This is a genomic window from Pelatocladus sp. BLCC-F211, from assembly GCF_041928655.1.
In the GTDB taxonomy this organism is placed as follows: Bacteria; Cyanobacteriota; Cyanobacteriia; order Cyanobacteriales; family Nostocaceae; genus Pelatocladus.
Window position 1 is genome coordinate 1 of sequence record NZ_JBHFLM010000155.1, and the last position, 40,653, is coordinate 40,653.

Genomic DNA, 40,653 nt, shown 5'->3' on the forward strand with positions numbered 1-40,653 from the left:
ATTTATACTACCAGGGTTCTGGATCAGGAGTTGTCCACTTGACCTACTTCGTTTTTTATCTGTGCGCTTTACCGCTAAAAACATAATATCATCAAAGTCGTCCTAGAAGGACGAGGCTTTAGACCCAGGTTTTTGGTAAGAGTTTTGACATAAAAACAGTATTGTAAAATAGAAAAAGTCGGATTCGGAGGACCAGTTCACTGGTCAAATACGCTTATCGAGACTATTTTCGGTAATCTTCAAGGTCTAAAATCCAGCCAGCTAAAGCAACTACAGCGGCTGTACCACCAACGCATTCCGGGCGATCGCATCACTACGCCGGAGTTTGCCCAGCGTTTGGCAGCTATTAGTACAGAAATCAATCAACCTGTATGTACCTATCTCAATCGTCGTGGACAAGTGATCCGCGTTGGGGTTGGTACTCCGCGTCAAACGCAAATTCCACCGTTGGAATTGCCCCGTTATGGTGCGGAACGACTTAGCGGTATCCGTTGTATCGCCACACACCTGAAGTCAGAACCGCCTAACGAAGCGGCACTGACTTCTATGGCACTACAACGCCTTGATGCATTGGCAGTCATAAATATCACAGGCACAGGATTTCAAAAACGGGGTGGTGGGGCTACAGGCTACGTTAAAGAAGCATATTTAGCGCACCTGATATCACAAGAGTCCCGCACCCTGATTACCAGTCCCTCTTTAAAGCCAGAAAATGGTAATGTTCCATCCCCAAGTTGGAACGTATCGCCACCAATGAGTCTGGATGCACTGACCAAGCAGGACTTGGTTGATTTAGTTGAAGAACTAGAAGAGGGTTTCCAGCGAGAATTTATCGCCCAAGAGGTAGACACCGATCATGATCGCGTGGTGATAGTTGCAGTTCTGACCGATAATCTATCATCCCAGCAATTTCAAGACACTGTAGTGGAATTGGGGCGATTGGTAGATACTGCTGGTGGAGAGGTATTACAGACTTTATGGCAAAAGCGATCGCGTATTCATCCCCAAACGGTAGTTGGTGAAGGTAAAGTACAAGAAATAGCCCTGACAGCACAAACTTTGGGAGCTAATCTTGTAGTTTTTGATCGCGATCTTTCACCATCCCAAGTCCGTAACCTAGAGACTCAAATTGGTTTGCGAGTTGTTGACCGTACGGAAGTAATTTTGGATATTTTTGCCCAACGCGCCCAATCTCGTGCTGGTAAATTACAAGTAGAACTGGCGCAATTAGAATATATGCTGCCACGACTGACTGGGAGAGGACAAGCCATGTCTCGACTCGGTGGTGGTATTGGTACTCGTGGCCCTGGTGAAACTAAATTGGAAACCGAACGCCGTGCTATTAGTCGGCGTATTTCTCGCTTACAACAAGAAGTTAACCAGCTACAGGCCCATCGAGAACGGTTGCGACAACGGCGACAAAATCGAGAAATTCCTTCCGTAGCTTTGGTTGGTTATACAAACGCAGGTAAGTCTACCTTGTTGAATGCTTTAACAAATGCCGAAGTTTACACCGCCGACCAGCTATTTGCCACCCTTGACCCTACCACACGCCGCTTAGTTGTTCCCCACGCAGCAACTAGTGAACCCCAAGAAATTCTGATTACAGACACGGTAGGTTTTATCCACGAATTACCAGCATCGTTAATGGATGCTTTCCGCGCTACTTTGGAAGAAGTCACAGAAGCTGATGCTTTGCTACATTTAGTAGATTTGTCTCATCCTGCTTGGTTAAGTCATATTCGTTCAGTGAGGGAAATTTTGGCTCAAATGCCAGTCACACCCGGTCCAGCACTGGTTATTTTTAACAAAATTGACCAAGTTAGTAGTGAGACCTTAGCTCAAGCACGGGAAGAATTTCCCCTAGCGGTGTTTATTTCTGCAAGCAAGCGCTTGGGATTAGAAACTCTACGTCAGCGTCTTGGTCAATTGGTTCAATACGCCACTTCCTCTCGGTAAATACTTAAAAAGAATTAATTAAGTGATCAAAATCTCCTGTGGGGGTGGACAGCGGTTCACCCCTACTTTATTTAAGAAAAATGCGAAAACCAGTGTTTGTGCGGTAGATAAGAATAATTTTTAAGTTTAGATTTGATCTAAGTATTTCAAAACTATTGTTAAAAATATTTCGCATCATTATAACTAGGCAATATTTATGCAGTTAGCTTCAGAGCAACTTGAATCGAGAGACGTCAAAGTAAAGCTTCTTCTCACTGGAGGACATGAGTACACCGTTTATTTGAGATCAGATGCGCCTACATTGCATAATCTTTTAAAAGCTGTTGCCGCTCGCGCATATAAACAAGAATCTGCTTGCCAGAGTTTATTTCAAATTCCCATCGAGGAAGGGCGTTCTGTTTTATTTTTTCCCAGCGAACATCTAACTGGACTGGTGATAGAACCACCAATTTTTTTACAGCAAATAGAAAATAATCAACATCAATCGACAGATATATTAACTTCTGATTATGTACAAATAGATAATTTTCTGACTTCAGAAGAACATAAAAAATTAATTAAATATGTTCTCAAAAAAGAATCAGATTTTATACCTACAAGTACTTCTACAAATGATGTAAATTATCGTCGCTCAATGGTTCTTTATTCATTTTCTGATTTTTCAGATATGATTGTCAGACGTGTGAGAGCAATGATTCCAGATATCATTAGCAAATTAGGTATCCCATCATTTACTGTATCCCAAATCGAAGCTCAATTAACAGCACATAATGATGGTAATTATTACAAACTTCATAATGATAATGGTAGCTCTGATACTGCTAACAGAGAATTGACTTTTGTTTATTACTTTTATCGAGAACCAAAAGCATTTGCGGGTGGCGAATTGTTGTTATATGACAGCAAAATAAAAAATAACTTATATGTAAAAGCAGAATCATTTACAAAAATAGAACCACGTAATAACAGTATTGTTTTCTTTCTTAGCCGTTGTATGCATGAAGTTCTCCCTGTCAATTGTAACTCTAGAGCTTTTGCCGATAGTCGTTTTACTATTAATGGCTGGGTACGTAAAGCAACAAATTAAGTTAAGTCTAAATACAATGATATTATCGTTTTTATATTTCAGGGAAGGTGATTGCCTTCCCTCATTTTTTGTGAATAAACTCAAATAAATATATATCAGTATTTTTACGGTCTTTAATTAATAAAAAACAAAAGAAATCTTCAATGTTTTTGTCTTTATTTTTAGAGAAAAAATATAGATAATCTAAATAATTTTGAGAAAATTTATATAGGTATAAAAACGAATTACAGAAGAGCAATCCACACGCATTGGTAAAACAAAAAAAGAGGAATAATGTCAACATATTCAAAATCAACCCTTACACATTTAGTCGTAGGTTTAGTGACATTTGCCGTAATTGGAACTGGTCTAGTCAGCACTGCTTATGCTGGTAACGGCAATGGCAATAGTAATGGTAATGGCAACAGTCAAAAGCAAGCTACACCAACACCAACGCCCACACCAGCACCCACACCAGCACCTACGCCAGCACCCACACCAGCACCAACACCAGCACCAACACCCACGCCTGCACCTACGCCTGCGCCCACTCCAACACCCACACCAGCACCCACGCCTGCGCCTACTCCAGTGTCCAGCAGTACTTCTGGCTTAACCTCATCCTTATTTACTTTTAAAGGCTCGGATAGCTCTGGAAAATCAGCATCAGCAATCTTTAGTGTCAGTGGAAACCAATTGTTACTAACACTGAACAATACCAGTTCAGGTGATTCTTTGGTTCCTACCGATGTTTTAACAGGTGTCTTTTTCAATTTTTCAGGTGTAACTTTAAATCCTATCTCTGCTTCCCTGGGTAACGGGTCTACTATATATGGTGCTACTTCATCTAATACCAATGTGGGAGGTGAATGGGCTTTTGGTTCCAATCTAAAAATTGATGGTACAACGTACAATTACGGTATGAGTTCAGCAGGCTTGGGCTTGTTTGGACCTAAAGACCGCTTTGATACTTCTTCTAACCTTTCAGGTACTGAAAATGTTGGAGGTCTAGACTACGGTATTGTTACTGCTGGCGATAATTCTAGTACTGGTAATGGTGGTCTTGACAGAGATTTGATCAAAGGCTCGGTAGTTTTTAGTTTTGGTTTGGGCAATTTGCCAACGAATTTTAATCTGGCTAGTGCGATTAGTAATGTTCGCTTCCAGTATGGTACTTCTACAAGTGAACCTAGCTTTGCTGGTACATTAGTTGACTCTAATCCTACGCCTACTCCAACACCAACACCAACACCCACACCAACACCAGCACCAACACCCGCACCAACACCAGCACCAACACCCGCACCAACACCCGCACCAACACCCGCACCAACACCAGCACCAACACCCGCACCAACACCCGCACCAACACCCGCACCAACACCCGCACCAACACCCGCACCAACACCCGCACCTAACACAGTAGATATGACGAAGTTAGGGTCTTCAGGTTTTATCAATAATGCTTTCTTTCAGCAAATTTCTGACTCTAATGCTGCTGGGACAGGGAAAATTGACTCATTTCTGCGAATTCACGCTTTGGGCAACGAAGGTTCTGAACAAGGCTACAACACGGATTATCGAGATAAAGGTGGGCAAAAGTTGCAGTTCGACGAAAACTCAAGTCCGAATTTCACCCGATCACTACTGTTAAGCAGCATACCCATCCTAAACATAGGAGGTATAAATTATCGGCAATTTATCTTAGATATCAACGAACCTAATGCTCAAAAGCAAGAAAAACCCTTAATCACCCTAGAGAAATTACAGTTTTTCCTTGGCAATACAGGAGACCTCTATAACTATTCACCTGACACGGGCTTTGGTAACAATGCCTATAAAATTTACGATCTTGATGCTGGCAAAGACAGTCAGATTGCGCTCAACGATATAAACTCTGGCAGCGGCAGATATGACATGTTCGCCTACATACCGGACAGTCTGTTCACTGGTCCTAACCAGTACGTCTATCTGTACTCGTCGTTCAATGGTCCGTTTACTCAAGGTGGCTTTGAGGAATGGGCAGTTCAGTCAGTACCCGCACCCACACCCGTACCAACTCCTGCACCCGTACCAACTCCTGCACCCGCACCCGCACCCACACCCGCACCAACGCCCACACCCGCACCCACACCCGCACCCGCACCCACACCCGCACCCGCACCCACACCCGCACCCACACCCGCACCCGCACCCACACCCGCACCCGTACCCACACCCGCACCAGCACCCACACCCGTACCAGCACCCACACCCGTACCAGCACCCACACCCGTACCAGCACCCGCACCAGCGCCCGCACCCACACCTGCACCCACACCCACACCAACGCCCACACCCGCACCCACACCCGCACCCACACCCGCACCAGTACCAGCACCCACACCCACCCCTACTCTGACAACTTACTACAAACCTATTCCACCTGCACCTACACCTAAAAAAGTGCCTGAACCAGGTTTGGCTACAGCATTAGGACTATTTGCTTTAGGTGCTTTGAGAAAAGGACAAAAGGAGAAAAACAAAAACAACTTCTCCCAAAGTTAAACAAAGCTGTTAGATTTTTATCGACATTTAAACTAAGGCTTAGAGGTACAGCTAGCTGTCCTTCTGAGCCAGTTTTTTTTGGAGCAGTTCAAAATAGAATTAAAGCTTTGGTAAGAGGCGATCGCTTATGTCCAAACCGAAAATTACTAATTCTGTTCGAGTTTAAAATTTAAGTAATATTCAGCACTAATAAATGTCTGTCTTAACAAAAATTTTACTTATATTAGTGACAATGATCACTAGATTAATGTAGGAAGCAAACATCATGGAAAACGGTCAATCCACCCGCACTCTCTCGGTTGATATTGGTGGTAGTGGTGTAAAAGTACTTGTTTTAGATATTACAGGCAATCCTTTAACTAAAAGGTCACGTTTAGAAACACCCCAGCCTGCGAAACCACTATCTGTAATTCATGCGATCGCAACTTTAGCTTCTACTCAAGGTGAATTTGATCGGGTTTCGGTGGGTTTTCCTGGTGTGGTACGCAATGGTGTGACGCAAACAGCTGTAAATCTAGATCCAGATTGGGTTGGGTTTGATTTAGCAGGTGTGTTATCAGAACGTTTGGGTAAACCTGTGCGAGTTATTAATGACGCCGATATGCAAGGATTAGGAGCAATCCAAGGTAAAGGTGTAGAGATGGTGATTACTCTGGGTACTGGATTTGGTTCCGCTTTATTTGTGGATGGGAAATTAGTACCAAATTTAGAAATGGGACATCATCCTTTTAGAAAAGGTGAAACCTACGAACAACAGTTAGGAAGAGCAGCACTAGAAAAAGTCGGGGATGACAAATGGAATAGGCGTTTACTCAAGGCGATCGGACTTTTGCAACATTTGTTTAATTACGATTATCTTTACATCGGTGGTGGTGAAGCCACAAGGATCAAAATCCAATTACCAACAAATGTAAAAATTATTCCCAATATTACTGGTTTATTAGGTGGAATTGCTTTGTGGCGTGATTAATACCTGATGAGTGTGTTGTTGGTATATTGTCAAAAAAACGTCGTTATTTAGGAAAAATGGAGAAAGTACATCTCTTGATTAAGAGAAAGTTAATTTTAGGTTATCATTAACCTCGGATTTTACTTACATAACTAACACAGCTATTGCATAACTCAGAGAATGTTCAAGTAGGAGCCAAAGTATTAATTCTAGAACCGGCTTATGTTGCTGGCAAAACCGGAGTTGTTCGTTGCCCGGAACAACTGGCTGATGGTAGATTAAGCGATCGCTGGCTGATCGAAGTAGATGATGAAAATATTGTGGTGTCGTTGGCTCGCAATGAGTTTCAGGTAATTAACTAACCCAGAACTACGCGATCGCGTCCTTTTCTTTTAGCTTGGTAAAGAGCTTTTTCGGCTGTGTTGACTAAAAATTCAGGTTCGCTTTTCTCTTGGGGAGTTATGCTGGCAACACCTAAACTCACAGTTAAAACATTAGCAGGCAAACCACCAATACCAGGATATTCACAGGTAATAGCTAAAGCTTTGACTTGTTCGCGAATTTTTTCAGCGATATATACAGCAGTCACTGCATCTACATCGACCAAAATCGCAAATTCTTCTCCCCCATAACGAGCTAGCAATGATGAATGATTTTCGTGTCCCATATTCGGATTGCGAAAATTTTCTGTACCTAAAGCTGTGCTGACATAGGAGAGATGATTATTTAACAACAAATGTTTAAGGCTGTCACGGATTGTATAAGCAATTTGTTGTAAACAAAGATCACCAGCGCTATTTCCATAAGTTTTATTATAAATTTTGAAATAATCAATATCACATAAAATCATTGATAAGGAAGTTGATTCGCGCATTGAACGTTGCCATTCAAGTTGCAAATAAGTATGAAAATAACGCCGATTAACTAACTGGGTTAATTCATCTAAGCTGGAGAGAATACGTAATTGTTGGTTTTCTTTTTCTAATTCTGCCACACGCCAATGGCTGGCACTATTACTAGTACTGAGTTTTTCGCGGAAATACAGGCGAAATAATTCACATGCTACACTAACGCGATCGCCCTCTAATTTCACAAGCCCGGTACTATGTAATTTATATGCGAGCATCGGTTCTATTTGTACAGGCTCCGTAGCTGTAACCACTTCACGAAATGCATTTGCTAATTGTGTTTCCTGTTGCAGCATGAGCATGTACTGACTCAAATAGTCTCTATAAATTCCTGTGTCTGTAGGTGCTTGTTGTAATATCTGCTCTAAATTGTTTTCTAAGCCTCCCTTACCGACAAGATAATACAATGCCAACCTCACTAAGTGAGGATGTCCGCCCACCATCGCCATTAATTTATCACCATCAGAATTATCTGTCCAATCTAATCCATGACACTGGGCTAAATTCTGCACTTGCTCTTTTGTAAATGGTGGTAGCCGCAGTGGTAAACCAATATTAAATGGAGATTGATTTACCTTCAAGGATAAAAAAACTTCCGTGGAGTAAGCCATGACTATGCGGAGTTTTTGCAAAATACTTACTCGTTTTGCTTGTTCATACCACGAACGTAATAATGGCAAAAATTCTGAAGCAATTTCTGGATAGTCAAACACCCAATCCACCTCATTCAATACTAGGACGAGGGGAGTTTCTATTGACTGTAGCAAGTATGTCTGGATATACAGAGAACAGCTGATTTTACTACCCATATCCTCATCCCAAAACTCATTGAGTTTCGGTTCTAGCTGTAACTCTCTACTAAGATTGGCACAAAACCAGCGCAGAAATTTATCAATATTGACAAATACTGCTTTATCTGCCTGTTGAAAGTCCAAGCTCACTGTTTGATAGCCAAGATTGCTTGCATGAGCCAAAATCCTTAAAATTAGCGAACTTTTACCCATTTTTTTAGGTGCTCTGATACAGAGAACACTTCCTGGTTCAGCAATTTCTTTGTAAGCTAATTCCTCAATTGGTGGGCGAGGAATGTAAAATCTAGAATCGAGGGATACCGGTCCTGCGGGAAATTCTAAGGATACTGCTGTAGCAGCACGATGATATTCTCTAATTAACTGGTGCTGCATTTTACTCAGTTGGCGAGGTTCGAGAATCTGACGAAAGTTGGATTTGTTAATCGATTCTTTCCAGAAATCACTCATCAATTGCCATAAATTAGAAGCAACTTTCCTAACTCGCTCTTCTCCGTAGTGTGCTTCTAGTGCTATGTTATTGTAAGTTTTTCCTTCCCAAGAAGAACGCAATATTAATTCTTGCAGTGATGTCAGTGCATTGGGTAAGCTTGCTTTTAGTAGAAGTATTACTTCATCTATACTCATCAGTTATCGGCTCTTACTGTATCTTATATTGCCTCAAATTATTTTTCTATAATTATCAGGGTTATAAAACATTTTACAATTTCATAGGAAAAATAGGATATTTTTATTATCGTACCAGTAGCTAAACAAATTGAAAAATTGGCTACCATCAAAAACGCTAGTCAAGGTAAATAATATTTTTAAAAAATATATGAAAATAAAATTTATAAGTCTAATCAGAAAAAATTTATACTTCTACTTGAGAATCTCCGTTTTTGTTAATTAAGCTTTTTAGATATAGGAATCAAATATTATTTTTGAGAAAATCAGTACAGTTGGTGTTCTCTGTTAAGTATTCTCCAGAAATATGCGTAAAAATAAAACTTCTGAAAGAATTTGGAGGAAACAGAAAATGGAAAGTTTAATATCAAGTTCGGATAATCACTTTATATGACCACTGCGATTCTCCGCAGGAGCGGTATTTGACCATAGCAACTATTAGGTAATCCTACCAATTACCAACATGGGCATAATACAAGTCTTAAAACGAACATGATATCAAAGTCCTTTTAAGTCTCTCAGCATTACTAAAACCTGTTAAAGTTGATTTTTAAAAATTTTATTTTTCTTTATTCTTTGTTTCAGATTAAATACTGAGTGAATATTTATGATCGTAAACGTTAATTCTAAGCATCAAAAGTTACCAACTCAAGCAAGAGGAGCTAAAATTTTTCACTGGATTAATATAATTAGCCTGTTTCTCATGCTCACTAGCGGACTACAAATTTACAATGCTAACCCTGTTTTCGGTGGAAGATCAGGTTTGCATATTCCACCAATATTTACCTTGGGTGGTTGGCTAGCAGGAGGAAGACATTGGCATTTTGCGGCGATGTGGCTATTTTCACTTAACCTTTTGTGGTACGGATTTTATATTTTAATTACCCGTCGCTGGCAACACCGATTTGTAGGTGCGAATGATATCAAAGCATTACAAAAAACCCAAAATCCTAAACGCCTTATTTATGCTTGGCATCGTATAGTTTACACAAGTATAATTCCCATACTCCTTTTGGCATTATTTACAGGTATAGGGATGTATAAACCTGCTCAGTTTTCCTGGATTGTTGATATATTTGGGAGTTGGCAAGGATTGAGAATTGTTCACTTTGCTTCAGTACCACTCGTGATTATTTTTGCTCTTGTTCATTGGTGGTTGGGAAAAAAAGCAGGTGGATCGCAATTGACAGATTCAATGTTTTGGTGAAGGAGATTGGGGACAAAACAATTAAAAATTAAAAATTAAAAATTGAGAAGAGGGACAAGGGGGAGAAGGAGGACACGGGGGACAAGGAGGACAAGGGAGAAAATATAAAACCAATGACCAATGACCAATGACCAATGACCAATGACCAATGACCAATGACCAATGACCAATGACCAATGACCAATAAATTATGTCTTTAATTCATAAGTTATCACGGCGTCAGTTTTTAACAATATCTGGACTATCTAGTGTGAGTTTTCTTCTTGGTGGTTGTGGTGTACCAATATTAGAAGATGTTGTGGGTGAAGCTTCTGAACCGTTAAATCAGAGAGTAGAAACTTTATTATTTAAATCACAACAGCCTGTACCTGAATTTTCTCAGAGTGAAATTCAACCAACAGCTTTGATCGTCAATAGCTTTAGAGGTACTCCAGTTATTGATTCAACTAAATATCGTTTGATGGTTGATGGTGAGGTAAATAATCCCTTGAGTCTCAGCATAAGTGATATTCAAGCTTTGCCTATGACTGCGATGATTATTCGCCATGTATGCGTGGAGGGTTGGGCGGCGATTGTGCAATGGGGTGGTGTACGCCTGCGAGAAATTTTAGCACTTGCCCAGCCTCAAAAGAATGTCAAATATGTCTATTTTCAATCAGCAGATGGCTATTATTCTAGTTGGGATATTGCTTCTGCATTACATCCTCAAACATTGTTAGCTTATCAAAAAAATGGTGAGCCTCTACCAAGAGATAATGGTGCGCCTTTGCGTTTAGCTTCACCAATTAAACTTGGTTATAAGCAAAGTAAATGGATAACTAGAATTACTGTGGTTAGTAGTTTATTTCCATTAAAAGGTTATTGGGAAGACCAAGGTTATGAATGGTTTGCTGGACTTTAATATTTTCCCCCTCTACATGAACTTTTTGTGAAATATATATATTTCCCAGAGATATTTGATTTTACAATGCTTAATATCATGATTATTTAGGTTGTGCGATCGCTCAAACCAATCTAAAATCGCTAAACCAAAAAGCCACAACGCAGATCAGAGGTTACTGATTGGGCGTAAGTTGCATTTTGATGAAATTTTACTTCTCCCAAGGGCTTGACCCTGGAATCAGAAGCAAGTTATGTAATTGCTATCACCGATTATTTACTAGAAGGTGTAGCAGATGAGAAAGTTATTTAAGCGAATTCGGGAAACAGGAAAAGATGAAGGCTTTATGCACCTAGTTGAAAATATAGAGGTGGTTGTATCAAAAATTTTGTCTGTTATGATGCTGGTGGTAATTTTTGTAGCTGTGTTTGATTTAGGTATTTTTCTGTTGAAAGAATTATTTGATACGCCTTATGGTAAATTTAATACAACTTTATTCAAAATTTTTGGCTTATTTTTAAATATTTTAATTGCTTTAGAAATTCTGGAAAATATCACAGGGTATCTGAAAAAACATGTTTTACAAGTAGAATTAGTAATTGTAACTTCTTTGATTGCCGTAGCACGTAAAATTATTATTTTGGATTTAGAAAAAGTTTCTGGAATTGATATTATCGGTTTAGGAATAGCTCTACTTTCTCTTTCAATTAGTTATTGGATTATTCGTCGATCTAATGCAAAAACTTAAGTTGGTTGATAGTTGGTAATTGGTGGTTGTAGAGACGTATCATGATACGTCTCTGGATTTGTTGGTGATTATTAGTTATTTTTTTACTTAAGTTATGGCAGCAACTTTTTTTCAATTTGAGGCAGATTTTGTTGATTCTCTACGTTGCATACCTATGCAAGTGCGTTATAAGCTCGACACTAGTGGGATCAAACTAAAATTGTCAGATTGGAATCACATGACTCAATTAGAGCGTCAACATCTTGTTGAACTACCTTGTACTACAGAATCTGAGATTAGAGCTTATCGTATTTATATTCAAGAATTGATTTTAAAACGTAATGGTACGCCTGTAGCTGAATTACCGATTGAATCTCATCCAGCATGGATGGATGCTAATACTGTGCCAACAAGTGTGAATGAAAAAGCTCAAGAAATAGGCGTGAATATCACTGTTGCAAACTGGTCAAATCTCAATACTTTACAGCGTTTTTCTCTCATAAAACTGAGTCGTTCTGGTCATGAAAATCAAAACTTTTTACCAGCTTTGAGGGAATTTAACTTGTTATAAAGTTTTTATAATTGTGAGCATAAGGAGTTGATAAGTCGAGTTAGCATTACTGAAGTTCAGTTTTTCCTCAAAAGTGTTGAATAATACTAAGGCTCGAAAGGATAAAAATAATATAGGTGTTGCCAAATTCTTTTTTACCATGCTAGCGAGGATATAAAAATATGCCTGTCAAGAAAATTTTAATGATTGTTGGGGACTATGTAGAAGATTATGAAGTTATGGTTCCCTTCCAAGCGCTACAAATGGTAGGACATACTGTTCATGCAGTCTGTCCTGAGAAAAAAGTGGGTGAAAAGGTACGAACTGCTGTTCACGACTTTGAGGGAGATCAAACTTATAGTGAAAAACTAGGTCACAATTTTACTTTAAATGCCACTTTTGATGAAGTAAAAGCTGATACTTATGATGCTCTAGTTTTCCCTGGAGGGCGCGCACCCGAATATATCCGTTTAAACCAAAAAGTATTAGAAATTACTCGATACTTTGCCCAAACCAACAAACCCATTGCTGCTATTTGTCACGGTTTGCAAATACTAGTAGCAGCAGATGTATTAAAAGGAAGGAGTTGTACTGCCTATCCTGCTTGTGGACCAGATGTCAGTCGTGCAGGTGGAATTTATGTCGATATTCCAGTGGATGAGGCAATAGTTGATGGCAGCTTAGTAACTGCACCTGCTTGGCCAGCTCATCCTCGTTGGCTGGCAGAATTTCTGAAGGTACTTGGTACAAAGATTGAACATGCTGAGATTGCTAAAGTTGCTTAAATTCAGTGAACAGTTATCGGTGAACAGTAAAAACTCCTCAAAGACTATACTTAAGGAAGTTACGCAAGTGGCAAAATTGAGAACTGGTAACTGGTAACTGATAACTGATAACTGAATAACGAAATCAAGAGTTAACCTCATCGAATGCATAAAGCTGATATTATATTTTTGAATATCAGCAAAAAAAAATATCATTATATTTTGATTTTTATAATTTCTAATTCGTGAGTAAAGAGTAAAGCTATAGTGGATTTAGTAATTCTGCTAATTGGTATAGTTAGGATTCAGTCCTAGTGCCAGTTATTTTGTGAAATAGTTTATACCCTGCAACTCGATGACAGGCAAAAACGCAAGACAAAATGCATTTCTGCGGCTAGTGTCTGGTAATGGGGCAGCTTATGGGTCTGATTTTCGCTATTCGCTGTTTCCCACAAAAGAATTAGTCATTGGACGCGACCCTAGCTGTCAAGTTGTCTTAGATGCCATGATGTACCGGATGGTATCTCGTCGTCATGCGGTGGTTCGTCCTCTTCCTCCTTCCCCTGATAACGAATTAGGTTGGGTAATTTGTGATTTGAACAGTGCTAATGGTACTTATCTTAATGGACAACGCTTGCAGGGTTGTCAGCAATTGATGAGTGGCGATCGCATTACTCTTGGCTATGATGGGCCGGAATTGTTGTTTGAGTACGAATTTAACCACCAATCTACGGTAATATCTTCCATGGCCGAAGTCACATCGCTGCCGCCAGCGGGCTACCAAACACAAAATATACCGGATTCTTCGGTTAGCTTTACACAACTGTTTCCCATTATTTCCACTGGCAAAGATTTAACTCGTAAAGCTTATCTCATACCTGGTGTTCTCACAGTTGTTTTTGTAGTGTTGATGTTTGCTACGGTCGGTGATCCCCAAGCGAACCAAGTAGTTGTCGGTACTTACATTGCTTTTGCTGCTTATTATTTTATTTACCAGTTGTGTGGCAAACGTAAGCCTTGGTGGGTGTTGATGGCTTCAGGATTGACAACAATGTTAATCTTGCTAAGTCCTCTGACAGATTTTATGATCTTCTTCTTTCGCGAAGTTCTCCCTGGTAATCTGCCTACAAATCCCCAGGAATCTGTTACCTTCACAGAATTGCTGATCCGATACTTTTTTGGTGCTGGGTTAATGGAGGAGTTACTCAAAGCCCTACCGGTACTTGGAGTTTATGCGATCGCCAGAGGTTTATCATCACCTTGGCGCGAACGTGTCGGTGTGTGGGAACCTCTTGATGGTATTCTTCTGGGAACCGCTTCTGCTGTAGGCTTTACTCTGTTAGAGACACTCGGTCAGTATGTACCGCAAATCATTCAAAGCGTGACTTTTCAAGCTGGGGATGGTGCCGGTCAACTAGCAGGATTACAACTGCTGATTCCCCGGATCTTGGGTTCTGTAGCTGGACATATGGCTTATAGCGGCTATCTGGGCTACTTCATCGGTTTAGCTGTTCTCAAACCCAGAAAAAGTTGGCAAATCTTACTAGTCGGCTATTTAACCGCCGCAGGACTTCATGCTTTATGGAATGCTACAGGAACTATCAACGGCTTATTGCTAGTAGTTGTCGGTGTATTATCTTACGCTTTTTTGATGGCTGCTATTTTAAAAGCGAGGGCGCTATCACCAACAAGAGAGCAAAATTTTGCTACCCGCTTTCTTGGACCTAAGTAATTATAAGGAAACGGGGATCGGGGATCAGGGAATATGGGAATCCCCACCACCCCTTCCTCCTAACTCCCCAATTTTGGGAAATGGGGGCTGGGGGTTAGGGTGAGAAATGGAAATAAATAATAGTTAAAATAGTCAATTGATTTTGACCCATACATCTTTGATGGTATGGAGTAAGCAGATTTATCTGTGGAGTCAATCCAAAATCCAAAATGTATAAATTTTTTATTTCTTTAGATAGATGACGCTTGTCTCGCAATTTGATATGTTCTGAGTATAGTGGAAAGCCTAGATTTTTAGAGAGAGAAACAGAGCATTCCATAATCTTTGCAAGACGAGCGCCATTCAAATATGAACCTAGTTGCCAGCAAAAGAATTGCAGCTGACTATAAAAAGTTGGGTTTTTTTTAGGCTTCACCCTGAAAGCTGTTGAGTTGTTGCAAAGCATAGTAAGCGATCGCCAAACTAACTCTAGCTTGTTCAATTTCAGAAAGATTTGTCCATTCCTGTTCACTAACTTGATTGACAACAGTTTCTGCGGTTTTTTGTGATTCGCTACTCCGCATGGCATAAGCGTAAGGACGAGCCAAGACCAATAAATCGTCAGATCCCCAACCAGGTAATGCAGCTTGAACACATTCCACCAGTTGATCTGCTATTGATTGTTGGGTTGTAAAAATCTCGGCTGCTTTTTGAGCGATCGCCTTTAAACATTGCTTTGGTATGGCTGTAGATAGACGGCTTTGTAAAGTTTCTTGAAGTTGAGCTACAATACTACTGCCTGTATTATGATTGTATGATGGAGTATAAGAACTCCATAGCACTTCTAGTTGATTGTAAAAATCTTCAGAGCGTGTTGTGAGTTCTTCTTCCAATACATCTTGCAGCACAAAATGCTCTTCCAAGTGGTGAAAATATTCTTCTGATTGCTCATCAACTGGATTCCAAGGATAAGTGCCATCCTCTGGTTGCAGTAGCGCTTCTAAAAACTCAAGTTCTATTTGAGAGGGGATGGTTTGAAGATTTTCAAAACTGTTGATTTGTTTGTTCATTTGTCGTCTCCCGATGAATTATTTTATGGTATTTACAGCTACACCTGCTTGGAACTAATTTCCGCACATGAAGTCTATTTATCCTGAGTTTTTTTATAAGCTTTTTGCTGAACTTGGAAATATAAAGCGAGGACAGGAGTCTAGAGGCTAGCGCCTTCACAACAAGAATAAAGATTTAGGGATTTTACTCACCTATTTGTGGGTAATTACCTCCAAAATTTCATTGACAAAAAATGGTAAAATACATAACAAATAAACTGACTAGAAGAGCAATATAAAACTCATCAAATCAGCTTGATTAGCTTTTGTATTTTATCCTTGTACTTTCAAATTAGGAATTCTCAATCATAAACTCCCAAGGGTGACTATTTCTACTACCGAACTTTAACAGCATTCCTGGTTCAAGCAAAACTTCCTGGTGGTGGATTTGTTGCCAGTCATTTTTAGTAGGTTTAGAAATCCAGGTTGTACCGTAGGTAGAGTTTTCTCTGAGGTAATATGTTCGTACTGGAGTAGCGCCTGTGAAAGTATTCCGACACAAAATTTCTGCTTGGCGCCTGGAAACAGAAGGTTGTGGAATCACAATGTCATTATCTGTAGTACGACCGATGCGGGTAACTCCGGTTTTCAATTTATAAGTTATACCAGCAGACCTCAAGGAAGCCATAGGTAGCAATGAAGCCATACCAGGTATAGAAGTTTCTGGTAGTTCTGTATTACCTTCTTCGTAACTCCTAATTAATTCGCCATCAAATTGTGGGTGTAAATAGAGAACAGGTAATGTCCATGCTAGTTGATTAAATCTATAAACAGCCAATAAATGTTGTCTAGCCTCTGCTACAGCATAATCGATTGGTTGTCGCTTTCGCAAAGCTTGGACAAAGGTATGAATAAAAGTCAGACTTTCTTCGTCAGCAATTTGGTCGCGCATTCCTAAAACCGCAGGTACGCCATTGCGAATCAGCACCTCTGCTAAACTACTACAAGGTATTGCTTGACCATGGACAGCAGCAGGTTGCGCTCCCCAACAGGCATTTAAAACCGCTAATTTCACTCCTGTATGGCTGAGTACTTGTGCCAATTCCATGCCATTGAGACGCATATCAGGACGCAAATGCAAATACCCGCCATCAGGACCTCGCGAACCATGACCCCCATAAAAAAAGATGTTGTAATTTCTGGTTTCTAGTTCTTGAATCAACTGCTGTGGGGTTGGTTGCACTAGTGTCTTGACAATGCAAGGGGCATATCCTTGGGAATGACTTCCCACTATAGAGCCGTTAGAAAGGGTTTGTTCTAAAATGTCAGCTTCTTTATCTAACTGGAGATTATTTTCATCTTCTCCGAGAACCAGCAGGATATTTAATGTCTGATCAGTTCGTAACCGCAGTGGTAAGGGTTCAACTTCATTAGTAGTACGACTAAATAGAATGTTTGGAGACAGTGACATTGCCGACTGACCAACTTCACGCTGCATAATTTCCCACGGCAAAGCAGTTAAATTTGGGTCACGAATCTCTAGTCGAAAGCGCAAACGTGTATTCTGGCCAGTGGCGATACCGCTACTGTATTCCAGGCTGCCCAAGATTGGCCCATCGAATAACCAACGCCATAAGCTAATTCCCAAATATTGCATCAGACGACTAGTGTAACTTGTGATTTGACCAGAAGTTGGTGAAAGCAACTCATTGGGAAGTGGCTTTGATGCTGGGGGTATAGCTGTGGGGGAAATATCTATACAACTGTCCGGAGCAAACATCTCCTGCCACTTTCGCCAAGCTTGAGTTAACTCCGCTGACCAGACGCAATCGTGGATATCACGAGCGCCAGGGTAGGGAGCTTCAAACACACAAATAGCGAAGTGATCAGGACCAGCATTGACCAGACGCTTAACCGCCAAGTTCAGGGATGGATTCATTACATACAAACATCAAAATCAAAAATTTCCAATAATACAACAACAAAAGACAAAAATAATTGCCTTCTGTTGATTTTTTCTTTTAGCTTTTACCTGTATTATTTCAGGTTTCTACTAGTTTATCGAGTTTTTGACTATTGAGTATTAGCCACACAGATTAGCCTGTTATGGAGTTGAGCCTCCTTGATTTGAAGATGCAGGTGTGCGCTGAGGCTTCTCCAGACACTGAGCAACAATTTCCGGTAAGGGTGTAGAGATATAGTTCAATAATTTTTGATATTCGGATAATTGGATGGTGTAGACTTTACCCTCTTTCACCACAGGTTTTCTGTTTATAGGAGTTAACGGAACGGGTGGGATTGTGGGTGAAGTGATACCTTCTCCAACGGAGCATACCCGCAAAGAGAGTGATTCATCTGGATTTCGCTGTTCTATTGTGGTTACTTTGCTCTTAATAATTTTTAAAACAGTACCAGCAGGTGCGATCGCTTGTTGTGGAGGTGAGGTAGTTGTGAATAAATCTATATTAGTTGTGGTCTGAATGACATCAGGGCGATCGCTTGGCTTCGATGGTACAACAGATGGCTCAAATTTCACAGAGGGAGTATTACTGATTGTGGGAGTCAGTGGTTCGTTTTCTTCCTTACCAAAGATCCCTCCATTGAGCATCCATAAAGTTCCAAATAAACCAGCGCCTAGAATTAATCCTATAAGAATGACAAACTGTAGTGGCACAGTTCTCGGTCGCTTACTTGGCTGTGTATCTGGAATGACTTGAGTTTTTCGAGAATAACCACCTTCTGTTCTTGATTGTAGGGTTTGAGGTAGTTGAGTATTGCTGGTACGAGAAATATCGGATATGTCAGGCAAGACTAATTGTGGTTTTGTCTGTGGTTCTGAGTACTTATATTGATAATGTACCAGGGCAATGGTGACATTATCATGTCCATTTTGAGTGTTAGCAATTTCTAGTAATCTTTCGACTACATTGGCGACATCAGTCTTACCTTGAATTAACGGTAAAATTTCTGTTTCCCAATACTGTTCCACACGGTCAAAGTCACTCAATCCATCGGAACACAGTAGGAAAATACAATCGTCGTCGAGAATAAAGCGTTCAGCAGAGGGATGCAAGGAAGTGCTAGGACTCATTCCTAAAGCTTGCACCAAGGAACCAGAAGCACCTTGTTGTATAGCATCTCGGTAAATGGCATAGCCGAGGCGCACTTCACGGGAAGCGACATCATCATCAAGAGTCACTTGATAACAGCCATGGCGTGTAATCCAGTAAGCACGACTATCACCAACATGGGCAATGTACATTTCATGAGCAACAGGTAAAGCCATTACCAAGGTTGTTCCCATACGCTGGCGTCCTTGGCGACTCTCGCTGTCGTTGCGCTGGCTGATTTTGTCGTTAGCCGCCGCCGCTGCTTGCTGCAAATCTTCTAAGAGTGAATTCGGATCAAGGTGGTCGTAAGGAACTTTAGTGAGTTCGTGTACCTGCTGTTGAATAGTTTCAATTGCGAGATTTGAGGCGACATTACCACCCTCGTGTCCACCGATTCCATCACAAACGATCGCCAAGGCGCTAGAGTTGGGTGGTTTGCTGATAATGCTGCCACTGGGCGGATAACAGGCATCTTCGTTGCGTTGACGGCTCGGCCCTGTGTCGCTGACTGTCGCAATTGTAATGGCGGGAGATTGAGAACTTCCTAATGTTGAGAGTCCTTTATCTACAACTCTTACTAGTTGTTCGGCAGCATAAATTTTTTCTGTCAGCAGTGAATGACAAATGTCTTTGAGGAATTCTGCGATCGCTGGCTTTGCTGTATTTACCAATTGCTGCCAAAATTCTCCTAGCTGTGACAAACTCGGTACAGAATCCTCTTCATAATGCAATTCCAACAAGCGTACTAACGAGCCTTCTACCCTTAATAATTCGGGACTGAGTAAGCTAGAGGCAACCCCTTCACTAGCCAGAGGTTGCCACAATTGTGCTATCTGCCACAACCAATTCAGTTGACGCATTGATGTAGCATCACGCCATGCAGTGGTTAACTCACTACATAGTTGTACATCCAACGAAGCTGTACTATCTATAATCTTGAGTGGGGGTTTTTCTAAAAGTAATATGTCTTGCCCTTGACTACTATCAGATAAAGAAATTACACCGTATACCTGCGGTACATGTAGGCGGTAGGGAATTAATCTTAAATAAGGTCTGATTGATTGTAATTTTTCTGGATCTGGCGTTTGGGGTAAATAACCAGGCTGAGTATCTAAAAGGATATATTTATCAATAACTAGATAGCGAGTCGCCAATATCTCTCCAGGATTACCCAAATTCATACCATCTGCCACAGCCCAGAGGAAGCGTTTAGGTAAAGGTGTAGAGCATCGCTGGCAGAAGTTGTGGGTTAGAGGGTTGGGAGATTGACAAACTTCATTTGGGCAATACAGGTTAGCCGCATCATTTTCCATAGTTTTCCCACCGGTCAGCGATTGGCAATTTCTTTATTAGTATTGGCGACGATATCTAGACCGCTCATATTTTTTTAATTGAAATATCCAAACTTTGGAACAATCATAAAACTCGTGCTATCTGTGGAAACCCATCGCATAGACGGCGATGGCTCAATAAAGCCAAGTGTAAAGGTGCGCCCAAACAACAATGTTATCACTCTACCCCACAGTTACTCTGTAGGCTGCTCTGTTGCCAGAACTTCATGAATTTACAACTTGTCATCTAACTATAACGCCTTCACAACTACAATTACTTACTTAGACTTATTACCCCATAAGAAAGAGGAGATCAGACTAGTCTTTACTTTTACTTTATAGGTAGAGAGGCATTCATAAACAAACTTAAAGAAGACAGCTACTAGCTAGTCTTCACTCGCTATTAGCAATTTGCTATAGCCAAGATTATATTAAGTTTATTACTTTGCCTACTACGTTAACTGCAAATTTAACATATTTACTCAGTTAAAGTGTAATTAAAGAGCATAATGAAAAAAAAATTCACCGCGCTGCTGACCCTGGTGATCTAATCTCTGAAGAATCACAAACCATGAAAGGGAAATCCAAACAACTTGTCATAGATGCTTATGATATTACGAATGCTAGCATCCAAATGGCGATAGACTTTGTTGTAGGTCAGCCCAAAGAATCAAAAGGCTTTACACCATATTAAAGATGTTCAGGAAATTCCAAGACAAATGCGGACTCCTCAAGGAGGGAATCTGGTCTGGTCTTAGTCATGGGTTATTAATCAATAATTATTAATTATTTATTTTTTTATTTTTTTGTGAGAATATTTTATAAAATAAGTAATATAAATGAAATTACATCTCTGATGAAGAATTTTGATTTTAATTTGTGCATTATATAGTTCATAGCTAAGGACGATTGAATAAATTTAAAGGTTTTTTTAAGCGAATGAGAATAAATTCGGTGTTGTCGGCTTGCCTGGGAATACGACCAGAAGTATCGGCATAGTTATTATCGTTGATTACAAGTAGGGTTCTGCTATCTACAGGTAATACGCTCTCTATAGTCACAAAAGGGATAGTGAAGATGCCTGCTTTGGTGATATTTCCTCCAATCCTCTTAGGGTCAGATATATTTAGTAAATCTACTAATAATTTTTTATCGACAAAGCCTTGGGCATCAATTTGTTTAATATTAATTTTATAAAGACGCTTGAATTTAGCAGGATATTTAAAGGCAGAGTTATTAGGATCTCCTTGATGGTTATCACGTTCAATCACAATATATTCATGATCATTAATGGCAGTGAGTTCACCGATCGCATGGCTTTGATGCTCTAGTTGATAAGAGAAAATTTGCCCTGTGTATTGCTTACTGGCTAAGTCAAATTCATGAATTAACAGACGCTGCTTGAGAGAGTCACCTTTTAAAGATCCTTCTAACAATACATAAAGTTTTGTACCACTACTATTGATCGCCATACCTTCAAAACCTTTAGAACCGCCTAAGTTTGCGGTGGTCAATCTTGCTAGCTCATCAGGTAAATTCATTAATTCTGGGTGGTCAGGTGATTTCACAAAATCTAATTTACCGACACCCAAAAAGTTGGGTAGAGGGATAGGAGGATCTAGCAGTTCGCCGTTTTGTCCTACATGTAGTAAGAAAGGGCCAAATTCGTCTCCCAACCAGTAGCTACCGTCACCAAGACGCTGGAAAGACTCTATATCAAAATCTCCCCCTGTCAATAAACGATTTGTTCTGATTTCTGGGCTAACGGAGATAGTACTATCTGGATAAAAAGATTGGTCTGCAATAATAGGAAAACTAACTTTACGATTTTTATCATTTAGTTCTACAAAGCTGTGACGATCAAACCAAGATAGTCTTTCTCCGGTTTGCAGATTCACAGGAAAAACTTTACCTGTAGTAAAATCAGGTTCGACCGCATAAATACGCAATCTGTAATCAGGCGAATTAGCCTTGCTGCCAAAACCGTTATCTGAAATGACTAGATAAGTGCCTGCTTTTGCTCCTTTGACAACCGCAGAAAAACCTTGTACAGGTTGAGCATGAACAAAAGGAGTTGTGCGATTCGTCTTTTTAAATTGAGCAGTTGTTGAACCGAAAGTAAATGTATCGGCGTTTAAGACAGAACGTCCAACAAGTTCTGCTGCTTTGGCATGGGAGTAGAAGAGTAACAGTAAAATGACAACAGGCTGCGGCATTAGCCAAGCAGCCAGCATATTGAGCATATTGAGCATTGAAACTCGTTACTATTTTGGAGTTTTGAACAAGGTAGGAGGCAGTCTCAATCAAAAAATTTCACCGCCAAACATGAAAATTTGGCTTTTTTTCTACACCCCTATACACCCTTACACCCATTTCCAAGTAGGGCTGGGTTTAGCTAGAGCCAATAGCCATCAGCAGAAGTCTGACCCAGCTAAACCTGTCCTTACAGGAGTTAAGAGTTAATAATTTTTTATAACTAATTAACTCAACTCCTAGCTTTATTGGTTGCCAGGTGCTACCTGGGGAAGTCCCATGCTGTAGTTAGTGACACGAGCAGAGAGATTGTAACTGATTTCGCCTTTTTGGAGAAGCGATCGCAGAAAATGCTCTAAGACAGACCCAATACGGCGCAAGTTATAATCTGTTAGGTCTGCGCCACTATATGCTTCCACTTGTTCATCAAACTTGTGATAAACCTTTCGCAGAGCATCTTCATTCCAATTGAATTCGTTGTCTGGGTCAACATCCAACGTCAAGACCTGATTGCTGGGAACTAGTTCGCCATCCCGGTCAATTTCTGCCGCAAAAATACGGATATGTCGGGTTGTGGACTTAAGCAGCATTGGGTTGTCGTCCATAACGGTTTGGTGATTCAGGTTATAGCAGTTCTCGTTTGACTAGAATACAAGCAATCTGTCAAAGATGCCACGATTAGCGTAATATCTATCAGGCTCTTAACTTTTTGGGGTAGACATAGTTCTATCTTAATCTTGATCGGGCAGGAAGAGAGACAAGGGAAGGGAGACAAGGGGGACAAAACAAGTCAAAAGTCAAAAGTCAAAATTAAGAACTTGTTGCCCAATGCCCAATGCCCAATGCCCCATGCCCAATGCCCCAATAACCAGTTGAATCCCCATGAATCTTTAGCTAAGATGGCCGCCACAACCCTCTAATAGAAAAAATCTATGGCTGTCATAGGTAAAAAGTTCATCTGTTTGGAGAAGACAATGGGAGGTGTCATCAGATTGATGCTCAAGTTTATGAATGGGGACAGCTAAAGTCAATCCAGATTCTATTGATTTGGAGATTTTGTTTTTATTTTTGCGCGGGCGAAGAAAAACTTTAGTTGATGAGGAACCCCTTTGGATGCATAACTGTCAAGTTTTTCGTACATGTCCAGCCAAAGGAATTTTAAAGCGGTATACTCGGCTGGAATAATTGCAACTAAGTTTATATTTTCTATCAAAAGAAAATTTGTTACCGATGATAAGTTTCCCTATTAATAACTTGTACGTCTTTATCAACTAGAAAAATCGTACATCCAGTGATTTTACGTAAATTTCCCCATGACAATGACAGACTTTCATTATGTAAAATAAATTCCGGGTTTATACTTACGTATAAGCACGAGTTTATAAGTAAAATCCCAAACTGTTATTGACGTAAAGATAAAGTTGATGTAAAAACCTTTAAAAAGCCAGAACAAGTTCTTACAGAAACTTTATTGTATGCAATCTCAAAAACTGAATAATAGTTATGGCTGTTCAACTACAGCATTTGCTGCAAAATCTAAGTCTTGACATTAAGAGTCTAGATGGAAACAATAGCAGGAGAAGCAAAATGAAATGCAAATTTAGTTCAAGGAAAGAAAAAAATTGAATCAAACAGTTTGGATTTCAAAACAATATAAAGAAATTTTGCTCTTAGATATAGCCCCTCACATCTATCGCCAAAAAGTAAAGGAATCCTAAAAATTATGAACTCCAAAGTATTACCACGCCAGATAAATAATATTGAAGTAGGCGTTTATGAATGTGAAATACATCTTAAATTTCGGTTGATTGAGGAAAAAAGTTTATTAGGCGATCGCGACCAACTTTTACAGGTGTTGCTAGATGCTTTATTAACCGAAGGATCTGACGAATTTCTAGAGACTCTGCAAGCTTCTGTGAAGGCGCAGGAAATCTCAGAACTGAAAGCATCACCACAAATGCGCCGCCAGTTAATGCGTTTACGTAACTCTACTGAAAACACTTAATCTTGAGGTCTATTTGAGATATATAATTACCAGTAATGGTTTGTTTTGTGTCTTGTATTGGGCAGGGAATTGGTGAACTTATTTAAATTTATCTGTTAGATAATTTACTCTTTCCATAACCCGCTTTTGTAACCCAATCCTGTAGTTATCAGCTTAAGTCTAACCCTACTCTACGAGAAGCTTTTTTCTGGGCGTCTAGGGTAAAGACGTTATTACTTTTACAGTAGCCTTCATCCTTTGCACTACAGATACTGAGTGGGTGCCTATTAAGTGCATTTTTTACCCTGCTTTCTGGCAAATTTTAAGTTTTGCAATTATTTTCTAGGATATTCCTAGAACCCATTTGCTCTTACTGATATATCTGGAGGCATCGAATTCGCTAGAAATTGCAAAATTCAGAACTCAGGGTTCAAAATTCTGAATTCTGCTTCTGGATTATGCTGATTGAGGAACTTCCAGTTTCCTGTTTTTTCTTATCTCTGTATCTTTATCTTTATTTTGCCAAACCATGTTCAAGAGCAAAACGAACTAACTCGGTTCGGCTATTGGTACCAGTTTTGCTAAATAGACGGCTGACATATTTTTCAACATTGCGGACGCTGGTTTCTAGACGACGAGCAATTTCTTTGTTCATCAAACCTTCCGCTACCAAATTTAAAACACTTTGCTCTCGCGGAGTTAAGTCGATTGTAAATGGTGGTGGAGACTGAGCGATCGCATTTCTTTGGGTTAATAAGGCCTTAATTTGGGCGATTTGATTAGCCAAATCGGCAATATCAGGTGTTTCGCCTTCTTCAGTTGTAGTTGGAATTTTGCTAGCACGACGTTTAAGCAGGTTTTCGACTATTGCCACTAACTCATCAGGATCGAAGGGCTTTGGTAAATAAGCATCAACACCAGCTTGATAACCCTGGATGCGATCAGTCGTCATACCTTTCGCAGTTAAAAAAATCACTGGCAATGCTTGAAAGCGGGGGTCTTCACGTAGTTGCTTGAGGAATTGATAGCCGTCTACCTGTGGCATCATAATATCAGAGATTACCAGGTCAGGTGTATTTTGTTGCATTAATTCCCAGCCCTCGCGAGCGTTACTGGCAACCTGAACGCTGAAACCGCTTTCCTGTAAATAGTCTTTTACTGCTTCACGCAGTCCCGGCTCATCATCTACCAGTAACAATTGTGCAGACATTTACAGTTTCCTTTCCTCGACTTTATCTCCAATTTAGCAGGCTGTTGGTCAAACATTTTTGGATTTTAGATTTTAGATTTTGGATTGACCCCCAAGATTTATCCGAGGGTTTGAAGATGCATGGATTTTAGATTACGGATTGAGTCCCAGAATTTATCCACTTTCTTGTACCCTGCTCAGAATTATCGCTAGAGCGTGGGGGATATTAACCTATCTGAAATGTAGGAAAATTGTGCTTTTTGTCTTCCTGTCTAGCTGAACTTATGTAGGCTAATGCAGCACTTGCTAATCTTAATACTCGCTCTTTCAAAGTAAAAATACTCAATGCCAATACTAGATACACACTATCAAAGTGGGGATGGAAGTAGGAGTTGTGTAAACCAAATTTCTGATTGTATTCCCTCTGCTCGAGATTTAAAACCTCTGCATGAATCATTGTGCTGATGCGATGTGCAGCTAGTTGCAGTTGTTCTACATCACGTTCAGTAAAATGATGAGACTTAAAAGTGCCAACATGTAGTACTCCTACCAAACCTTGTTTGAGGAGTACTGGTATACCAACAAGTGATTTCAGATCCTTTTGGCGTAAGATTGGACTAACGATTTCTACCTCCGACAAATTATCCAATATCATTGGCTTCATAGTTGCGGCAATGCGACCAGCTATACCATGTCCAATGGGAATACGGATATTTTGTGCTATTTCTTCCTCAAGTCCAATACTGGCGTATACATCTAGATTCTGCTGATCTGTAATAGGTAATAAGACAGTAACAGTATCTACAGACATATACTCTTTCAACCACTCAAGTACTTTTTGCAGCGACGTATCAAATCCAGTACCTGTGTCGTTCTGTTCTTCACCTATAAAAACATTCCAACCTTTATAGAAATTTGGTAAACCAGATTTATCTTGCCAATATAACATTATCAAACTCCAGTAAATACAATACTCGGAAATTACAGTAATATTGCTAAAAATTATAACGTTTTTATAAATTTTCGGTATGGCGATTGAATTCCTTAAAATATAAAGTTTCCATGAAATTATCAAAAAATAAACTTTGAGATTGGTAATTGATCATTGGTAATTAGGTATTACCTACTATTAACTATTCACAATTTCAAATTCCAAATCTCAAATTCCAAATTTTTATAGCGTTTCAATTATTGTGGCTTGTTGCGATAGTTTAGCTTCTCTTTGACCAAGAGTACGCGCCCTAGCTGTCAATATACCAATGGGAGTATTTAATAAATTTACAACCTGAGTTTTACCAGTTAAAGAATTGATACTTTCCTTTGGTAATTCCTTGAATAACCAACGTGCTAGTCGATAGCTAGATTCTTTAAGTGTCATGTCTCGCATTAATTCCACACCATACAATTCGTGCAAATAACGATTAGAACGCCCATAACGCCGCCATTGATTTTGTAATTCTTTCAGTGTGGTACGGTGACGGTGTTGTACGATCGCTTTGTTTGCAAATTCTAAACGTCCAATATTTTCTTGTTGAATTCGCCAACAAATATCAGCATCACCACCAGTTGTTAGATATGGACGAAACAAACCCACTTTCTCTAATGCTTGTCGTCGAATCGCTAAATTTGCAGTTTGACCATAGGGACAAAACTTATGATTGAGAGTGTGCTTTTGCGATAAAGTCTGTTGATTTTCAGCAAATTGTTCTAATAAGCTATTACCTGGTAGTGCTGTGATTTCACCAGCGACAATTGCTATATCATTGTTAACAAAAGGTGCAACTAATAACTTTAGCCACTCTGGTTGAGGACGACAATCAGCATCGGTAAAGGCAATTATTTGACCATTAGCAGCGCGAATTCCCATGTTACGGGCTGCGTAGGAACTTTGAATTTTATTTTCACTTAAAACACGAATCAATAGGGGATAATTTTTGGCTATTTGTTGTAATAATTCAAAAGTGCGATCGCTGCTATTATTATCTACTAACAAATATTCTGCTAATTCTTTTGGGTAAGTTTGAGCAAATAGACAATTAATTAACTTCGGTAAATCAGTTTCACAGTTATAAATAGGAATAACCACCGATACTCTTGGCAAAAAAGCATCAGTGGTCATTGGGTTGGTTGATTGATAATTCATATATTTAATCTCAAGTTTAGGAATAAAAATTTATGGTAGTTATTTGTTGATGGTTATTTGTTGATGCTTTTTGCAAGCAACAAACAACAAACAACAACCAACTACCTAATTTTTAGTATTCCCAAATCCTAAACTTGAGTACTAAAGCCGCAAATTATTAGCACCAAAGCTAGTTGGTTTTTGAGATGTTTGATTTGGTAAAGGTTGGGCAAACTGATTGTTAGAGAGAATTGCCAAAGCACGATTATACTGAGGATCTTTGTTAGTTCCCAACAAATCGGGATTAGATGCGAGCTGACGCTGTTGTTGCTCTGTTAATTCCAGCTTAATATCTGGTGCTATTCCCTTATGGTTAATATCTGTTCCTTTGGGAGTGTAGTAATGGGCAATGGTAATTGCTACACCAGAACCATCTGCAAGCTCATGTACTGATTGGACTAGGGCTTTGCCAAAGGTTTGACTACCCACGACTATTGCTCGTCTATTATCCTTAAGTGCGCCTGTGAGAATTTCACTCGCGCTGGCTGAGTTATTATCAACTAGTACCACTAAAGGACGATTTGTGAGGGCTGTGTGATTGGCTTTGCTTTCTTCACTGCCACCTTTACGGTCTACAGTGCGGACAATTGCACCATCATCCATCCACATCCGGGCAATTTCAATACTTGCTTGCAACAAGCCACCAGGATTACCCCGTAAATCTAGTACAAAGCCATCGACTTGTTTGGCATTCAAATCACGGATGGCCCGTTGCATCTGATCTGCCGCGTGGGCGCTGAATTCCCGTAAACGAATATAGCCAACTCGGCGACGACCTTCTTGTTTGAGGGCATAACGTACTGTTGGAACTTCAATCGTAGCTCGTGTCAGTTTGAGGTCAAAAGTACTACGTCCATCTCTTTCTAATCGCAGAGTGACCATTGTACCTGCTCTACCACGAATCAGCTTGGAGGCATCTTCGATTTTCATCTGGCTGGTGAGTTTACCATCAATCGCCACAATCTGATCGCCTGCCTTGACTCCGGCTTTGATTGCTGGCGAATTTTCTAAGGCTTCTACAACAACTAACCGCTTGCTGTTTTCATTCACCTCCATCCGAATGCCGATTCCGGAGACTTCTCCAGATGTTTGGTTGGTCAAAGATTCAAATTGTTTAGGGTCCATAAACCGTGTATATGGATCTCCCAGTTTTTGCATCGCTTCGCGGATTGCGGTGTAAGCTTCTTCACGAGAAGAATAGTTTCTGCTCAATAGGCTCTGTCTGATTGTTTGCCAGTTTTGGCGATTAAAAGAACCATCCACATATTCGCGATTTACCAGTTGCCATACTTGGTCAACTACCTGTTTAGGGCTATCTTGTAGTGCTGCACGAACAGAACGACTCCAACCTGGCCCGAATACAGATACTGTAGCTGTGGTGGCGATCGCTCCTCCAATTAAAGCTACTTGCAGTGGCGAGTAACGTTTTGCAGATTGTTTCATGTATATTAAGCTGGAATAATTGTGTGGTTGACAGTTTAGCAATCAGAAGCTCTGTAGAAAGTTATAAATTGTTCTGTCCGGCTATACTCCCTTCATTCTGTTTTCCTTTAAATTGTCTTGAAAATACCGTAATACTTATCAAGGACTTTATCTCGCACTAGTCAACTTGCTCAGTCAGCTTACTGCATTCATACGACGCTTTCATCAGTGTCATAATTGCACTCATTATTACCTAAAATCGGTTCTTCCTGGATGCATTAATTTTAATGATTAAAAAATATAGGTAATTTAAATTTTATATAAAGTTGCTATGAACCGTAAAGTTACAAAGTTTAATAATTTTCCTCGTATAAATAACTTACTGAAAAGGTGGGAAGTTTTACGAAAAATTAAAATTGGCTTGGGTGTTTTCCTTAGCATTTGGCTGGTGTTTACTACTATAACTTTAGTCTCCGCATCCTCCAAGCCAGTAGACACTTTTTTTGTACTTGGCGGTAGTATCCGTCGAGAAATTTTTGTTGCTAAGTTGATCAAACAACATCCGCAAATCAAGGTTTTAATTTCTCGTGGTTCCCCTGATCCTTGTATTTGGCTAATTTTTAAAAGGGAAGCAGCTCCAATAGCCAATGTCTGGTTGGAGAAGTGCGCTGATTCGACTTTCAGTAATTTCTACTATGGTATTCCGATTCTACGCCGTTGGCATGTGCATAAAGTCATGTTGATTACCTCTCCTACACACTTACCACGGGCTAAATGGCTAGCACAGATCATGTTAGGGGCGCATGGCATTTGGGTAGAGACAGAAACTGTACAAGAACAAGGTATTCCCGGTAATCGTGAATCTTGGCCGAAAACAGGACTAGATATTACCCGTAGCTTTTTTTGGGCAGGATTAAGCCAAATTATTCAGCCAGAATGCTCCCAAGTGACAAACTTGACAGACGTAGACATGAAATCTTGGCAACATCGCAGTTTTAAATGTGAACGCCAGGGGAATTTATAGGAGGAAGGGGACATGGGGACACACCAGACACGGGGGACAAGGGAGACATGGGGGACAAGGGAGACAAGGGAGATGAGAAGAATAACTAATGACCAATGACAAACTAAATTGTTTGAATTGCGATCGCTTGAATGGTTGAGATCGGAACTTCGGTGAAATATTGACGCTGAAATTGTTCTTCGCGAACAGCATCTAAAAACTTGACAATTGCAGCCTCTGCCAGTGTGGATTTAGTGTTTAAATGTTGGCTGATTTGCAAATAACGATCTTGTGTTTGAATGGAAAAACCTAAATGTCTTAATGCCCTAAAACCCATGTGTAAACTTTGATCACCAATACCAAGTTTTTGCAAAAGTTGAACACGGGTGACTAGTTGATTGGTGCGACTGAGATATTTGGCGATTCCTACCAACGTCAGCCAGATTTGCTTTGGAGGTTGAGGTTCTGCTTTAGACCATGCGATCGCCAATGGTTGCTGATTGTGAAGCGATCGCCTCAACCATGCTCGTAAATCATCCCAGCTAGTAGGACATTCTTTAATCAAGAGTGGGGATGTGCTTGATGTACTCAGTGTGCTTGTAGTGGTGAGATGGCGCCAGTCTAATATTTGTATAGAGTGCTGAGTTACTTTTGCAGATTGCTCATTAGAACGCACGGCAATTAAACGAATTTCGTAACGTTTTTTGAAAGTATTGTAATCTAACTCTACAATGCAATCACAACGTCCTGGTGGTAATTCATCTTTATAGTGTCCCCACCACACACCAGGGAAAGGATTTTTGGTAGACTCATCCCGAAGATCAAACTCGGTTTTAATATACTGTATCTTTTTACCCTGGGAATCTTGCTGATTGCGATGCCAACCATTTTCAAACCAACAATTTTGAATCAGCAACTTTGGGACAGGATTACCCATTCCACAGGGTTCCAAAAGTTTTAATTCTAAAAATAATTCTTTCCCCAAATCTCCCACTGTCACCACTAAATCCACCTGTAGTGTTGGTGTTAAAGTTGCACCACCCAAACTTTGCCGTAACTGTTGATTAATTGCTTGTGTAAACAAAGGAATATTTTCCACTGGTAGACTTAACCCCGCCGCATAAGGATGTCCACCAAAACGATGTAAAAGATGAGCTTGATTTTTGACAAGTTGGTATAAATCGACAGAATTAACTGAACGCGCAGAACCACGGGCTAGGGATCGGGGATTGGGGAAGGTAGGGGTTCTCTTTGGGGATAAGGGGCAGGTGGGGTCCCCTCTGGGGATAAGGGGTAATGGGGATTGGGGATTGGGAGAAAACACAATGAAAGTTCTTCCTTGTCCTCCGTGTCCCCCTTGTCCCCCTACTCCTTCTGTACTTAACAAAATAGTCGGTCGTCCTGTCTCCTGTGCTACTTGTCCTGCTACTAATCCCAAAACGCCAACGGCCCATTGAGGATCGTCTAAAACAATGACACTGGTCGTAGACAAGTCCATTTGGTTGATCTTTTGGTTGACTTGTTGAGCAACCTCTTTTTGTAAAGATTTGCGACGGGAGTTGGCTAATTCTGTTGCTTCTGCTAGCTGATGAACACGTGCTTGGTCGCGACTAGTCAGTAATTCTACGCAGAAACTAGCATCACCTTGAATCCGACTCACAGCATTGATCCGGGGGCCAAGTCCAAAAGAAATATCTGTGGGGCGATCGCCACTTTTTTGACATAATTCTAACAATCGCCCCACTCCTGGACGTCGCCGTTGTGCAGGTGGTAGTTTAAAATCTTCTTGTAGTCGCCCAATTCCCAACTGAGCCAAGTAGCGACAATCTCCGCTCAACTGTACTAAGTCAGCAATTAATCCTACTGCGACTAAATCCAATAAATCTTCTAGCGGTTCTTGCGGAATATCTGGCAGCTTTTGATACAGAGCTTCTATTAACTTGTAAGCAACTGCTACTCCTGAAAGATGAAACAATTGATGGTCACTAGGCAAATACCGAGGGTTAATAATGGCTGTTACTGGTGGACGTTCTGCTGGTAGAGTGTGATGATCTGTAACAATCACATCAATACCTAGCTGTTTTGCATAAGTAATTTCATCAATATTTGTACTACCAGTATCGCAAGTTACGATTAATTTACATCCCTGATTTGCTAACTGATCTATGCCCTGATAGTTGAGTCCGTGGGATTCTATTAACCGATTTGGAATGTAGTAAACTAACTGCGAATTTTGGATAAAAAATTGCCCTAAACCATCCCATAACACGGCTGTGGAGGTAATACCGTCAGCATCAAAGTCACCCCAAATAGCGACTTTCTCACCAGTTTGCCATGCCTGTTGCAAGCGTTCCACTGCTAGATGCATTTCTTGTCCAAACTCAAACGGACTTGCAGGTAAGTAATTTTTGGGATTAACAAAAGTAGCTATTTGTGGTATCCCTCGTATACCACGTTGCCATAATAACTGTGCTGCAAACTGTCCGCTAGATGGGGGTGTATACTGCGTGACAGCTTGTAGAAACCACTCCGGCAATTGTTCAGTTGATGCTACAATCCACTGTTGTTCGGGCATATATAAATGACCATTACCCAAGCGAGAAAACTGGTAATTAATAACTGATAACTGTTAACTGATAACTGTTAAACGGGTGTTTGTTCGTCGGTAATTGGAGATTCACTAATGAGGCCATTTAGGACAACTTCGTTAGTAATACCTTCAGTTTTACGAGTGCGGATAGGGCGCGATCGCTTGTAACCTGCTCGTTCCGCTTTTTGTCGTTCATAATCTATTAGCCTGCCATAATGTTCGTGCTTGCTTAAATTCATCGACAAGAAAACATGCTGACGGGTATTACCAAAACCTTTACGGCTGAAAAATTTTACTGCTGGTACATTTTCTGGATCTGTGTCTACTAACATAAATCGCGCCCCATCTTCAATCATACGGGCAATGACGCCATCAACCAGTTTGTCACCTACACCACGTCGCTGAAATTTTGGGCTGACTCCTAACCACAGAATATATCCGTAAGTCCAGGATGCTTTGGTGATAATGGTTCCTAAAACAAATCCTGCGATTTGATCGTCAATTTCTGCAACTAAACAGTATTCTGGATCAGTATTATAAAGTCCAATTACCTCCCATTCATCCCAACATCGATATAAATAGGGATACAAATCACTGGTAAATAGTTCTTCTCCTAAATGATAAACAGGGGCTATATCATCTATTTCTAATTCGCGGACGTAAACCGCATCAAATTCTGCTGGATGCATAAAATCATATTGTTGATTGTTGGTCAATAGACGCGATTAATCGCGTCTGTACAATAGTCATTAGTCATTCTTCTCATCTTCCCATCTCCCTTGTTTTTTTGTTATTCTTTGCTTTTCTCCCTTTTCTAAGAACTAAACCTCGTCCATCTTGAAAAGAGGAGTTTTTCAAAAAGGACATTATGTAGGTTGGGTGGAACGGAGTGTAACCCAACATTAACCAGACTATAATGTTGGGTTTCGCTGTCGCTACACCCAACCTACAAAACTGCCTTTTCTAAGAACTATTTAGATATTTATTTAGCAGTCTCTTATAGAGCCACTTCTTGAATACTAGCGATATTCATGAGGTTAGTATCCAAATCTTGGATCTGCGAGTTTTCCTCTGATATTTGTGAACCCTGAGCATAAGTGCGATCGCATCTCTTGGCAAATTGACAATATTGACAAGTTTTACTACCTTCGGAAACTTGCGGAAAATCTTTTTTTTGCTGATAATCTTCTAGCCAACGACCTAATTTAGTTAATAATTGTTTGAGTTTCTTGGCAGTCTTTTCGTGTTGGATATAATTGTAGCTAAATTTAATACTTTGTGGTTTACCTTCAGATTGAACAAACCAGTATGTCATGGAAATATTTTCTGGTAGATAATCGCTAGTTTCTACTAATACGTACAAATAAAGGCGTGTCTGCCAATTTTGTTCAAGTTTGCGTTTAGTAGGAAGTTTGGGATAAGTTTTCCAGTCGAAAATTTGTGCTTGCTGATTATCTGCAATTAGTAAATCGTAGACAACAGTTAGTAAATAATTTTGAACTTGTAAGGTGCGGTAATGTTCGCTTTCGCGAAAAGTTTGACTATTAGTAATAGGTGTTAAGATGTCTGGTGCCGCGTTTGCAAAACCTGTCATCCAACTTTGTAGTTGTGTATCTGTCTCCAAAAAACCATCAATAGGTAATCCTATCTCCCGCTGTTGCATTAGCAGGTGAAACCGACTCCCTAAAGTCTGGTGTTCTTCCCGCTCTGGCTCGGTGGGAGAATAGAGTTGTTCTAAATAGGTGTGTTGAAACTGACGTGGACAACGTTCTAGTAGGTTAAGTTGTCCTTGGGAAAGTCGCAAAATTTGAGTTTGAGTAGATAGCATTATTTTAGATTAGCGTTGATTGCAAAAGGTGCGATCGCCGTAAGGTGGGTGCTTTCCACCATCGCGTAGCGACTCCAAAGAAGTATCGCCCGCTGCGCTTCGTACAAGCGTTTCATCTCATACGAACTTTAGATTAATTTTAGGTTAAATATGATACAATGCTGATATCGTGCTTGTTAAGTAAAAAATACTTACGATAAGCAAAAGGCTGGGAATTTAAAAATGAAATTTGCTATTGACATGGGACATAACTGTCCTCCAGATACGGGTGCAGTCGGAATTCAAAAAGAAGATAATTTAACCAAAGCGGTTGGTACATTTTTGATGCAAAAGTTAGCAGCCGCAGGTCATAGTGTGATTAATTGTACTCCTACAACAGCTGCAACTGTGGGAGAATCACTGAGAAAACGGGTCGATAAAGCTAATAGCAATAATGTAGATGTCTTTGTGTCAATACATTTTAATGCTTTTAATGGGCAAGCGAACGGTACAGAAGTTTTTGCTATTAGCAACATATCCAAAGCTATTGCTCAGTCTGTTCTAAATCAAATTGTCAAGCTCGGATTTAAAAATAAGGGAGTCAAAAGCACCCCATTTTTTGTGATTAAAAATACCTCCATGCCAGCTATTTTAGTGGAGTGTTGTTTTTGTGATTCTAAAGTAGATATGGATCGCTTCAATGCTGAAAAAATGGCTGAAGCTATCAAAGATGGATTAATTGGAGAATCAGACGCAGATGAACCAAAACCTGCTGAAGGGAAAAAATATCTCCTGAAAATAACCCAAAAAACAGTATTGAAACCTTCTACAGAACAATCATCTGAAATACCAAAAGAAACTCTAGTTGATATTGAGCCTGGAGAATATCCGATTTTAGATTTCAGATACGAAGAAAAACATTATTGGGTAAAGTGGGTTGATCAAAGTAAAGCAAATCGAGATCAGCATTTCATTTTCGATGCATACGGAAAGGTTATAGAACAAGATTAGTACTATTTAATTTGCTAATTAATTAGCCTAAATGATAGGTTGTTCTATAACTCAGCCAAGCTGCTCAGGATAAGTTCTTGATTGACTGATCTGCTAATTTGTTCTGCAAGCAATTTAAATTTATGCAAATGCGTAATTCTTAAAATGAGCGTTGTTTTATTAAGTAACTAGAACTTAATTTTAGTTTTTGACCAGGGGATGAAATATTATGCGTTTGGAAAATTTCTATCAAGCCAGTAAACAAGCTAAAGATAATCAAGGTTCTTTAGATTATGGAATTGAAGCGATCGCTGCTGATAAAGAATTAGCAACCCATATTCAACAGGTACTGATTTGGTTGAATTTTCTTGATCCTCCTGCGGATGGACAATTTGGACGTATTTCTAGTGACGCACTTGTGGAATTTCAAGTGGCTATTTCTGCAATTCGTCCAGAAGTTGCTGAAGAAAAAGGATTTCTGGGTTTAGCAACAGCTAAAGCTTTAATTGAAAGCAAACCAAGTGATATTCCTGAACCTAAAATCGATTATTCTCTCAACAATCTAGCAGCCCGACTCATTAAATACATGCTAGAGATGAACTACCGTGTCTCTGTAGGGAACAAAAAGTACAACATTGTCTATGTTGAGGGAATGAATGCAGATGGAACTCAAAATAGTGATGCTCCCAACGAATTCAATGATCGCCGTATAGTAATTGAAATACCAGATGCAGATTTTAGACCAGTAATCAGAGGTAATTGGGAAGGAACAACAGAACCCGGTTCTAGTTTCACCAACAATCCTATGGGAGGTAGAGCAAAAGAATATGGAGCTGCCAGAATAGCCTTTGGACAGTATAAAGCTTGGGCAGTAGGCATTCATTACGGAGGTGGTTCAGATCCACATGAAGCCTTAGTTCAAAAGACACCTATTTCTGTATATCGCGACAAAAATAAAGACATGATGCGAACTGGCGATTTTCTCGACACAGGTGTCTTTGATATTAACCAACACTGGGGATTTGATTATCCTCGTACCAATATTAAAGGTGCTAGTGCAGGGTGTTTAGTTGGACGGACTCGCGATGGTCATAGAGAATTCATGGCAATTATTAAACAAGATATACGTTATCAGAAAAACAAAGACTATTTATTTCATACCACAGTTATTCCTGGTGATGAATTTTTAGCGAAATATCCTGCGAAATAATTATAAGCAACCAAATCGCCCGCAAGTAAACTGCGCCCTAATAGCCGAACTCTACTGAAAGTAGACTGAATAAACAAGCCCTTTAACCCACTTCAAGTGGGTTTTAGCTATTTGATGTTGTGGTGCGATCGCTCGCTCGTTGGGAAAAATTTCGTTTTAAAACTCCTCCTCTTCAGAAACAATTGTTAAACAATCTAATTTGGACAACAATCAAGCGATGCCTTCGGCAACCCCTTCGGTGTACGCACTTCTTACCTAACCAAAAGTTTGCCTTGACTTGTTGCAGCTGCGATCGCACCATTATTTGCAGTAAACACTTTAATACCTGGAACAGTCACATAATCACCATCATCTTCACTGATAACTTGGTCTACTCTAGTGCGAAAATCAGGGTCGGAGTAATACCGCTTTGAATTTTCGATTACAAGTTTAAGTATTTGCTTACCAACCGTGTTTAGATTGGAGACTTTGAGCAGCTGATTTAGGGTTTCTGGCTTAATATCCCGAAGTAATTGTCCAATAGCAAAGTTAAAGAACGGGGAAGCAAAAATTTCTACTCCTGCAAAATCTAGCTCAACCTCATGAAGAGCTAATAATTCTGGATGAACTATATCGTACACTTTCTGACCATCGTCAGGTGTAATACAGTTTTTGCCTATTAGGGTTAGGATTTGGTGTTTCATCGCTTGTAACCTTCCCTAGAAATTGAGTTTTGTAAGAATTAAATAAATATAGATACTTGGTTTCAGTGGCGTTTTATCAAGTTTATGGAGATGACTTTAATAATAAAAATAAAATAGTTAAACCCACTATTACAAGTGATAAAATAGATTTGTGGGCGAACGTCGGCTTCATGCCGTGTGTCTGGGTAGCTTGTCTGCTTAGACCTAGCCCACTACCCACTTTAATTTATCTAGCGAAAGTGGATTTGAATCGGTATACCACTCCCCATAAAGTTTATTTCGCCGATCATCTAAATCCATAATCATTCTATATTTCTGGGCAAGCGGAATAAAATATTTATCTTCCTGGCGTTCGTATAATCGCTGTAAAGCCCACAGGTAGTAGTCAACAACCTGCAAGCCAGCAAACTCTGATGGGTAGGCTGGTTTAATAGTTGTTTGACTATCTGAGCAGATTTTCCACTTAGTTTCAAAGTTCTTTTTTGCTTGATTAATAGCTTGTTGCAGTGCTTCTTCTCGTGCTGTTTTTCCGCGTCTGGCAAAAACGATATGATTCTCACTGGCTTTGTGTAGTTTACCTTTGAACAATCGTTTTACTAAGTCATCGTATATATCATCTTGATTTGTTTTTTTACCCAGTGCTTCGTAAGTTTTTTTTGTTGCTGCGGCTAACCCGATTTTGCATCTAATAGCTACAAACATTTTGACTTCAAAAGTTTGCATCAGTTTAAAGACTTCTAGCCTGACATCATGGTGATCGTCTTTAGCATGGAAAGTAATTGCAGTTTTTTTAGCAGAGGGTTGCATTGAAGAGATATCTTTAAACCTTGGCTCGTTACAAAGCTGTGTTCTGAGTTCTGCAAGTTCCCTAATTACTTTATCTGGTTGACAAACTTGAGCTACACCTACCATGAAAAACTTTGATGTACCAGGTTCTCCTATGATGATTTTCCCTTTTTTATTAAAAAAAGTTAAATCACCTGCTTCGTCAACAAAATAATGACGAATATTATCTTCTATGCTCATTCCGAAGAGTTATGAAAATCATTTTATTGATTTTACCAGCATAATTAAAGATGGCATATCTTTTTTATACTCAAAGCTCTCCTTTAAATGCTTTGTCTAAAATAGATGGTAGCAGCGCATCAAGTTCTTTCATGGCTTCTTGTCTGAGTCGTTTCATTGTGTCAACTTTGGTTTGAAGTTCGTCGAGGTAGGTGACGATACGGTGTTGTTCCGGGAAGGTTGGGACTGGAATTTTTAGCTTATCTAAAATTTGAAGATTTATATTAGGTTGGGTTGTTTGAGTAGCTTCTGCAAGCGCAAATTTTTTGACATACTCCAGCGACCAGTAGATGAACTCTGGAATTACACTATCTTGGTTAGGAACAATTCCAACAATGCTATCTGGAAAACAAGAATCAAAAGTGAGGATTCCGGTAACACCTATAGTAGCCCCTGTGATAGCTATGACAATGCTACCTTTGGGAAACATTCGACTAATACGCAGCCCGTCTTGATTAAGCGTTTGTGAGTATTCTCTAATATAACGATTAGAGTTAGATATATCACCAATCTGAATAAATGGGATATTTCCACCATAAAACCTTGGATCATTGCGAGGACGATGTGTAAATTTGCCTCTTGCAACTTCTGCTGCTTGTTTCAAAGGTTTAAGTTCCCATCCCTGTTTATCAATATTTTTTTCAAAAGTTAAATTCAGAGCCGATGTTAATAAAGCTTCTGTTTCTTCAAGTGCTTTTTGGCGTAGCGATCGCACTTCCTCAATCTTCCCCACCAGTTCCTCAATCCGTGCCACAATCCGCCGTTGTTCCTCTAGCGGTGGTAGGGGGATTTCCAGAGAAAGAAGTTTTTCTTCTTTGAGCCGATTTCGACTTGTGGGTGTTCCACCACTGCTTAAACTAAGTGCTTCATCCCAGGCAGAAGTACGGCTAAAATATCTCCACAAGTATTGACTATCGATTTTATTTACATTTAATGTGAAACAGGGAAACTCATTTGAGACATAGCAACCATCATTTTTCTCTGTTGCAATAGCAAACGAGCCTTTCCAAGCAAATAGACGATTGTAAACAAAGTCACCTTTCTCAACTTTATATAATAATTTAGCCTGAATTTGTGAACCACTTTTAATCTCTTTCGTATACAAACCTTCAGCGTACCAGTGAGCGCCTAAAAGATTGTATTTTACCTGTGGTTCAACAATTTCTGGACGACTTACAGGTATTAAAATTTTACCCAGAGGCACTAGAGGATAAACTAGACTCATATCGGTGATTGCTTCAATCGAATTATTGTAGGGGCAACTCATGAATTGCCCCTACCTAAAATACTTTGAATCTCCTCCATAATTTCAGCCACCCGCCTATCTTTCTTCAAAATATCAGCAACTAACTGCTCAGGTGGTAAATGCTCAAAATCTTGCTGACTATTTGGGTTTTTTCGGTCAAGATTATAAATTGCCCAGTAAATAGCGTCCCCTTTAGCCTTCTCATCTTTAGCAATCTCGCGCTGACTTTGCTCCTCAGTTTGAGCCTGTTTCACTTCATTCCTAATTAACTGAATCTGACTATTAATCTGTGCAACTTCTTTCGGTGGCGAAAAGTCCAAAATTGAATTTTGTAAACCTTGGATTTTCTCAGCTAATTCCTTAAATGTCTTTGCAAGCTGATTAGCAGTTTCCTCAGCTTTCTTACCAGCATCCCAATAAGGCGTTGCATCTTTTATCGCCTGATTATAAGCTTCCCTAAAGTTATATTTATAAGCTTGTCCATTTTCTTCTCGGTTCTTCCACCATGCCACACATTCAGAAAAGTCTTCATCCTGTATCGGCTTCGTTTTGGTGTAAGTTTTCCGTCCTTCTGGCAAAGGTAACTCATAGTACCAAATCTCATGCGTTTGTCCAGAACGGTCAAAAAATAAGATGTTTGTAGGAATTTTGGTATATCCCACATTCCGCACTTCATTTTGTAGCACATATACTAGTACTAATAGATACAATTTCAATTAAATATAATCACGTAAATTAGTGAGTAATTAATATAGACAGTATGACAAACATTACTAACTGTTTGAAATCCTCATGG

Annotated in this window: 33 protein-coding genes; 16 read left to right on the forward strand and 17 right to left on the reverse strand. The window is 39.8% G+C overall.

Annotation, left to right across the window (positions count from 1 at the left end; translation table 11 throughout):
• Positions 1-216: 216 nt before the first annotated feature.
• From hflX to ACE1AT_RS19250, 5 genes are all read left to right on the forward strand, one after another.
• Positions 217-1,959 carry a GTPase HflX gene (hflX, locus tag ACE1AT_RS19230; RefSeq protein WP_374871231.1) on the forward strand — a complete coding sequence of 581 codons (1,743 nt, stop codon included), beginning with the start codon at positions 217-219 and terminating at the stop codon, positions 1,957-1,959.
• A gap of 196 nt (positions 1,960-2,155) precedes the next feature.
• Positions 2,156-3,046 (forward strand): 2OG-Fe(II) oxygenase, encoded by an 891-nt coding sequence (locus ACE1AT_RS19235; protein WP_374871177.1) that lies wholly within the window; start codon positions 2,156-2,158, stop codon positions 3,044-3,046.
• A gap of 273 nt (positions 3,047-3,319) precedes the next feature.
• Positions 3,320-5,572, forward strand: coding sequence for an XDD4 family exosortase-dependent surface protein (locus tag ACE1AT_RS19240; protein WP_374871179.1), 2,253 nt, complete (start codon positions 3,320-3,322; stop codon positions 5,570-5,572).
• 265 nt (positions 5,573-5,837) lie between these two features.
• Positions 5,838-6,542 (forward strand): ROK family protein, encoded by a 705-nt coding sequence (locus tag ACE1AT_RS19245; RefSeq protein WP_374871181.1) that lies wholly within the window; start codon positions 5,838-5,840, stop codon positions 6,540-6,542.
• Between the two features lie 143 nt (positions 6,543-6,685).
• Complete coding sequence (locus tag ACE1AT_RS19250) at positions 6,686-6,883, forward strand: hypothetical protein (RefSeq protein ID WP_016864361.1); 198 nt, start codon at positions 6,686-6,688, stop codon at positions 6,881-6,883.
• Here the strand turns inward: ACE1AT_RS19250 and ACE1AT_RS19255 are convergent.
• Complete coding sequence (locus ACE1AT_RS19255) at positions 6,880-8,865, reverse strand: AAA-like domain-containing protein (protein WP_374871183.1); 1,986 nt, start codon at positions 8,863-8,865, stop codon at positions 6,880-6,882. The genes ACE1AT_RS19250 and ACE1AT_RS19255 overlap by 4 nt on opposite strands.
• Before the next feature lie 646 nt (positions 8,866-9,511).
• Here ACE1AT_RS19255 and ACE1AT_RS19260 point away from each other — a divergent pair.
• From ACE1AT_RS19260 to ACE1AT_RS19285, 6 genes are all read left to right on the forward strand, one after another.
• Positions 9,512-10,111, forward strand: a complete 600-nt coding sequence (locus tag ACE1AT_RS19260; protein ID WP_374871185.1) for a cytochrome b/b6 domain-containing protein — start codon at positions 9,512-9,514, stop codon at positions 10,109-10,111.
• 190 nt (positions 10,112-10,301) lie between these two features.
• Positions 10,302-11,012 (forward strand): molybdopterin-dependent oxidoreductase, encoded by a 711-nt coding sequence (locus ACE1AT_RS19265; RefSeq protein WP_374871187.1) that lies wholly within the window; start codon positions 10,302-10,304, stop codon positions 11,010-11,012.
• A 274-nt stretch (positions 11,013-11,286) separates the two neighbouring features.
• Positions 11,287-11,739, forward strand: a complete 453-nt coding sequence (locus tag ACE1AT_RS19270) for a phosphate-starvation-inducible PsiE family protein (protein ID WP_374871189.1) — start codon at positions 11,287-11,289, stop codon at positions 11,737-11,739.
• 94 nt (positions 11,740-11,833) lie between these two features.
• Positions 11,834-12,289, forward strand: a complete 456-nt coding sequence (locus ACE1AT_RS19275) for a nitrate reductase associated protein (RefSeq protein WP_374871191.1) — start codon at positions 11,834-11,836, stop codon at positions 12,287-12,289.
• A gap of 161 nt (positions 12,290-12,450) precedes the next feature.
• Positions 12,451-13,053 carry a DJ-1/PfpI family protein gene (locus ACE1AT_RS19280; protein WP_374871193.1) on the forward strand — a complete coding sequence of 201 codons (603 nt, stop codon included), beginning with the start codon at positions 12,451-12,453 and terminating at the stop codon, positions 13,051-13,053.
• A 334-nt stretch (positions 13,054-13,387) separates the two neighbouring features.
• Positions 13,388-14,764: a PrsW family glutamic-type intramembrane protease gene (locus ACE1AT_RS19285; RefSeq protein WP_374871195.1), complete on the forward strand. Its 1,377-nt coding sequence runs from the start codon at positions 13,388-13,390 to the stop codon at positions 14,762-14,764.
• Positions 14,765-15,168: 404 nt separating this feature from the next.
• Here the strand turns inward: ACE1AT_RS19285 and ACE1AT_RS19290 are convergent, their stop codons facing one another.
• The 3 genes from ACE1AT_RS19290 to ACE1AT_RS19300 all read right to left on the reverse strand — a co-directional run bounded on the left by ACE1AT_RS19290 (position 15,169) and on the right by ACE1AT_RS19300 (position 20,215).
• Positions 15,169-15,813 carry a hypothetical protein gene (locus tag ACE1AT_RS19290; protein WP_374871197.1) on the reverse strand — a complete coding sequence of 215 codons (645 nt, stop codon included), beginning with the start codon at positions 15,811-15,813 and terminating at the stop codon, positions 15,169-15,171.
• A 331-nt stretch (positions 15,814-16,144) separates the two neighbouring features.
• The gene (locus ACE1AT_RS19295) at positions 16,145-17,731 is read right to left on the reverse strand and encodes a CHAT domain-containing protein (protein ID WP_374871199.1); all 1,587 of its coding nucleotides are present in this window, start codon (positions 17,729-17,731) and stop codon (positions 16,145-16,147) included.
• A 165-nt stretch (positions 17,732-17,896) separates the two neighbouring features.
• On the reverse strand, positions 17,897-20,215 hold the full coding sequence (locus ACE1AT_RS19300; RefSeq protein ID WP_374871201.1) for a protein phosphatase 2C domain-containing protein: 2,319 nt from the start codon (positions 20,213-20,215) through the stop codon (positions 17,897-17,899).
• Between the two features lie 589 nt (positions 20,216-20,804).
• On the opposite strand from ACE1AT_RS19300, the gene ACE1AT_RS19305 reads away from it, so the two are divergent.
• Positions 20,805-20,927, forward strand: a complete 123-nt coding sequence (locus ACE1AT_RS19305; RefSeq protein WP_374871203.1) for a hypothetical protein — start codon at positions 20,805-20,807, stop codon at positions 20,925-20,927.
• A 205-nt stretch (positions 20,928-21,132) separates the two neighbouring features.
• Here the strand turns inward: ACE1AT_RS19305 and ACE1AT_RS19310 are convergent, their stop codons facing one another.
• Positions 21,133-22,476 (reverse strand): esterase-like activity of phytase family protein, encoded by a 1,344-nt coding sequence (locus tag ACE1AT_RS19310; RefSeq protein ID WP_374871233.1) that lies wholly within the window; start codon positions 22,474-22,476, stop codon positions 21,133-21,135.
• Between the two features lie 255 nt (positions 22,477-22,731).
• The gene (locus ACE1AT_RS19315) at positions 22,732-23,091 is read right to left on the reverse strand and encodes an NAD(P)H-quinone oxidoreductase subunit M (RefSeq protein ID WP_016864349.1); all 360 of its coding nucleotides are present in this window, start codon (positions 23,089-23,091) and stop codon (positions 22,732-22,734) included.
• A 1,118-nt stretch (positions 23,092-24,209) separates the two neighbouring features.
• On the opposite strand from ACE1AT_RS19315, the gene ACE1AT_RS19320 reads away from it, so the two are divergent.
• Complete coding sequence (locus ACE1AT_RS19320) at positions 24,210-24,491, forward strand: Npun_R1517 family heterocyst differentiation transcriptional regulator (RefSeq protein ID WP_016864346.1); 282 nt, start codon at positions 24,210-24,212, stop codon at positions 24,489-24,491.
• A gap of 493 nt (positions 24,492-24,984) precedes the next feature.
• Here the strand turns inward: ACE1AT_RS19320 and ACE1AT_RS19325 are convergent, their stop codons facing one another.
• The 4 genes from ACE1AT_RS19325 to ctpB all read right to left on the reverse strand — a co-directional run bounded on the left by ACE1AT_RS19325 (position 24,985) and on the right by ctpB (position 29,284).
• Positions 24,985-25,680 carry a response regulator transcription factor gene (locus ACE1AT_RS19325; protein WP_096676887.1) on the reverse strand — a complete coding sequence of 232 codons (696 nt, stop codon included), beginning with the start codon at positions 25,678-25,680 and terminating at the stop codon, positions 24,985-24,987.
• Positions 25,681-25,885: 205 nt separating this feature from the next.
• Positions 25,886-26,608 (reverse strand): GAF domain-containing protein, encoded by a 723-nt coding sequence (locus ACE1AT_RS19330; protein WP_374871206.1) that lies wholly within the window; start codon positions 26,606-26,608, stop codon positions 25,886-25,888.
• Between the two features lie 225 nt (positions 26,609-26,833).
• Positions 26,834-27,802 (reverse strand): glycosyltransferase, encoded by a 969-nt coding sequence (locus ACE1AT_RS19335; RefSeq protein ID WP_374871207.1) that lies wholly within the window; start codon positions 27,800-27,802, stop codon positions 26,834-26,836.
• Between the two features lie 141 nt (positions 27,803-27,943).
• On the reverse strand, positions 27,944-29,284 hold the full coding sequence (gene ctpB, locus ACE1AT_RS19340) for a carboxyl-terminal processing protease CtpB (RefSeq protein ID WP_374871209.1): 1,341 nt from the start codon (positions 29,282-29,284) through the stop codon (positions 27,944-27,946).
• Between the two features lie 310 nt (positions 29,285-29,594).
• Between ctpB and ACE1AT_RS19345 the strand changes: the two genes are divergently transcribed.
• Entirely contained in the window at positions 29,595-30,287 is a 693-nt protein-coding gene (locus ACE1AT_RS19345; RefSeq protein ID WP_374871211.1) for a YdcF family protein, read from the forward strand.
• A gap of 103 nt (positions 30,288-30,390) precedes the next feature.
• Here the strand turns inward: ACE1AT_RS19345 and ACE1AT_RS19350 are convergent, their stop codons facing one another.
• The 3 genes from ACE1AT_RS19350 to ACE1AT_RS19360 form a co-directional block, all read right to left on the reverse strand.
• Entirely contained in the window at positions 30,391-32,841 is a 2,451-nt protein-coding gene (locus tag ACE1AT_RS19350) for a DHH family phosphoesterase (RefSeq protein WP_374871213.1), read from the reverse strand.
• Positions 32,842-32,909: 68 nt separating this feature from the next.
• The gene (locus ACE1AT_RS19355) at positions 32,910-33,545 is read right to left on the reverse strand and encodes a GNAT family N-acetyltransferase (RefSeq protein WP_374871215.1); all 636 of its coding nucleotides are present in this window, start codon (positions 33,543-33,545) and stop codon (positions 32,910-32,912) included.
• 308 nt (positions 33,546-33,853) lie between these two features.
• A complete protein-coding gene (locus tag ACE1AT_RS19360) occupies positions 33,854-34,684 on the reverse strand; it encodes a PD-(D/E)XK nuclease family protein (RefSeq protein WP_374871217.1) in 831 nt (276 codons plus the stop codon).
• A 222-nt stretch (positions 34,685-34,906) separates the two neighbouring features.
• Here ACE1AT_RS19360 and ACE1AT_RS19365 point away from each other — a divergent pair, with 222 nt between their 5' ends.
• Both ACE1AT_RS19365 and ACE1AT_RS19370 read left to right on the forward strand, forming a co-directional pair.
• Entirely contained in the window at positions 34,907-35,674 is a 768-nt protein-coding gene (locus tag ACE1AT_RS19365) for an N-acetylmuramoyl-L-alanine amidase (protein ID WP_374871219.1), read from the forward strand.
• A gap of 208 nt (positions 35,675-35,882) precedes the next feature.
• Positions 35,883-36,863 carry a peptidoglycan-binding protein gene (locus tag ACE1AT_RS19370; RefSeq protein WP_374871221.1) on the forward strand — a complete coding sequence of 327 codons (981 nt, stop codon included), beginning with the start codon at positions 35,883-35,885 and terminating at the stop codon, positions 36,861-36,863.
• 251 nt (positions 36,864-37,114) lie between these two features.
• Here ACE1AT_RS19370 and ACE1AT_RS19375 read toward each other — a convergent pair whose 3' ends face one another.
• From ACE1AT_RS19375 to ACE1AT_RS19390, 4 genes are all read right to left on the reverse strand, one after another.
• On the reverse strand, positions 37,115-37,546 hold the full coding sequence (locus ACE1AT_RS19375) for an STAS-like domain-containing protein (RefSeq protein ID WP_374871223.1): 432 nt from the start codon (positions 37,544-37,546) through the stop codon (positions 37,115-37,117).
• A gap of 204 nt (positions 37,547-37,750) precedes the next feature.
• A complete protein-coding gene (locus ACE1AT_RS19380; protein WP_374871225.1) occupies positions 37,751-38,572 on the reverse strand; it encodes a DUF3800 domain-containing protein in 822 nt (273 codons plus the stop codon).
• Between the two features lie 70 nt (positions 38,573-38,642).
• Entirely contained in the window at positions 38,643-39,878 is a 1,236-nt protein-coding gene (locus tag ACE1AT_RS19385) for a restriction endonuclease subunit S (RefSeq protein ID WP_374871227.1), read from the reverse strand.
• The gene (locus ACE1AT_RS19390) at positions 39,875-40,543 is read right to left on the reverse strand and encodes a hypothetical protein (RefSeq protein WP_374871229.1); all 669 of its coding nucleotides are present in this window, start codon (positions 40,541-40,543) and stop codon (positions 39,875-39,877) included. Before ACE1AT_RS19390 ends, ACE1AT_RS19385 begins: the two co-directional genes overlap by 4 nt.
• Between the last annotated feature and the right edge of the window lie 110 nt (positions 40,544-40,653).

Bases quoted from the DNA above. Each gene is read 5' to 3' on its own strand.
- ACE1AT_RS19235 (WP_374871177.1), top strand. From the start codon at position 2,156: ATGCAGTTAGCTTCAGAGCAACTTGAATCGAGAGACGTCAAAGTAAAG.
- ACE1AT_RS19240 (WP_374871179.1), top strand. From the start codon at position 3,320: ATGTCAACATATTCAAAATCAACCCTTACACATTTAGTCGTAGGTTTA.
- ACE1AT_RS19245 (WP_374871181.1), top strand. From the start codon at position 5,838: ATGGAAAACGGTCAATCCACCCGCACTCTCTCGGTTGATATTGGTGGT.
- ACE1AT_RS19255 (WP_374871183.1), bottom strand. From the start codon at position 8,865: ATGAGTATAGATGAAGTAATACTTCTACTAAAAGCAAGCTTACCCAAT.
- ACE1AT_RS19260 (WP_374871185.1), top strand. From the start codon at position 9,512: ATGATCGTAAACGTTAATTCTAAGCATCAAAAGTTACCAACTCAAGCA.
- ACE1AT_RS19265 (WP_374871187.1), top strand. From the start codon at position 10,302: ATGTCTTTAATTCATAAGTTATCACGGCGTCAGTTTTTAACAATATCT.
- ACE1AT_RS19270 (WP_374871189.1), top strand. From the start codon at position 11,287: ATGAGAAAGTTATTTAAGCGAATTCGGGAAACAGGAAAAGATGAAGGC.
- ACE1AT_RS19275 (WP_374871191.1), top strand. From the start codon at position 11,834: ATGGCAGCAACTTTTTTTCAATTTGAGGCAGATTTTGTTGATTCTCTA.
- ACE1AT_RS19280 (WP_374871193.1), top strand. From the start codon at position 12,451: ATGCCTGTCAAGAAAATTTTAATGATTGTTGGGGACTATGTAGAAGAT.
- ACE1AT_RS19285 (WP_374871195.1), top strand. From the start codon at position 13,388: ATGACAGGCAAAAACGCAAGACAAAATGCATTTCTGCGGCTAGTGTCT.
- ACE1AT_RS19290 (WP_374871197.1), bottom strand. From the start codon at position 15,813: ATGAACAAACAAATCAACAGTTTTGAAAATCTTCAAACCATCCCCTCT.
- ACE1AT_RS19295 (WP_374871199.1), bottom strand. From the start codon at position 17,731: ATGAATCCATCCCTGAACTTGGCGGTTAAGCGTCTGGTCAATGCTGGT.
- ACE1AT_RS19300 (WP_374871201.1), bottom strand. From the start codon at position 20,215: ATGGAAAATGATGCGGCTAACCTGTATTGCCCAAATGAAGTTTGTCAA.
- ACE1AT_RS19305 (WP_374871203.1), top strand. From the start codon at position 20,805: ATGAAAGGGAAATCCAAACAACTTGTCATAGATGCTTATGATATTACG.
- ACE1AT_RS19310 (WP_374871233.1), bottom strand. From the start codon at position 22,476: ATGCTCAATATGCTGGCTGCTTGGCTAATGCCGCAGCCTGTTGTCATT.
- ACE1AT_RS19315 (WP_016864349.1), bottom strand. From the start codon at position 23,091: ATGGACGACAACCCAATGCTGCTTAAGTCCACAACCCGACATATCCGT.
- ACE1AT_RS19320 (WP_016864346.1), top strand. From the start codon at position 24,210: ATGAACTCCAAAGTATTACCACGCCAGATAAATAATATTGAAGTAGGC.
- ACE1AT_RS19325 (WP_096676887.1), bottom strand. From the start codon at position 25,680: ATGTCTGCACAATTGTTACTGGTAGATGATGAGCCGGGACTGCGTGAA.
- ACE1AT_RS19330 (WP_374871206.1), bottom strand. From the start codon at position 26,608: ATGTTATATTGGCAAGATAAATCTGGTTTACCAAATTTCTATAAAGGT.
- ACE1AT_RS19335 (WP_374871207.1), bottom strand. From the start codon at position 27,802: ATGAATTATCAATCAACCAACCCAATGACCACTGATGCTTTTTTGCCA.
- ctpB (WP_374871209.1), bottom strand. From the start codon at position 29,284: ATGAAACAATCTGCAAAACGTTACTCGCCACTGCAAGTAGCTTTAATT.
- ACE1AT_RS19345 (WP_374871211.1), top strand. From the start codon at position 29,595: ATGAACCGTAAAGTTACAAAGTTTAATAATTTTCCTCGTATAAATAAC.
- ACE1AT_RS19350 (WP_374871213.1), bottom strand. From the start codon at position 32,841: ATGCCCGAACAACAGTGGATTGTAGCATCAACTGAACAATTGCCGGAG.
- ACE1AT_RS19355 (WP_374871215.1), bottom strand. From the start codon at position 33,545: ATGCATCCAGCAGAATTTGATGCGGTTTACGTCCGCGAATTAGAAATA.
- ACE1AT_RS19360 (WP_374871217.1), bottom strand. From the start codon at position 34,684: ATGCTATCTACTCAAACTCAAATTTTGCGACTTTCCCAAGGACAACTT.
- ACE1AT_RS19365 (WP_374871219.1), top strand. From the start codon at position 34,907: ATGAAATTTGCTATTGACATGGGACATAACTGTCCTCCAGATACGGGT.
- ACE1AT_RS19370 (WP_374871221.1), top strand. From the start codon at position 35,883: ATGCGTTTGGAAAATTTCTATCAAGCCAGTAAACAAGCTAAAGATAAT.
- ACE1AT_RS19375 (WP_374871223.1), bottom strand. From the start codon at position 37,546: ATGAAACACCAAATCCTAACCCTAATAGGCAAAAACTGTATTACACCT.
- ACE1AT_RS19380 (WP_374871225.1), bottom strand. From the start codon at position 38,572: ATGAGCATAGAAGATAATATTCGTCATTATTTTGTTGACGAAGCAGGT.
- ACE1AT_RS19385 (WP_374871227.1), bottom strand. From the start codon at position 39,878: ATGAGTTGCCCCTACAATAATTCGATTGAAGCAATCACCGATATGAGT.